The 57671-nt window shown below is 48.5% G+C and carries 52 protein-coding genes and 1 pseudogene (2 of these 53 only partly in view); 35 read left to right on the top strand and 18 right to left on the bottom strand.

Translation table 11 applies throughout. The features are described 5' to 3' along the window. Positions 1-1105, top strand: partial view of an asparagine synthase (glutamine-hydrolyzing) gene (gene asnB, locus ACJJIQ_RS10240; protein ID WP_445364535.1) — the 3' portion only. 935 nt of this gene lie to the left of the window's left edge; only the last 1105 of its 2040 coding nucleotides appear in the window; its start codon lies beyond the left edge, outside the window; its stop codon occupies positions 1103-1105. A 253-nt stretch (positions 1106-1358) separates the two neighbouring features. Here the strand turns inward: asnB and ACJJIQ_RS10235 are convergent, their stop codons facing one another. After that, entirely contained in the window at positions 1359-2534 is a 1176-nt protein-coding gene (locus tag ACJJIQ_RS10235) for an alpha-hydroxy acid oxidase (protein WP_445364534.1), read from the bottom strand. A 274-nt stretch (positions 2535-2808) separates the two neighbouring features. On the opposite strand from ACJJIQ_RS10235, the gene ACJJIQ_RS10230 reads away from it, so the two are divergent. Both ACJJIQ_RS10230 and ACJJIQ_RS10225 read left to right on the top strand, forming a co-directional pair. Continuing rightward, entirely contained in the window at positions 2809-3042 is a 234-nt protein-coding gene (locus ACJJIQ_RS10230) for a hypothetical protein (protein ID WP_445364533.1), read from the top strand. Between the two features lie 187 nt (positions 3043-3229). Continuing rightward, positions 3230-3733 (top strand): GNAT family N-acetyltransferase, encoded by a 504-nt coding sequence (locus tag ACJJIQ_RS10225; RefSeq protein WP_444913316.1) that lies wholly within the window; start codon positions 3230-3232, stop codon positions 3731-3733. Positions 3734-3815: 82 nt separating this feature from the next. Here the strand turns inward: ACJJIQ_RS10225 and ACJJIQ_RS10220 are convergent, their stop codons facing one another. After that, the gene (locus ACJJIQ_RS10220; RefSeq protein WP_445364532.1) at positions 3816-4244 is read right to left on the bottom strand and encodes an Rrf2 family transcriptional regulator; all 429 of its coding nucleotides are present in this window, start codon (positions 4242-4244) and stop codon (positions 3816-3818) included. A 116-nt stretch (positions 4245-4360) separates the two neighbouring features. Here ACJJIQ_RS10220 and ACJJIQ_RS10215 point away from each other — a divergent pair, with 116 nt between their 5' ends. Beyond that, positions 4361-5260, top strand: coding sequence for an NAD(P)/FAD-dependent oxidoreductase (locus ACJJIQ_RS10215; RefSeq protein ID WP_445364531.1), 900 nt, complete (start codon positions 4361-4363; stop codon positions 5258-5260). A gap of 374 nt (positions 5261-5634) precedes the next feature. Here the strand turns inward: ACJJIQ_RS10215 and ACJJIQ_RS10210 are convergent, their stop codons facing one another. The 4 genes from ACJJIQ_RS10210 to ACJJIQ_RS10195 form a co-directional block, all read right to left on the bottom strand. Next, a complete protein-coding gene (locus ACJJIQ_RS10210; RefSeq protein WP_445364530.1) occupies positions 5635-7020 on the bottom strand; it encodes an L-serine ammonia-lyase in 1386 nt (461 codons plus the stop codon). A 188-nt stretch (positions 7021-7208) separates the two neighbouring features. After that, entirely contained in the window at positions 7209-8186 is a 978-nt protein-coding gene (cmoB, locus tag ACJJIQ_RS10205) for a tRNA 5-methoxyuridine(34)/uridine 5-oxyacetic acid(34) synthase CmoB (RefSeq protein WP_445364529.1), read from the bottom strand. A 7-nt stretch (positions 8187-8193) separates the two neighbouring features. Next, positions 8194-8937, bottom strand: a complete 744-nt coding sequence (cmoA, locus tag ACJJIQ_RS10200; protein WP_444914037.1) for a carboxy-S-adenosyl-L-methionine synthase CmoA — start codon at positions 8935-8937, stop codon at positions 8194-8196. Positions 8938-9037: 100 nt separating this feature from the next. Further along, positions 9038-11947, bottom strand: a complete 2910-nt coding sequence (locus tag ACJJIQ_RS10195; protein WP_445364528.1) for an insulinase family protein — start codon at positions 11945-11947, stop codon at positions 9038-9040. 177 nt (positions 11948-12124) lie between these two features. Between ACJJIQ_RS10195 and ACJJIQ_RS10190 the strand changes: the two genes are divergently transcribed. From ACJJIQ_RS10190 to ACJJIQ_RS10180, 3 genes are read left to right on the top strand one after another with little or no spacing between them, the layout of a single operon-like run. Beyond that, positions 12125-12856: a DUF599 domain-containing protein gene (locus ACJJIQ_RS10190; protein WP_108733516.1), complete on the top strand. Its 732-nt coding sequence runs from the start codon at positions 12125-12127 to the stop codon at positions 12854-12856. Then, positions 12843-13178 (top strand): nucleotide pyrophosphohydrolase, encoded by a 336-nt coding sequence (locus ACJJIQ_RS10185; protein ID WP_444933452.1) that lies wholly within the window; start codon positions 12843-12845, stop codon positions 13176-13178. Before ACJJIQ_RS10190 ends, ACJJIQ_RS10185 begins: the two co-directional genes overlap by 14 nt. Then, the gene (locus tag ACJJIQ_RS10180) at positions 13171-13962 is read left to right on the top strand and encodes a methyltransferase (protein ID WP_445364527.1); all 792 of its coding nucleotides are present in this window, start codon (positions 13171-13173) and stop codon (positions 13960-13962) included. The genes ACJJIQ_RS10185 and ACJJIQ_RS10180 overlap by 8 nt, the downstream gene beginning before the upstream one ends. Here ACJJIQ_RS10180 and ACJJIQ_RS10175 read toward each other — a convergent pair. Further along, positions 13959-14468, bottom strand: coding sequence for a DnaJ domain-containing protein (locus ACJJIQ_RS10175; protein ID WP_445358510.1), 510 nt, complete (start codon positions 14466-14468; stop codon positions 13959-13961). The two genes, ACJJIQ_RS10180 and ACJJIQ_RS10175, sit on opposite strands and share 4 nt — an antisense overlap. A gap of 157 nt (positions 14469-14625) precedes the next feature. On the opposite strand from ACJJIQ_RS10175, the gene msrA reads away from it, so the two are divergent. Further along, positions 14626-15249, top strand: coding sequence for a peptide-methionine (S)-S-oxide reductase MsrA (gene msrA / locus ACJJIQ_RS10170; protein WP_282932528.1), 624 nt, complete (start codon positions 14626-14628; stop codon positions 15247-15249). 158 nt (positions 15250-15407) lie between these two features. On the opposite strand, the pseudogene ACJJIQ_RS10165 reads toward msrA, so the two are convergent. The 7 genes and pseudogenes from ACJJIQ_RS10165 to ACJJIQ_RS10135 all read right to left on the bottom strand — a co-directional run. Further along, positions 15408-15602: pseudogene (locus ACJJIQ_RS10165) on the bottom strand (transposase); the annotation flags it as partial. Continuing rightward, the gene (locus ACJJIQ_RS10160) at positions 15578-15745 is read right to left on the bottom strand and encodes a helix-turn-helix domain-containing protein (RefSeq protein ID WP_445364803.1); all 168 of its coding nucleotides are present in this window, start codon (positions 15743-15745) and stop codon (positions 15578-15580) included. The pseudogene ACJJIQ_RS10165 and the gene ACJJIQ_RS10160, both read right to left, overlap by 25 nt. A gap of 139 nt (positions 15746-15884) precedes the next feature. Beyond that, entirely contained in the window at positions 15885-17135 is a 1251-nt protein-coding gene (locus tag ACJJIQ_RS10155; RefSeq protein ID WP_445364526.1) for a PDZ domain-containing protein, read from the bottom strand. Between the two features lie 261 nt (positions 17136-17396). After that, entirely contained in the window at positions 17397-18995 is a 1599-nt protein-coding gene (locus ACJJIQ_RS10150; protein ID WP_445364525.1) for a PQQ-dependent sugar dehydrogenase, read from the bottom strand. 936 nt (positions 18996-19931) lie between these two features. Continuing rightward, positions 19932-20762, bottom strand: a complete 831-nt coding sequence (locus ACJJIQ_RS10145; protein ID WP_445364524.1) for a sulfurtransferase — start codon at positions 20760-20762, stop codon at positions 19932-19934. A 59-nt stretch (positions 20763-20821) separates the two neighbouring features. Beyond that, positions 20822-22474, bottom strand: a complete 1653-nt coding sequence (locus ACJJIQ_RS10140) for an alpha/beta fold hydrolase (RefSeq protein WP_445364523.1) — start codon at positions 22472-22474, stop codon at positions 20822-20824. Positions 22475-22534: 60 nt separating this feature from the next. Then, a complete protein-coding gene (locus ACJJIQ_RS10135) occupies positions 22535-23152 on the bottom strand; it encodes a trimeric intracellular cation channel family protein (protein WP_413662328.1) in 618 nt (205 codons plus the stop codon). A gap of 215 nt (positions 23153-23367) precedes the next feature. Between ACJJIQ_RS10135 and ACJJIQ_RS10130 the strand changes: the two genes are divergently transcribed. Further along, a complete protein-coding gene (locus tag ACJJIQ_RS10130; protein ID WP_445364522.1) occupies positions 23368-24267 on the top strand; it encodes an EamA family transporter in 900 nt (299 codons plus the stop codon). A 412-nt stretch (positions 24268-24679) separates the two neighbouring features. Here the strand turns inward: ACJJIQ_RS10130 and ACJJIQ_RS10125 are convergent, their stop codons facing one another. Beyond that, on the bottom strand, positions 24680-25864 hold the full coding sequence (locus tag ACJJIQ_RS10125; RefSeq protein WP_282932536.1) for an acyl-CoA dehydrogenase: 1185 nt from the start codon (positions 25862-25864) through the stop codon (positions 24680-24682). 320 nt (positions 25865-26184) lie between these two features. Here ACJJIQ_RS10125 and ACJJIQ_RS10120 point away from each other — a divergent pair, with 320 nt between their 5' ends. The 4 genes from ACJJIQ_RS10120 (at position 26185) to ACJJIQ_RS10105 (ending at position 35978) form a co-directional block, all read left to right on the top strand. Next, complete coding sequence (locus ACJJIQ_RS10120; protein WP_445364521.1) at positions 26185-27621, top strand: efflux transporter outer membrane subunit; 1437 nt, start codon at positions 26185-26187, stop codon at positions 27619-27621. Continuing rightward, positions 27621-28859: an efflux RND transporter periplasmic adaptor subunit gene (locus tag ACJJIQ_RS10115; RefSeq protein WP_444908035.1), complete on the top strand. Its 1239-nt coding sequence runs from the start codon at positions 27621-27623 to the stop codon at positions 28857-28859. The genes ACJJIQ_RS10120 and ACJJIQ_RS10115 overlap by 1 nt, the downstream gene beginning before the upstream one ends. Then, the gene (locus ACJJIQ_RS10110; RefSeq protein WP_445364520.1) at positions 28852-32010 is read left to right on the top strand and encodes an efflux RND transporter permease subunit; all 3159 of its coding nucleotides are present in this window, start codon (positions 28852-28854) and stop codon (positions 32008-32010) included. Before ACJJIQ_RS10115 ends, ACJJIQ_RS10110 begins: the two co-directional genes overlap by 8 nt. A 416-nt stretch (positions 32011-32426) precedes the next feature. Further along, positions 32427-35978: an amino acid adenylation domain-containing protein gene (locus ACJJIQ_RS10105; RefSeq protein ID WP_445364519.1), complete on the top strand. Its 3552-nt coding sequence runs from the start codon at positions 32427-32429 to the stop codon at positions 35976-35978. Between the two features lie 105 nt (positions 35979-36083). Here ACJJIQ_RS10105 and ACJJIQ_RS10100 read toward each other — a convergent pair whose 3' ends face one another. Further along, entirely contained in the window at positions 36084-37319 is a 1236-nt protein-coding gene (locus tag ACJJIQ_RS10100; RefSeq protein WP_445364518.1) for an MFS transporter, read from the bottom strand. A gap of 459 nt (positions 37320-37778) precedes the next feature. On the opposite strand from ACJJIQ_RS10100, the gene ACJJIQ_RS10095 reads away from it, so the two are divergent. The 4 genes from ACJJIQ_RS10095 to ACJJIQ_RS10080 all read left to right on the top strand — a co-directional run bounded on the left by ACJJIQ_RS10095 (position 37779) and on the right by ACJJIQ_RS10080 (position 39746). Then, a complete protein-coding gene (locus ACJJIQ_RS10095) occupies positions 37779-38111 on the top strand; it encodes a hypothetical protein (RefSeq protein ID WP_444944361.1) in 333 nt (110 codons plus the stop codon). Between the two features lie 122 nt (positions 38112-38233). Beyond that, entirely contained in the window at positions 38234-38542 is a 309-nt protein-coding gene (locus ACJJIQ_RS10090) for a transposase (RefSeq protein ID WP_444926030.1), read from the top strand. Positions 38543-38550: 8 nt separating this feature from the next. Beyond that, complete coding sequence (locus ACJJIQ_RS10085) at positions 38551-39396, top strand: IS3 family transposase (RefSeq protein ID WP_445364517.1); 846 nt, start codon at positions 38551-38553, stop codon at positions 39394-39396. A gap of 200 nt (positions 39397-39596) precedes the next feature. Then, entirely contained in the window at positions 39597-39746 is a 150-nt protein-coding gene (locus ACJJIQ_RS10080) for a hypothetical protein (protein ID WP_445364516.1), read from the top strand. 41 nt (positions 39747-39787) lie between these two features. On the opposite strand, the gene ACJJIQ_RS10075 is transcribed toward ACJJIQ_RS10080, so the two are convergent. Then, the gene (locus tag ACJJIQ_RS10075) at positions 39788-40729 is read right to left on the bottom strand and encodes an IS110 family RNA-guided transposase (protein WP_445364515.1); all 942 of its coding nucleotides are present in this window, start codon (positions 40727-40729) and stop codon (positions 39788-39790) included. Between the two features lie 826 nt (positions 40730-41555). On the opposite strand from ACJJIQ_RS10075, the gene ltrA (ACJJIQ_RS10070) reads away from it, so the two are divergent. The 18 genes from ltrA (ACJJIQ_RS10070) (at position 41556) to ACJJIQ_RS09985 (ending at position 55490) form a co-directional block, all read left to right on the top strand. Then, positions 41556-42848 (top strand): group II intron reverse transcriptase/maturase, encoded by a 1293-nt coding sequence (gene ltrA / locus ACJJIQ_RS10070; RefSeq protein ID WP_445362219.1) that lies wholly within the window; start codon positions 41556-41558, stop codon positions 42846-42848. A 30-nt stretch (positions 42849-42878) separates the two neighbouring features. Then, a complete protein-coding gene (locus ACJJIQ_RS10065; RefSeq protein ID WP_445362224.1) occupies positions 42879-43274 on the top strand; it encodes a hypothetical protein in 396 nt (131 codons plus the stop codon). A gap of 94 nt (positions 43275-43368) precedes the next feature. Next, a complete protein-coding gene (locus ACJJIQ_RS10060) occupies positions 43369-43782 on the top strand; it encodes an immunity protein RhsI2 family protein (RefSeq protein WP_413662944.1) in 414 nt (137 codons plus the stop codon). A gap of 151 nt (positions 43783-43933) precedes the next feature. Next, entirely contained in the window at positions 43934-44158 is a 225-nt protein-coding gene (locus ACJJIQ_RS10055) for a hypothetical protein (protein WP_445362218.1), read from the top strand. Positions 44159-44292: 134 nt separating this feature from the next. Beyond that, on the top strand, positions 44293-44850 hold the full coding sequence (locus ACJJIQ_RS10050; RefSeq protein WP_445362225.1) for a DUF6891 domain-containing protein: 558 nt from the start codon (positions 44293-44295) through the stop codon (positions 44848-44850). Beyond that, positions 44829-45137, top strand: a complete 309-nt coding sequence (locus tag ACJJIQ_RS10045; protein ID WP_445364859.1) for a hypothetical protein — start codon at positions 44829-44831, stop codon at positions 45135-45137. Before ACJJIQ_RS10050 ends, ACJJIQ_RS10045 begins: the two co-directional genes overlap by 22 nt. A gap of 599 nt (positions 45138-45736) precedes the next feature. Then, positions 45737-47029, top strand: coding sequence for a group II intron reverse transcriptase/maturase (ltrA, locus tag ACJJIQ_RS10040; protein ID WP_445364514.1), 1293 nt, complete (start codon positions 45737-45739; stop codon positions 47027-47029). Between the two features lie 32 nt (positions 47030-47061). Further along, positions 47062-47478, top strand: coding sequence for a hypothetical protein (locus ACJJIQ_RS10035; protein WP_445364513.1), 417 nt, complete (start codon positions 47062-47064; stop codon positions 47476-47478). Positions 47479-47565: 87 nt separating this feature from the next. Further along, the gene (locus tag ACJJIQ_RS10030; protein ID WP_445364512.1) at positions 47566-48018 is read left to right on the top strand and encodes an Imm26 family immunity protein; all 453 of its coding nucleotides are present in this window, start codon (positions 47566-47568) and stop codon (positions 48016-48018) included. A gap of 613 nt (positions 48019-48631) precedes the next feature. Beyond that, on the top strand, positions 48632-49156 hold the full coding sequence (locus ACJJIQ_RS10025; RefSeq protein ID WP_445364511.1) for a reverse transcriptase domain-containing protein: 525 nt from the start codon (positions 48632-48634) through the stop codon (positions 49154-49156). Positions 49157-49183: 27 nt separating this feature from the next. After that, on the top strand, positions 49184-50209 hold the full coding sequence (locus ACJJIQ_RS10020; protein WP_445362554.1) for an IS630 family transposase: 1026 nt from the start codon (positions 49184-49186) through the stop codon (positions 50207-50209). Between the two features lie 36 nt (positions 50210-50245). Further along, a complete protein-coding gene (locus ACJJIQ_RS10015) occupies positions 50246-51001 on the top strand; it encodes a group II intron maturase-specific domain-containing protein (RefSeq protein WP_445364802.1) in 756 nt (251 codons plus the stop codon). A gap of 334 nt (positions 51002-51335) precedes the next feature. After that, a complete protein-coding gene (locus ACJJIQ_RS10010; RefSeq protein ID WP_445364510.1) occupies positions 51336-51770 on the top strand; it encodes a hypothetical protein in 435 nt (144 codons plus the stop codon). 101 nt (positions 51771-51871) lie between these two features. After that, positions 51872-52180 carry a transposase gene (locus tag ACJJIQ_RS10005; protein ID WP_444926030.1) on the top strand — a complete coding sequence of 103 codons (309 nt, stop codon included), beginning with the start codon at positions 51872-51874 and terminating at the stop codon, positions 52178-52180. 8 nt (positions 52181-52188) lie between these two features. Then, the gene (locus ACJJIQ_RS10000) at positions 52189-53034 is read left to right on the top strand and encodes an IS3 family transposase (protein ID WP_445364509.1); all 846 of its coding nucleotides are present in this window, start codon (positions 52189-52191) and stop codon (positions 53032-53034) included. A gap of 42 nt (positions 53035-53076) precedes the next feature. Then, positions 53077-53466 (top strand): DUF6678 family protein, encoded by a 390-nt coding sequence (locus ACJJIQ_RS09995; protein WP_445362594.1) that lies wholly within the window; start codon positions 53077-53079, stop codon positions 53464-53466. A gap of 217 nt (positions 53467-53683) precedes the next feature. Then, positions 53684-53938, top strand: coding sequence for a hypothetical protein (locus tag ACJJIQ_RS09990; protein WP_445364508.1), 255 nt, complete (start codon positions 53684-53686; stop codon positions 53936-53938). A 187-nt stretch (positions 53939-54125) separates the two neighbouring features. Further along, a complete protein-coding gene (locus ACJJIQ_RS09985; protein ID WP_445364507.1) occupies positions 54126-55490 on the top strand; it encodes an IS4 family transposase in 1365 nt (454 codons plus the stop codon). Positions 55491-56011: 521 nt separating this feature from the next. Here ACJJIQ_RS09985 and ACJJIQ_RS09980 read toward each other — a convergent pair. Next, positions 56012-57671: the 3' portion of a xanthine dehydrogenase family protein molybdopterin-binding subunit gene (locus ACJJIQ_RS09980; protein ID WP_445364506.1), read on the bottom strand. 584 nt of this gene lie beyond the right edge of the window; only the last 1660 of its 2244 coding nucleotides appear in the window; the start codon falls outside the window, past its right edge; the stop codon is at positions 56012-56014.

Raw genomic sequence — 57671 nt, 5'->3', positions numbered from 1 at the left:
CGCAAAGGAAGCCGCGAGTGAGATTGGTGTCAGCCAATTCATAGTAAAAGTAACTGATGAAGAAATATATGAAAATTATTCAGAAACCATCTGGCATACCGAAAGGACATTTTACAATACATTATCAGTAGCTAAATTTTTGCTCAGTAAAGCTGTTAAGTCTAATGGCTACAAGGTTGCAATTACTGGGGAGGGGGCAGATGAGCTATTTTCTGGGTATCCTGCATTTAAAAAAGATTTTTACTTGTATGGCACATCTGAAGCTGAGTTGAATAAACGAAGAACCTGGCAGCAACATCTAGAAAGAAGCAATAGCTTATTTAAGGGAGCTATGCTGCCAATTGATAGTTATCGATCAGAGGGGATGGAACGGACTTTAGGATTCACCCCTACATGCTTGCAATCTTGGTTAAGCTGTCATCATCAAGCAGAAAAATTGCTTAACAAAGAGTGGCGTAAAGAAATATCTGGTTATGATGCCGGGAAGGCAATTGTTGATACGCTAGATTTATCACAACTCGAAGATAGACATCCGCTGGATGTTGCTCAGTATGTTTGGATTAAAACTATGTTTGAGACCCAGATATTGGGCTGGGTAAGTGATCGAGTAGATATGGCGCACTCCATTGAAACCCGTCCGGCCTTTCTCGATCATCACCTGGCAGCGTTTGCTATACAAATCCCACCATCGGTCCGGATTAGCGGAACTACAGAAAAGTATGTTCTTCGCGAAGCGATGAAGGGAGTTCTTCCGGATGTTCTATATAAAAAGCAAAAATTTGCATTCATGGCTCCTCCGGTAGAGACAGCTACCGGAGCTTGGACTTGGGTGCAACGAGTTATTGAGAAATTTCTCAGCCCAAAGGAGGTTAATTTAGCTGGATTGCTGCGATATTCGGAAATAGATACTTTAATTCAAGAGTATAAGTTACCGACCTTGCATCGATCAAAAAAAGTTCAATTGGATGCGGTGCTCAATCATATCTTGGGAGTGCAAATATTATATAAGCGTTTTATTGAAGCTGATCTGCCATTGTTGGCGCAAGAAAAATCTTCTCATCTTGGTTGGAGTTTAGATCGTATGGTTGAGTATCGTAAAAGTTAGAAAACAATAGGAAGTGAGATATTTTTAAGTGCCTATAATGTTTAATTATCTTCTTATGTAAGAAGTGGATAAGTAATCCTATGGCACCTACTCAGGTTGGTTTACGGTCAGCCTACTTAATATGTAAAGTTGCTAGAAATTCTGTTTTAGCTCGCTGTAACTTTTATTGTTCTACATGCAGGTTAGCATGGGATAGCTCAACTCTAATTTTTTAGCCTAAAGATAACGTTAGGACAAATAGTGTTATGCACCATCATAGAGGTCTTGGAGTTATAGAGAGTTCTACCTTTCCACAAAGATCTTTAAGCGTATTAGCCCCAACTTGTTGCATGACCTGAATCATTTGAGCTTTAAGTAGGTAAATTGCATGATTAGCTCCTTCAGTGCCAAGGGCACAGACGCTATACATAAAAAATCTTCCCAGAAAGCAAAAGTTTGCCCCTAGGCCACAAGCACTTGCGATATCCACACCGGATCTGATTCCACTATCGATAGCCAAGGAAATCCTATCCTGATAGCTGGAAAACCGTCCCAGTAAGGGGAGAGTCGCTTCGCCTAAATCAAGTTGCCGTGCACCGTGATTGGATAAAATGACTCCATCTGCCCCGAGTTTGATCGCTTGTTGAAGATCGGGTTCACTCATTATCCCTTTAATAATAAGTTTATGGGGCCATAGATCTCGTATACGTTTTACACTGTCAAAATCCAGTGGGCCCATAGTTGTGGTGTTCATAAACTCGGTTAGTTCAAGTTTTTTGTTATCGGTATCAATGTAAGGCTCTAGATTTTTAAATTTAGGGAGACCGTATCGCAATGTGGATAGGCTCCAATTTGGCCTGAGTATCGCTTGCCAGATATTTTTTACATTCAATTTCGGTGGCATTGCCAATCCGTTGTGGAAGTCTCTGGGGCGCAAGCCAAAAGTAGGAACATCAATGGTAATGACTAAATGTTGATATTGGGCAGAGATTAGTCGGGATAATAGGTCAGAAAGAATAGCTGGGTCTGTTGGGTTGTATAGTTGGTACCAGGCTGTTCCCTGTGAGACTTCAGAAATTCGCTCCAGTGATTCAGAAGATACAGTGCTGAGGATGAACGGGATCTTGTGCTCATATGAGGCTTTGGCAAGTATTACGGGCGCATTTGGCCACATAAGCCCCTGTAGCCCAATGGGCGCTATGCCAAATGGAGCACTGTATAGCGTCCCAAAAAGTTCACAATTTAAGTTCGGTGTAGAGTTGGGGCGGATATATTGGGGGGTGAATTTTACAGAATCGAATGCCTGGCGATTGCGGCATAAGCCAATATCATCCATACAGCCTTCTATTAAGTATTCATAGGAAAACTTTGGAACTCTCTGCTTTGCTCGATTTTTAAGCCGTTCTGAACTTGCGAAGTGACGGTTAAATAGGCTGTTGTAATTGGTCATACCCCCCCCTTTTTTTGAGTACCTTAGACATTAGATTAGTCTAGTTACATAGAAGGTGCTGCCTTGAGCAGAAGTGGCAACACACATGGGTTGTCGCGGTTCTTTCAAATATTGAATTCATTACTACGTACTATTTAGTTGTGGGGTGAGTGTTCCCTTCAGTTGTATTCCAGTTTGAAGAGTTACTTCTGTATTACGTGCCTGTTATCTGGGATTTTGCAGGGATACGGTAGGGTGTTATTCTCGAAATATTAAAGGAGTAAGCGGGTTGATAATGCGTAATACCTTTTGGGTTTTTATTTTATTGATGTTGGCCGGTTGTGCAAAACCACTTCCTGAAGACAAGTTAGATTACGCTGGCACTTGGATTGGTAGCCAAATAAGTTTGATCATAACAACTGATGGCCGGGTCTTGTATGAACGGGTTGAAGGGAGCGTTACAACTTCTATAGAGGGGCCGATAAAAGAGTTCAACGGAGATGATTTCAGTGTTGGATTTTTATTTTGACTGCAAATTTTCATGTTTCCAATCCCCCTTATGAAGAGGATGGGATTTGGCAGATGACAGTGGATGATGCTCGGCTAACACGGGTTGATTGATCAGTTCGCGTTTTAAATTAGTATCTGGTGTATATGGAGTAAAGAGAACAATAGAAATACTTTCTATTGTTTTCGATATCCCTTAAGGAGTTCCGTTGAATATAAAAATCAGACACCTAGAAGAATCCGATAATAAGGATTTGTTCGAGATTCATAGTTTTGCCTCAGTAAATGAAAATACCTCTCAACTACTTTTCCTAAGCTCTGACAAAGTCGCTAATCTTTTTTCTGATCCGAATAATTATACCTTGGTCGCTGAGTTGGATACGAAGGTCGTTGGGTATGTCACTCTGTTCTTAACCAATAAAATCCGGGATAGACATAGTGCTGTGCTGGCAATTGCGGTACATCCTGAATTTCACGGTCGGGGAGTTGGCCGGATGTTAATGGAAGAGGCGCTTAATCAGGCGGATAATTGGCTCAATCTAATACGATTGGAGCTGGAAGTTCATGTTGATAATGGTACTGCAATAGCACTTTATGAGGGCTCGGGTTTTCAGGTGGAGGGAACCAAGCGACTTGGCAGGTTTAAGGCGGGTCGTTATATAGACGTTTTGCTGATGGCGAGAATACACCCTGAGTACCAAGCTAAAGCATAGGGTGCACCTTGCAATCGCAAAATGGACCTGGATATTAGGGAGGCTCAGAATCGAAATTTGGAGCTCCCTAGGGCGAGGCGAATTATTCCGAAGTCTCTATGTGTGTAAATTCTCCACCGAGCTGATCCAGAGTGATCTCTCCAAATCGCGCGAGTAAAATACTCTCCGCCTCATCCATTGCATCCTTTAGGGCGGCATTTACTGCGTGCTCAATGACGCAGTTAGTGTGTTCGTCTGTGAGGCCAATGGTAAAAACTGAGCTGTCTCCCAGCGCTTTATGGATATCCAGAAGTGTAATTTCATCCAAGGGCTTCGCGAGTGACCAGCCCCCATTGTGCCCTTTACTGGAGCGCACGTACCCCTGATCCCGCAATAGCGCCATAGTTCTGCGAGCCACCACAGGATTGGTGATGAGCATAGCCGCCATCTTGTCTGAGGTAACAGGCTTATCAGTCATGTTCAAATGGATAAGGACATGAAGTGCCCGGGATAATCGGCTGTCTTTGCGCATAATTCACCTGAATTTCCGATCCTGCAGTTTATCACGAAACTTTTGCTGTTACGTGTGTTGTGCAGCTTTGAATTCTTGTGTAACAATAAAAGTTACATGATGTCGGAGGGGTGGTTATGGATACGGATGTATTGATTATCGGTGGAAGTTTTGCCGGTCTGTCTGCGGCGATGCAGCTCGTTCGCGGCAGGCGCAAGGTCGTTGTGCTGGATGCTAAAAGACCTAGAAACCGCTTTGCAAAAGCGTCCCATGGAGTGTTTTGCCTCGATGGTAAGACGCCCGAGGAAATTCGTAGCACGGCGCTTTCCCAGCTACAGGCTTACTCGAGTTTCCAGGTGGTTGAAGGCACTGCGGATACTGTGGATGTTCATGAAGAGGGGTTTGTTGTTGCTGCACTGGGAGATGCCACTTTTAAAGCAAAGAGGCTAATTCTTGCAACCGGCATTACGGATCAGCTACCGGATATCCCTGGCGTGAAAGAGCGCTGGGGTAGGAGTGTGATTCACTGTCCTTATTGCCATGGTTATGAGCTGAGTGATCGCCCTTTAGGTGTGCTGGCTACCAGCGAGCTGTCTTTCCACCAGGCGGCGATGATTCCCGATTGGGGCGCAACTACCTTATTTACCCAGGGCCAGTTCAATCCGCAGGGGGAAGTGCTCGATCATCTGCTGGCTCGGGGAGTAATGCTGGAAGAAGCCCCGATTACGCAGTTGGAGGGAGAGGGGGATAGTTTACGTGAAGTTGTTTTAGCGGATGGCCGCAAGTTGCCACTGGAGGGTCTCTACGTGAGCCCCAAAGCGGAGTTGACCTCTCCGTTTATCGATCAATTGGGGTTGGAGCTGGAGGAGTCTTTTACCGGGCAGATTGTGAAGGTGGATGGCTTTAAGGAAACTTCTGTAAAGGGAGTTTTTGCTGCTGGGGATTTATCCAACCCGATGCAAAGCGGAACCTTTGCGATTGCATCCGGCACCATGGCGGGTGTTGGAGCTCATCGCTCGTTGATATTTAACCAGTGATTGTTAAAGACCGGTGGGGGTTCGTTGGAGATATGCCACAAAAAGAATTTGGTATCTTCCGGGCTAAGGAGCCTCTGAATAACTCCATGATACCTCTGGCATGCAGAGCGGTTCACAATCAAGGCGCGGCTTCGCAGGAATGTCTAGACCTTTCAAGAAGTCGCAACGCGGAGTGTGAATCGCTCTGCAAGCCCCGAAGGGCGGGCCTTGAAGGCCACAGCTGCTGCGTTGCAGCTCTTGCCAAGGGCTACGGCCATTCGCGGCGAGCTGCGCCTAACATCTGCAGCCTTCAAGACCCGCAGAGGCATTACGGAGTTATTCAGAGGCTCCCTAAGTAAGCGGCAGGAGCGGATTTGTGCTCCTGCCGAAAAATATCAGCAGTTCACAGCGTTTACTGCGAGCCCGCCGAGAGAGGTCTCTTTGTATTTGCTCTGCATATCGATACCGGTTTGACGCATCGTCTCGATAACGCTGTCCAGCGGTACGATATGAGCGCCATCACCGCGCAGGGCCAGGCGTGCGCCGTTAATGGCTTTTACGGCACCCATGGTGTTGCGCTCGATACAGGGAACCTGCACCAACCCGCCGATTGGATCGCAGGTAAGGCCGAGGTTGTGTTCCATACCAATTTCAGCAGCGTTTTCAATCTGCTGGTTGGTGCCGCCCTCTACGGCGGCCAAGCCGGCGGAAGCCATGGAGCAGGCTACGCCGATTTCTCCCTGGCAGCCCACCTCAGCGGCAGAAATAGAGGCATTCTTTTTAAACAGCATACCGATAGCGCCGGCGGTGAGCAGGAATTTCACTACCTGGTCTTTCAATTCACCGTGAATTTTGCTGTCGTGTACAAATTCCACATAGTAGGCGATAACGGCGGGAATCACACCGGCGGCACCGTTAGTGGGTGCGGTGACGATGCGCCCGCGCGCGGCATTTTCCTCATTGACGGCGAGGGCAAAAAGGCTAACCCAGTCGAGAATGGCGAGGCCGTGGTTGCGCTCTTCCGGACTCTGTTTGCTCAACTCCCGGTAGAGTTCAGCAGCACGGCGGCGAACATTGAGGCCGCCGGGCAAGATGCCATTCTGGTGGCAGCCTCGCTCAATGGAGGCATCCATTACTTTCCAGATATTCCACAAACGGTCTTTGACTTCCTGCTCGCCGCGGAAGGCTTTTTCGTTTTCCATGGCCAGCTCGGCAATAGTCCAACCGTGATGATCACAGATCTTCATCAGCTGTTCTGCATTGCTGAAGTCATAGGGCAGAAGGGTGGCGATTTCCTCTTTGTGAGCGAAATCCTCTTCGGAGAGCACAAAGCCGCCGCCGATGGAGAAGTAGCTGCGCTCGAACAGCAGCTCTTCGCCAGCGTAAGCCTGGCAGGTCATTCCGTTGGAGTGCTGGGGAAGAAATTCCTCCATATGGAAAACCAGATCGCGCTCGCGAATAAATTCGATATCCTGGTCACCGTTTAATAGCAGGCGGCGCTCGCTCTGGATTTGCGCCATTTTCTCGTCAATCGAGTCGACATCAATGGTGTCTGGAGATTGACCCAATAGCCCCATCAGAACTGCCATATCGGTGCCGTGACCAACCCCGGTCAGGGCCAGTGAGCCGTATAAATGAACTTGTACGCGGTTTGTGCGGGGCAGTTGGTCCCGGTCTTGCAAATCCTGCACGAATTGGCGGGCAGCGACCATAGGGCCCACCGTGTGGGAGCTGGAAGGGCCAACCCCAATTTTGAAAAGCTCAAAAACGCTAATACTCATAAATATTCTCTGCGCCGGGCTGCATCCTGCGGCAGCCCTCCCTAAAGGATATAGTTGCACTATTTAGGGGCGCACTTTGCCTTATGAGTCGCAACAATCAAGATGGTGCTCCCCATTCCGTACAAAATTCTATTAGCAGCAAATTTTGCGGAATTTATGAGTTCCCAGACCTTAAGCGTATAGACAAGCTACGGCGCTTCCGCGACCAAAACCGCTCTCTTGGGCGCGGGGTGACCTTCCACGGTTTTGTCTGGCGATTCCGGGTCGAGAAAATCTGCCAGGGATTCGAAGTGCATCCAGTCGGTGCGCCGCTGTTCCTCCAGGCTGGTGGTGTTCAAATCCACGGTCCTGGGGCTGCGGAAACCGCACTTGCGCAGCCAGCTCTCCAGGGTGGCGCAGCTGGGGAAAAACCACACATTGCGCATCTTTGCATAGCGGTCTTCGGGTACCAGGCAATCGCCGAGTCCGCCGTCGATAACCAATGTCTCTAATACAAGCTGGCCGCCGGGACGGAGGGTTTCGCGCAATTCGCGCAGGTGATCCATGGGTGAACGGCGGTGATAGAGTACCCCCATGGAAAAAGTGGTATCGAAAGCGCGCAAGTTTGCCGGGAGCGCTTCAATACCCAGGGGCAACAAATCCACTGGTGCTTCCTGGCCCAGGTATTTTTTCAGCGCATAAAATTGCGCGACAAATTTGGCGGAAGGATCAATACCGATGACCCGGCGCGCGCCGGCACCGTAGGATCGCCAGCAGTGGTACCCATTGCCACAGCCCACATCGAGCACCAGTCGATTTTTCAGTGGTGCCAAGTGCGGAAGCACCCGATCCCATTTCCAATCGGAGCGCCACTCAGTATCAATATTTAGTCCAAATAACTCCCAAGGGCCTTTGCGCCAGGGGTGTAATTTGCGCAGTTCCCGCTCCAGGGCTTCGAGTTGTTCCGGGCTGGCATCGGCGGCAGCGCCTGCGCTGACCTTGCGGTTGAGTTCGATTGCGGAGGGCGTGATTTCCGGTAGGGCTTCCACCGCTGCGCGCCAATCGGGCAGATCGCCCCAGCGATGAGGACTCAGGTTTTCAGCCACCTGTGTTGGCAGCTGGGCCAGCCAGGTGCGCAGGGCGGGAACGTGTTGCAGGCCTTGATAGAGTTGGGTGTAGTCGATCACGGGGTACTTACTTTTCCGGCGCGCCTTTGATGGCGATTAAAGAGGCAAAATTAAAACACTGGAACCAGACATCGACACTGGTAAAGCCGACATTTTTCAGTCGTGTGCGGTGGGTATCCAGGGTTTCCGGAATTAATACATTCTCCAGGGCAGAGCGCTTCTGTGCGATTTCCAGCGCGCTGTAACCGTTGGCGGCTTTAAAGGAGTGATGCAGTTCGATCATTAAATCGTTGTGGGCTTTATCGGCGAAGTCCACTTTCTCGGAAATAATCAGAATGCCGCCGGGGCGCAAACCATCGTGGATTTTCTGCAGGATTTCTTCGCGCTCTTCCACCGGAATAAATTGCAGGGTGAAGTTGAGCACTACCACCGAGGCATTTTCGATAGCTACGTTTTGCAGGTTGTCGCAGATAAGCTGAACGGGAACCTCGCCGCTATCGGCTTCGAGGACCGTGCGCGCCTGATCAACCATGGCTTGTGAATTGTCTACAGCGACGATCTCACAGTCGGCAGCGGGAATGCGATGGCGCATGGCCAGGGTTGCCGCACAAAGGGAGCTGCCCAGGTCATAGCAGCGGCTTCCAGCTTGGGCGTAGCGCTCTGCCAGGGTGCCGATCATGGCTACGATCGTGGTGTAGCCGGGCACGGAGCGCTTGATCATATCGGGAAAAACTTGCACCACTTGGCGATCGAACTCGAAGCCGGCTACCTGGCCCAGTGGGTTTGCATAAATATTGTCGTGTTTACTCATTGGAACTTCGCTAGAGGATAACGGCGATAGATCGGCGCCGGTTTTGGCCGGCGCCGCAGAGCTTCCCCGGACAAATTGCCGGGGAATCGTCGAGCTCCAGTTAGAGCTTTTCTTCCTTCAGGTTGAGTTTGGCTGCCGCTTCGCTACCTTGGGGACCGGTAACAATGGCGGTACTGGCCTTGCTCGGGTCCAGATAGGTGGCACCGACGCGTTGCAGGTCTTCCAGGGTAACTTTCGTAACCTGCTTGCGGAATTGTTGGCGCGTCTCGTGGGTGCGACCGTAAAGGCCCGAGTGGAAGTTCTTCTTGGCTTCACCAGCGGGGGAGCCGGGTTTATCCAGACCGCCGACGACGCCGAGGATCGCTTCCTCAACCTGTTCTTCCTTGTGCTTCTCTTCGGCCAGCCACTTCAGGGATGCGTCGAAGTCCTCAAGGGTTTCACCCATACGGGGATCGCGGTAGGAGTAGAAGCGGAATACGCCAATATTGCTGTCGTGGCCGGCTCCGCCGCCGTAGGCGCCGCCCTGTTCGCGGATAGTGCGATGCAGGAAGCCGTTGCGCAGGAAGCCGCTCAAAACCGACAGCGGTGCCGCATCCGGGTGGGACATAGGCACAGTGGCGTAGGCCTTGGCACAGAAGTTCACCTGGCTGTTGGCAACCCAGAGTTCCTCGATTTGTTTGCGTTCGAAAGGTGCAGCGGGGTTGGCTGCGGCGATGCTGGAAGTCGAGGTCAGCGGCATCAGTGTCTGGCTGAAATCGCCAATTTTCTCTTCTTCACCCACCAGCAGGAACTGGCGCGGTGCTGCGAGGATTTTCTGGTGGATAGCCTGGAATTGGGTGGAAAGGTCTTGCAGGCCTTCCTCTTTTTCCAGTCCGCCAACCAGGGCTCGCAGGTTGCGCAATCCCAGCAGACCACCGCTGGCATGGCTCTCCCAGGCGGCGCGGTTGTAGCCGGCGCTGGCGGCAGCCATGGCGAGGGCGTGGCCGTTGCCGACAACACCCTGTTCGCGGCGGGCGAGGGTTTGCAGTAGCAGTTCCTTGATGCGGGCGTGCTCGTCAAAACGCACCTGCTCCATAGTGGCTTGCATCAGTTCGGTCAGGCCGCCCTGATTGCGAGCCAGCGCTTTACCGGACAGGATAAAGTGGCCGGACAGGTGATCCAGGTCGTCGATGGCAGTGCGGCTGCTGGTGAAACCGTGCAGGGCGCCCACCACGCTGGTCTGCCACTGCTGGACTTCCAGGTAGTCTTTTTCACCCAGGCCAACTTCGCTCAGTACCTGGCAGTAGTAGGGCAGCAGTTGCTTTTCGGTTTCGGTGAATTCCGGCAGCGCGCAGACCATTTGCTGGTAAACCAGGCCGTTGGTGCCCGCGCTGTAGCGGGTCAACTTCTGTGGACCCAAGTCTATTGCTTCGCCTTCGACATCGGGAAGCTCTGCGGGAATGTCTTCTACGCCGACCTTGGGCAGGATAGAAGCGTCGTCCTCGCGGTTTTGTCGATCGGCCAGGGCTTTGGCGGTTTCGACAATCTGTGCTTTTTCTTTTTCGCTGAGAGCGGCTTTGATTTCCGCCAGCTGGTCTTTCTCCGCCTGCTCGCGGCGCGCAGCCAGCTGCTCATCGGGACTCAGTACCATACGTACGCGGTGCTGGTTCTCCAGCAGAAGTTCACGGGCTTTATTGGCGATAAACTTCGGATCTTTGATCTGCTCGCGCAGTCGCTCCAGGGTGGCATCGATATTCAGCAGGCCGATGGCATCGCCACGGTGAGTGGCGCCGGTCAATGCGGTGAGAATCAATTGCAAGCCGAAGGGGTAGCCGTCGCCACCAATTTCTCGCTGTTGTAATTCCAGCTGGTGCAAGCTGGCTTCTACCTGTTCGTAGGGGATGCCGTTTTCCGCGACGTCTCTCAGCACGTCGAGAACCTGTTGCTCAAGCTCGTCGGCACTTTCGCGTTCGCTGCCTTCAATACCGCAGACAAACACCAGTTCGCGTTGGGAATCGTCCAGGCCAACCAGTGGCGAAGGAGAAGTGCCCAGGTCGGTGGTTTCCAGCAGCTTCATCAAAGGTGAAGCGCTGTTATCCAGCAGTACGCCGGCGAGCAGGTGTGCGGTCAGGGCCTCTTCAAGATCGGTGACATCACCCAGCAGCCAGCTCAATACGATATGGGTCTTGGCCTTCAGAGGCTCGCCATTTAACGGGTAGTGCTCTTCGACTTTCAGCGGCGCCTGGTAGCGGTCTTCGCGCCCAACGGAAATGGTCTTGTCGAGCTTCTCGAATTTGTGCAGCGCTTTTTCTTCAAACGCGGCCTGGTGTTCCGCCGCCGGAATATCACCGAAGGTCATAAAAGTGGCGTTGCTGGGATGGTAGTGGCTGCGGTAGAAGGCAACCAGCTGCTCGTAACTCAACTTTGGAATATCGGTAGGTTCGCCACCGGAGTTGTAGTGATAGGTGGTGGTGGGGAACAGGTATTTGCTCAGGGTGTGCCACAGCTGTGAGGTGACGGAGCTCATGGCACCTTTCATCTCATTGAACACGACACCTTTGTAGACGAGCTCGCTGCTCGCATTATCCGCTTCGGCAAATTCCAGGCGATGGCCCTCCTGGGCAAAGTCCAGCGGGTCCAGGCGCGCAAAAAATACTGCATCCAGGTAGACGTCGAGAAGGTTGTCAAAATCCTTTCGATTCTGGCTGGCAAACGGGTAGGCGGTCCAATCTGAACTGGTGAAGGCGTTCATAAAGGTATTGAGTGAGCGCCGGATCATCATAAAGAAGGGATCGCGCACCGGGTACTTGTCACTGCCGCACAGGGCGGTGTGTTCAAGAATATGGGCGACACCGGTGGAGTCTTCGGGCACGGTGCGCAGGGCGACAAGGAAAACATTTTCCGAGTTGTCTGCGGCGATGTGCAGGTGCTGGGCACCGGTCGTAATGTGTCGGTATTCCTCGACGCGCACGCCGAGAGAATCAATATCTGCGCTGGTAACCAGTTCAAATGCAGGATGTGAGTTGCTCAAAAGACAGCTCCCTGGAGTTATATGAATTTTCTGGCCGGCCACTGCTGCCGGCGAAAGGGCGCTATTCTACCGCTTGCACACATCGGAAAGACAGTGTTGACAAGGATGCCAGTAGGGCGAAGACTTCGCTTGCCGAAGCTACGGCATAAATGTAGACGAACACGGAGATATTAGAGGTTGTCCTGGTTGGATATTGCCAGTGTCATTGGCTTTTTTATCACATGGGTGGGTTACACCGTTTTTGCGCGAAAAAAAGCCAAAGAAACCTGGTGCCTTACTTCATCGCTTCAATGGTACCGCGTTGAATGGATGATGCGTATGCTCGATAGGGATATGCGTATGGCGGATACCGCTATTCTCAGTAACCTGGAGCGGGTCATTGGTTTTTTTGCCTCCACCAGTATTCTTATCCTGGCGGGTTTAGTGACGGCATTGACGGCGAACAAGGCCGCCATCGAAGTGCTCACCAGTTTGCCTTTTGCAGAGCCCACCACCGTTGAGCAGTTTGAGCTCAAGGTGATGTTGTTGATCCTGATTTTTATCTTCGCCTTTTTCAATTTTACCTGGTCTCTGCGCCAGTACTCCTTCGCCAATGTACTTATTGGCGCAGCACCGCCGCCGGAAACCGGTGATCTATCTGAGGAAGAGCGACGCCGGTTTGCCATCAGTACAGCCAAGGTGATCGACCATGCGGGCCACAGTTACAACTACGGTCTGCGCTCTTATTATTTCTCAATGTCAGTGCTGGGCTGGTTTATCCACCCCATCCTGTTTGTTGCCGGCTATTTGTTTGTTGTTTGTGTTTTATACAGGCGTGAGTTTCTGTCCCGCGCACTGAATTCAATTTTGGCGGCCCGGGAGGGTGGGCTGGAGCGCCAGCAGAGGAAAAAATTCGATGAAAGACCGTGAAATCCTGGCGGCTTTTGATGAAGTCGCTGAAATGCGCGGCTGGCAGTCACTGCATACCCCAAAAAATCTGGCCATGGCGCTATCTGTGGAAGTTGCAGAGTTAGGGCGGCACTTTCAATGGTGCAGTGATAAAGATATCCATAATCTAATGGCAGGCGACAAGGCCGAGCAAGTTGCCGCTGAACTGGCGGATATTCAGATGTACTTGAGCAAACTGGCCGCTGTACTGGGGGTTGATATGGAAGAGGCGCTACAGCGCAAATTCGCCGAGAACCGCCGCCGATGCAATGAGGCTTTGCAAGGTGAGGGCTCCGATGGGTGACAGCCTGCGTAAAGATCGAAACTTTGACGATCTCGCTCACCGTTTTCGCAACCGTATCTATGGCGGCCTTAAAGGGGATATCCGCCTGGCAGTGCTCAACCGGGATCTGGCGCCGTTATTGGGGAGCGAGCAGCGCACTCTAAAAATCGTTGACGCTGGGGGTGGCCAGGGCCATTTTGCGATGGATCTGGCTGAAGCGGGGCACGAGGTTTTTCTCGCAGATATTTCTGCGCAGATGCTTGAACTCGCGGATGCGGAAATTCGCCAGCGCCATTTGCAAAAGCAAATGACCTTGCTGCATAAACCCCTGCAAGAACTGCCGCAAATAGAAGCATTAAAGGGCGCAGACCTGGTAATTTGCCACGCTGTGCTGGAATGGTTGGAACAGCCGCAACAGGCATTGCAGCAGCTGCGCAGCCTGTTAAAGCCTGGTGGGCATCTTTCGCTCACTTTCTACAATCGGCGTGCCCTTGAGTTCCGTCTATTACAGCGGGGCAGCTTTCGCCAGCTGGACCGCAATATTGAAGGGGATAACTGGGGTGGCCACCCTGGCAGCCTCACTCCACAGAATCCACTGCTGCCGGAATGGGTGGAAGACTGGCTGACCGAAGCGGGCTTTTCCGTGGCTTGTCACAGCGGCATCCGCTGCTTCCACGATTTTATGACGCCATCAATCCGGGAAAAGTTGCCCGCGTCGGCCATTGTGGAAAAGGAGCTTGAATACTCCCAGGTGGACCCCTATCGGCAATTGGCCAGGTATATCCACCTGCTTTGTAAGGTTTAACCAAGAATGCTCAGTAGTAACTCCTTAGCGGCGTTGATACGCGATGCCAGGTAATCGTTGCCGCCGCGATCTGGGTGGAGTTTTTGGATCAATTTGCGGTGTGCACTAATGATTTCATCTCTGCCAGCATCGGCGTCAACGCCAAGGATTCGGCGCGCTTCGTGTTCCGAGAGTGGCGGGCCCTCGGCGTTGTGTGGCGGCGGATGTTGAGTGGCCCCTGGATTTGGGCGCCTGCTTGAATACTTTTCAAACAGTGGCATCAACCAGGGTAAATAACGGGAGAGCTGACTGAGTAAGCGGCCCAACACAGGAAGAATGAGCACCAGCGCTGCTCCTACCCAATGCAGGCGCCCGGTGATAGCCAGCACAACCACTATTGCGGCGACGCCGGCGATGCAGGCCATAAAAATCTGCTTGCGCCGCTCCTGCGGTGAGCTAGATTTGATTTTTTGCCAGAGATACCAGGCACCGATGGCGATTAAAATCAGTAAGATTAAGCGCGCCAATGACGACTCCTTATAGTGTTGATCTGCCAATGTTTGTTCTGCGTATCATAGAGTCCTCTTAACTACTTGATTCGCGGATTGATATTACTTGATCTGGGAGGATAAGCGCCTTCAAGCTATCCTGACAAAAGAAAATACCTGCACTTGAGAAAACAGTATGCAATACGACAAATTTCAGATACCCGATGCGGACCAGGTGCTGCCCGGCCGGCCCCAGCCGATGGAGATCAGTGGCACCCACTTTGTAAATGGCAACACCATTAAAGAGCCATTTCCTGAGCACCTGGAAGTCGCCATTTTTGGTATGGGATGCTTCTGGGGCGCAGAGCATGTGTTCTGGGATACGGATGGTGTGTTTGCCACTGCCGTTGGCTACACCGATGGCGCCACTGAAAACCCGAACTACGATGAAGTCTGCACCGGCCGTACCGGGCACGCGGAGGTGGTGAAAGTAATCTTTGATCCCAAAAAGGTGAGCTACGCAGAACTCCTACGGATCTTTTGGGATCACCATGACCCAACCCAGGGTATGCGTCAGGGTAACGATATCGGCTCCCAGTACCGTTCCTGTGTTTTCTGTCTGAATGAAGGCCAGAAACAGGAGGCGGAAGCGAGCAGGGCGGCTGTGCAGGAAGCGTTGGACGCCAAAGATCGTGGGTCAATCACCACCGAAATTAGCATGGCTCAACCGTTCTACTATGCCGAGGAATACCACCAGCAGTATATGGCTAAGAATGAAGACGCTGTTTGCCCAATTCTTCGCAACCCAATGCACGACTGAGAATTGATAGATTACAGAAGCAGGTGGCACGGTGAGTACTGCCTGCTTTTGTGATGCTGAACATAGTTACTTCCACTTCACTTTTCTGTCTTTTTCCTGCCTTCTCTGAACTTGCTTCCCTGTATTTGGCTGTTATTAAATCCTAGATTGCCAATATTAAGTGACACACGCCTGCCCGCTAGAAATTCTAGTGGGCTCAAGTAATTTAGAATCTTTCTTGGACGAGTGTTTATTCGGAACGCTGCATCGTCAATATAGCTTTTGGGTATCTTGTCAATTTTCATACCTTTCGGGAAGAAGCGTCTCAGTAGACCATTCGTGTTTTCGTTCAATCCACGCTCCCAAGAGTGATAATGTCCTTCTCGATAAGGGTTGGCCGACCACTACGAGCACGCTCATGCAGACCTTCAATACCTTCCTGCTCAAAACTGCTTCTCCACCGATCAACGGTCTTCGGTGGCGTTCTCTGTGCAGTAGCTACATCTGTAGGAGGCATGCCTTCGTTGAGCTGAAGAATTATCTTCGCTCGCATTACCTGTCCATTTGAAAGGGTTGTTGATCGGCACCACTCGCTCAGAGTGGATACTTCACTATCAGAAACTTGAAACGATTTAGGTGTACGCATAACAGATACATTACACGGACGGTTCGCCATTAGTTACATTAATTTCCGCATGGGCCACTAGTGTGTCCCAATAGTCATAGGCCTTCCTGAGCGCGCCCTCATAAACAATAAAACCTTCCTGGTTTAGAAGGTAAAATACTGGTGAATACTCAAGATCTAGGGATTTAGAAATCGAACTTTCCGGATCATATAGGAGTTCAAAAGGAACGCCATTATTGATGAGTTTTTCCTCATTTTCGTAGCGCCATTCTTCTCCTTCTTCTTTTTTAGGAGAATCCATAATGACGTGCATAGGAGCAATTTTATCGGAAATATATTCAAACATGCTTCCATAACAGCCTAGTGCATCATTGTAAGGTCCATTACCTCGATAGAATGGCATCACGCAAACGGGTAAAAGTTGACTGGCATCTAGTCTCGCCAATGACTCAGTAAGAGAGGTGGTACCCCCGCTACCTATATTTTCAAAAATATAGCTGCTCGGAAATTCTTTATTTATCCATTTATACCTCTTGGGAGCTGGATCAAATCCTTTCAGGTAAGTTTCTTGAGAGATTCTCTCAAACTCACCAGCATTGCTTCTATCTGAGGCTAACAGCCAGTGTTCAATACCTTCCTTATCCCCCCTAAGTTCACACCACTTAGAGGCATAAAAATAGGCTATGGCATGCTCAAATGTTTCATAGCTTGATAGTTGATTGTCGATGAAGTCAGAAATTAGATGGATACCTTCTTTTTCCCTGTTTGTTTCAAAAAGTGATGCACCTTTATAAAGCATTCCAGCATTTTTCCCGAAATTCTTAAATGCTTTTCTAATTATTCTGCTAATACTTGTGTCTGAATATGTGGCCTCGCTTGCTTCAAGCAGTCTCTCCCAATCTCTGCGTTTCCATAGCAAGCGAAATCCCTCCCAGCCAGGGAAGCTGCCAGTCTTTAACTCCTTTAGGATATAATTTGAACTCGGCTCAGTAATAACCCCGAGAGGGACTGGGGATGCTTTGACATTTAATATTGTGTGATCACCGCGTGAATAAAAGCGGTAATTCACAGTTCCTCTACCGTAGGTTAAGTCAATTTCATCTTGAGCTATCAATGGTTCCCCATTGAAGCTGAGGATAAAGTCACCCTTCTTTAATCCAATACTATCTGCAGGGGAATTTTTTGCTACATTGACAATAATGCTAGCGTTTGAGTTGTCAATGTCGCCTGTGACTTTTTGGGTTTCTTTTTTGTATTCCCATTTTGTGGGTGAACTAATCAAGGTCTTAAACTCCCTTTTGGTGCAATTTTTTTCAAAAGTGTATATTGTTGCTGTTCTGTTAAGTTGGTATAACTGCCCAAAGGCAAAGGTTCATAGTTGCCTGTTATTGTCAAGTTTAACTGATTTCCTAAGGTGCTTTTTCCGAATGCCAAAGGGTTGCATTTCTTAGTGTCGCGTATATTTTATGTTGTTCGCAATAAGAAATGCAGACCCTGGGTTTATGGTTATATCTTCGCTTCTCTTAGGTGTTCGCGGAAACAGTTATTCAAAAATAGACTTAATGCTATTGATCAATTGTTGTTTTTGTTCTTTGCTCAATGTAGATGATGGAGGCATTGGGCGAACAGGGTTGAATAGCGCTAGTTCGATATTCATGACTCCATCTGTAGACTTAAGCCAGCCGCTAGTGTTGTTTAACAGCTTTTCCGGTGATTTAGCTATATCTTCATGGCATGAGGCGCAGTGTTCAATTAGGGTAGTTTTAAGGTTCGGGTGCTTGTCCAAAATTGTGGCCATAGCTTCAGCTTCAATGTTATCGTCGCCAGTAATAGGCTCTTCACTTATATATGACTCTCCAGCAGCAAGCCTTAAAATAGCTTTATTTTTGTCATCGACGATTAATAATGTTTCATCCATAAGCATAACTAAGCCCACCGGTGCGCCTTCGGGGCGAAGGTTATCTACCTGATTCCAGTTAGTGATAATTTCGATGTGTTGAGCTTGTTGTGACATTCCCCCCTGGGGGGCAAATGGATGGCGTGTCCACTCTGTGCTTGGCGCGATAGGATCACGGTTAAACCATGCTTTGTCGGTTAAAACGGGTAGCCCATTATGATTGATATCATAGGCAACCAACCGATTACCTACCACACGGTACCCATGCCAGCTCATTAAAAGTCTATTATTTAGCGCTGGTATTTTACTGGATTGGCTATATAGCATATCTAGTGGGGCGACATGGGGAGGCAGAAGTGTATAGGGAGGGTGGTAGTTCTTGACATGGCAACCATTTTTGATTTTGCCTTGATCAAACATTTCATTCAGGCAGTAGGGCCAGCCATAAAATCCATCTTCCCTGATTATATTGATTTCCTCATAGGGTTCATCAGCATCCTTCACATCACTGCTATTTTCTGCCTGTAGTATTACCCCGGAAGAGTGGGCCACCAGGGCCATTGAGTTCCTTAACCCATTTGCAATTTGTCTTCCTGTTGCGGAGTAGCTATCGGTAGAATTTTTATAGCTGTATTGCCAGAGTCCGTTCTCGTCTAGCTCATTACACTTACCATCCGTTATATGACGCTCACACTGGTCAGTTCTTGAGCCAAAGTTAATTAACAGTGAGTTGTCAGGTAGTTGAACGAAATTACTTAAAGGATGCAGCGAATCCTTGTGAGGTAAATTTCCAATTATTACCTCATCAGAAACAATTTGGTCGTCTACTAACTCTAGCCGACGAATCTGATTAGTCTCTGCCACTAAAATACGTCCCTTGGGGTCCATCTCAATATCGTGAGGCATATTGAGCCCATGCAACAGAGGGGTAACTGTGACATTTCCTTTTAAATGATCATCAGAGGACTCAAGGAGCCAGAGGATTCCCTTACCCTCGGACCATCCGCCCATATCGGTTATAAGGAGACTGCGCTTGCCCAATTGGATCGCTTTACGGGGCTTCTTAAAACCTGAGAACTGACTGACAATCCCAATACAGGTTCCTTTAATGCTACCTACAGCAACTTTAGGGAATCCATCGCAACTGCTATTTAAAGGTAAGTAATTACCCGAAAAACAAATGGAAGGGAATAAAATGCTTAAAAATGACAGATACTTCAAGAATATACTACGCGTGTTATTCATATCACATAACGCTTAATGCACTTTCTACACAACCAGAGTTAGTTAAGATTGTGATGTCAGGTGCCTTTACTTACTAATTTTAGGGTGCATGCACTAACCACCCCCTTTCTTCTGAATGATGTAAAGCTATGCTTTCCTGTATCTCACGATTAATCTCCTTATGATTGAGACCTATAGATATTAGAATCTGGCAAGGCAAACACAGTTATTTCAATTCCCAGCCAGTTCTTCCCATAAGCTGATGCCGACAATAATTGGTGCGCAAGTATCAGTTCGGGTTACTCTCCTGAGACCTGTGTAGCCATCTTTTGCCGCTGAAAGCATGATCTATAAATTTTACTGGCATGTTCAAAACGGCTGCATTCTATCATCTGTTAGTAGATCTCGGAACTGAGAGGCATGCTAATTTTAGAGGCGTCTGGTAGTTCAATTTGTTGCACAGGCTTGGTGAAAAGAATATTCCATTAGGCTTTTGATAATTGTTCGCAATCTCGAGTGGCGATAAAATATTACAACATCATTGGCAGTATCAAGAGATGCTTGGAGGAAGGCGTAGTGTGGGTTATCCGCTTTATTCTGCTTGGTAAGGGCTGAGATATTTTCTAATGTATGTACCAAGAGTATTCATTGTAATGAGAAGAAGAATTTCACATTTGGTGTGATGGCTATAGCTGCGGATTCTTTTACCAAAGTATTTACGTTAGTCGGCTGAGGAATTTTAGAGTGTGGGCTGAATTTAGATTTAGCTATTATATTTGGGTTTTTCTTCTATCTTTTTAGAATTGTACTTCCGACCGCTAACCCTCATGCCGGGCTCTGTCTCTTATCTTTTTTGGCCTCGTTACCTTATAGCCATATAGTTTGGACAAGTACGCTGTATCTACTTAAATGAACCCCTTGACAATTGTGTGTGCTAAGGAGTTCTGATTTTTTCTTTTATTGATGTGCGCACCAATCACTCCAACTCCCAGGGTAGAGTAGTGAGTCGTGGCGACCAGCTAAATATTGTGCATAGAAATTAACGCAGGCAGTAACTCCGGAGCCGCAGTAATTGAGAAGTGGTTTACCATCTGCCAAGTTGCCAAACTGTGATTTAAGTTCGGCAATAGATTTCACTTTCCCATTGTTTTTGTCAGTAATGTTTTGCCAGGGCTGGTTGATTGCGGTGGGTATATGTCCGGCAATCGGGTCGATAGGCTCTTCAATTCCTTCAAAGCGCTGACTGTCCCGGGCGTCTACTAACTGCCAGGGTGCTTTACTCAGATTTTGTTTGATGGTTTCGTAATGAACCAATAGATTTTCTTTTGGTTGTGCGCTGAAGTTTCCTTGCCTGGATCGAGTGGGCTCGCTTGTGTCCAATGCCTCTCCTGCATCGAGCCAGGCTTTTAGACCGCCATTCAGAATGCTAATTTTCTTGTGGCCAAAGAAGAAAAACAGGAGCCAGGCACGGGCGGCGAAACCCAGGCGGTTGTCGTCGTAGACGATTACCTGTGTGTCACTATCGACTCCCAGATTGCGAGCGTAGTCCTGGAACTGTGCAGCACTCGGCATTGGGTGGCGGCCGCCGTAGCGTTGCACAGGGGCAGAGAGGTCACGGTGCAGGCAGGCGTAATGGGCATCGGGAATATGGCCAGCCCGATAGTCCCGCTCACCACTATCGTGATCCGCCAGGCTATAGCGGCAGTCCAATATTACAGGTTCGCCGGTCTTTTTGAGCTCTACCAAATCCGCAACTTCAATCAGGGCAGGGTTGTTGTTGCTCTCCATCGGCCTTTCCTCAATCCTTGATACCGCTTTTGTCGTGTAACTTCAGCTGTTGTTTTTGGTTATTGGCCGCTTTCCGGGGCAGGGACCTCAGCTGCTTGGGGTTCAACGGCCTGTTGTTCGGCTTCTTGCTGGGACTCAGACTCTTCTTCGGTGGAAATCTGGTCTGCCAGCTCCGCTTTGCGGCAAGTCATGGTGGTTTCGGTTTGATCTTCGGCAGGGTTGTCGAGAAAGCGCGCAACTGCCCGCTCCGCGCAGTTGCTTGCGGAAATAATATCGTGAGCCAGGTTGGGAAATAGCAGCCATTGGTGATTCGGTAGCTCTTTGCGTGCGATATCGACATCATCTGCAGCCAGTACCGGATCCAGGCCGCCGTGTAACACTATCACTGGAACTGGGGTGGAGATGGCTTCTGACTCAGTGAGTGGAGCAGAGGGGATTGCCCAGATGCGACACTGTAGCTGCAACAAATTTAAATCTGATCGTACGGCCCCGCCGAGAATGCCGGTGTCTGCAGCGTTGGCCCTGGCCTGATCAAAATCGACAAAGGGAGCCTCTTCATAGCAGAAGTGGCTAACGCCGGCTGCATCCCCAAAGTAGGGGTCCAGTACGATCTCCATAAAGTGTGCGATGGCATCCTGGGCCGGCTGTAGCCCTTCATCGCCCTCATTTTCCAGGCCCTCGATCATCTTGGGCAGTTCACTGTAGAAGTTTTCGTTATACAGCGCCTGGAATAAAACTCTCAGCAAGCGCTGTCCAGTAAGCACAAAGGGATAGCTTTGTTTTGAGTAGCGGTGCTTGATCGGAATGGTGCGCGGCTCTTCATCTAAGGTCTGGATCAGGTTTTCCAGCCTGCGGCGCAAATTGGGATAGCGACTGTTACATTTCTCGTCTTCGATGCAATGCTTCAGGCCGCGCTCGTAGGCGGCCAGGGAGTCCTGTGGGAGCTGCTGCGTGTAGACAATATTGGGGAAAACCGCGCTGTTAAGTACCAGGGTGCGGACCGATTCCGGGAAGTCGCGGGCCACTGTCAGGGCGTAGCGGGAGGAGTAGGACACCCCGTAGAGATCGAATTTATCGAGCTTGAGGGTTTTTCTCAGCTCTTCTACATCCCTGGCGATCACAGAACTGTTGTACTGGGCCAAGTCGGCACCTTTGCTCAGGCGGCTGTAACAGCGCTCCATACTGAAGGAAAAAACACGGGCCTCTTCTTCCGGAGACAGGTTGCGCCGGAAGGCGGTATCGGCATCTTCGATAAACTCGCTGCAAGTGAGGCGCGGCTGGGCCATACCGGTGCCCCTGGGATCTATAACAAAGAGATCCCGGCCATCTTCTACTGTCATGGCGGCATAGTTAAGCCACAACCAATCGCTGGCGTTCTCGGGCTCTAACCCCATGCTGGCTCCGGGGCCTCCGGCGCCTAGGTGGAGTAGGGGGATTTTCTTGGGATCGGGGTTTGTGGCGCGGAAGCGCACGACCGGAAAGCGGATTTTGCGCTTTTCTGGGTGGGCATAATTCTCCGGCACCTCCATCATGAAACACTGGGTGAAAGGCCAGGTTTCATCGGTTTTGAACCAGCAGGGCTTTGCGACCAGGCGAGCGTATTGTTTTTGCGGGGGTTGACCGGTTTGGACAGAGTTTGTCGAGCGCTCACAGGCTCCAATCACCATGGAAAAGAGAATGATGAGGAGTATGCGCAATCGGGCTTTTTGCACTTAGATTATTCCTGTGACTGCTACTAAATAGTGGTTTATGGTTCCAGACCTTTGAGCGGGTCAGTGCTTGCCGAAGCGTGCCACTGGCGCGGAGATATTCCAGCGCAATGCCGCGAGGCGAATCGCTAGGGTCACAAATACAGCAATAGCCACCACCAGCTCATGGGGTAGCCACCCTACATTGTCCAAGGCAACGAGTATGGCCGTACCGGTAAGGGCGGCGGTGGCATAAATCTCTCGCCGGAGTAAAAGTGGAATGTCACCGGACAGCACATCCCGAATCACCCCGCCAAAAGTACCGGTCATTACGCCGAGTACGATTGCGATAGTCGCGGAATAGCCCAGTTCGAGAACTTTCTGGGTTCCGAGCACCACAAAAACGGCGAGTCCAATGGCATCTGCCACCATTAGCAGGCGCATAGGGACCTTTAGATAGCGTATCAGGTAAAAGCTTACTACACCGGTAATTGAGGCGATCCACAGGTAATAGGTGTGCTCAAGCCAGAATACAGGGACGTTGAGAATAATGTCCCGGGCGGTGCCGCCGCCAATAGAGGTGACGCAGGCGAGTACCACGGCACCAAATAAATCCATCTGTTTGTGGCCGGCGGCGAGTACGCCGCTGAAGGCAAAGACCGCGATACCGATCAATTCAAACCAGTGCAGCAGCTCATCCATATCATCGTTACATCCAGAGATTGGCGGGCAGGGGAGAATAGCACTTCTGTCGACGCAAAGGGAATTGAGCAGCGATCTACTGGTGAGAAGTGTGAGGCGCCGCAATAGATGGGTACCAGGGAGCTATCGAAATAATGACCAAGGGCCCATTAGGCGCAGAAGAGTAATGGAGGCTGCTACCCTTTGGTTACGTCCATTGTTCACTGGCTGTAGAGATGCCGTATAAAAGCATACTGTTGGCTTTGCTGGCAGTCTCAATTTTTGGACTGAATTACCCGATAACTAAGGTGGCGCTGGCCGACTTCCCGCCAATGTTATTGGCTTCGGTTCGCTTCACCCTCGTCGCTGTTCCTCTGGTTTTCTTTTGTCCATTCCCCAAGACCTCGATCCTCAATGTTATTGCGCTCGGCTTCTTCTTAGAGTTTCTCTCTCTGGGGTTGATGTACTACGCCATGAAGGCCGATATTCAAGCGGGTGTAGCGTCACTGCTAATGCAGTCGCAGGTGCCATTCACCCTATTGCTATTCGCAATGCTGTTTGGCGATAAGATAAATATGCAGCAGTGCTTGGGTTTGGTAATAGCTGCTGTAGGGTTCTCTGTATTTTTCTACTATGCCGATAAAGGTGGGTCGACAACGATAGTGGGATTTATCCTTATTATGGGGGCGGGGCTGTCTTGGGCGATAGCGAATATCGTATTCCGCAGGATGCCAGGTGTTAATTTGTTACATTTAATGGTTTGGGCTTCACTGGTACCGCCAGTACCTCTTTTGGTTTTGTCGATATTTTATGAAAGCCATACTCCCTGGGTTTTCTTTTTTCAAGCGCATACGGCCAGTTGGTTTTCAATTGTTTATCAAGTGTGCATGGTGACATTGGTTGGTTATATTTTATGGGGTGATTTAATTCGTCGCTATTCCTCTGCCTGCGTTTCACCATTTGGGTTGCTGGTTCCTATTGTGGGAATAATCGGCTCATCAATTATCCTCGGTGAATATCTTACATTTGTCGAGTGGGTAGCGACTTTTGTCGTGTTGCTGGGTATTGCTCTTTGTGTGGTGAAATTAAATGATCGAAATCCGGGGCAGGAGATTGTTGATGTGGAGGGAAGTTAGGGGATGGGTAATAATTTTATTCAGCTTGTTGGGCTCTCTGTTTGGGCTTTCCGCGCTCCCCAAAACTTCCTTTTTATACCTTTATTGAGAGTTTAATAATTGCTGAGGGCTGTCTTTACTTATTTCGCGGTTCGATGATGCGTAAATGGTCGCAGTGAGTTTTGGCCTGCTCTCAATTATTATTACTTTAAATCCAAACGTTTTTTTTCGGTGCAGTACTTTGCTTGGTGTGGGTAATAATTTAATACTGCTCCACAGTCTATGCGCCGCTTTTTTGTGTCATTATTCCGAACTTTAGTTTAATGGTTTTGTGCTACCAACCTGGGGGGCGAGGTAGAAGTAAGGAGATAAGAAGTAATGGGATAAGGGCGATGCCCACGGCAACTACCGTGAGCATCGAACTAGACGTGTTTTACACGAATGCTTGCAGGCCGGTCTGGGCGCGGCCGAGGATCAATGCGTGTACGTCGTGGGTACCTTCGTAGGTATTTACAGCTTCCAGGTTCATCACGTGGCGAATTACGTGGAATTCGTCAGAGATGCCGTTGCCGCCGTGCATGTCACGAGCAATACGCGCGATATCCAGAGCTTTACCACAGTTGTTGCGCTTCACCAGGGAGATCATGGTGGGGTCGAACTGCTTGTTCTCATCCATGATGCGACCTACGCGCAGGGAGGCTTGCAGGCCCAGGGTAATTTCGGTCTGCATGTCCGCCAATTTCTTCTGGAACAACTGGGTTTGAGCCAGAGGGCGGTTGAACTGGGTGCGGTCCAGGCCGTACTGGCGAGCGGCGTGCCAGCAGAACTCACCGGCACCCATGGCGCCCCAGGAGATACCGTAACGAGCGCGGTTCAGGCAGCCGAAGGGGCCGCGCAGTCCGCCAATTTCCGGGAATTTGTTTTCTTCCGGAACGAACACATTGTCCATCACGATCTCGCCGGTAATGGAGGCGCGCAGTGAGAACTTGCCTTCGATCTTCGGTGCGGAGAGGCCTTCCATACCCTTGTCCAGCACGAAGCCGCGAATAATATCGTCGTCATCTTTCGCCCAAACAACGAAAACGTCGGCGATTGGGCTGTTGGTGATCCACATCTTGGAACCGCTGATGCGGTAGCCGCCATCAACTTTCTTGGCGCGGGTTTTCATGCCGCCGGGATCGGAACCCGCATCGGGCTCGGTCAGGCCGAAACAGCCAACCCATTCGCCGGATGCCAGCTTGGGCAGGTACTTCTGCTTCTGCTCTTCGCTGCCGTAAGCGTAAATCGGGTGCATAACCAGGCTGGACTGAACGCTCATAGCGGAGCGGTAGCCGGAGTCAACGCGTTCAACTTCGCGCGCCACCAGGCCGTAGGAAACGTAGTTGAGACCGGCACAGCCGTAGCCTTCGATGGTGGAACCGAGCAGGCCCAATTCACCCATCTCGTTCATGATTTCACGATCGAAGATTTCGTGGCGGTTACCCTCGAGAACTCTGGGCATCAGTTTGCTTTGGCAGTACTCACGTGCCGTGTCGCGCACCATGCGCTCTTCGTCGGTCAGCTGTTGGTCCAGCAGCAAAATATCGTCCCAATGGGCGAGTGGCTGATGTTTACTCATGGTTTGTCTCTTCTACTTCCGTTATTAATTCCACCGGAGCGTCCAAGAGGGCCGGCTGAAGAAGGCCGAGCACCTTTGTACAGAGGGGAGACTTTTTGGATAAGCTCCGCGTCAAACCCCGATGACTATTCAGTTTAGTGTGCCGCATCATACCGAAGTAGTCGGTTTTCGGCACTCCTGCGGGCAGCAATTTTTTGCCTGATTTTACGTATGCTTTGTAAACAAGAGTAAAACGCATTGCGAGCGATTTTGGGGGGCGGATAATGCACGCAATAAATCTCTATTTTTTACGATTAAACGTTTAATTTCGGTGATATTCCTTGTCCTTTTACCGTATTTTGGCAATTTGTGTTCCGCTGCTTGTCAGCTGTAGTTCGCAGCCAATTGAGACCATTCAACCCGATGAAAATTTGGGGTTACCAGAATCTTTTCGTGCATCGGGCACTGTCGCACCGAGTTTGCGCTGGTGGCGAGATTTGGAAGATCCGCAGTTGGACAATTTGGTACAGCTGGCGCTGAAAGATAATCCGGATATTCAGGCTACCTATTGGCGATTGGAGCAGGCCGCAGCCACCGCGCGGGGAGCGCGATCGGGACTTTGGCCAAGACTGACCGCCAGTATTGAAAATACTGAGCAGCGCTACTCTTCCGGCGAGTTCACCGACCCCTCTGCGGAGGGCAATAGTTGGAGTACCCGTATCGCCGCCAGCTATGAAGTGGACCTTTGGGGGCGGGTCCGTGCCGGTGCCAGTGCAGCAGAGGCAGCTTACCTGGCCCAGGAACAGAATTTACAGACGGCAGCCCTGACCCTGGCGAGCGAGGTGGCAGCTACCTGGTTGGAGTTGCGGGAGCAGTGGGGGCAGCGGGATTTGCTGCAACAACAGCTGGAGATCAATCGCAAAAGTCTGAAGGTTCTGGAACTGCGCTTTGGTCGCGGCGTCTCAGGTGCAGCCGATGTTTTGCAGCAACAGCAACTGGTCCAGCAGTCACAGCAGGAACTGGATGAGGCGGCAGCGGATGCCGAAACTCTAAAAGTACAGTTAGCTGTGCTGTTGGGTATCAATGTCGAGGAACTTAGCAGCATTATTCGCGAACAGGCCGGGTTGCCGGTATTACCAGCCCTGCCAGAGACCGGCGTGCCATCGCAATTGTTATTGCGCCGCCCGGATGTCGTTGAGGCGCAGCGAGACCTTTTACAGGGCTATCACTTAGCCGATGAGGCCTGGGCCGATCGACTGCCTGTATTTAGTTTGTCTGCGGTAGCTAGCAATGGCACCAGTTTAATTAGTGACGTGACTGAAAACTGGCTCTTGGCCATCGCAGCCTCTATTGAGGGGGTGATTTTTGATGGTGGCGCCCTGGCATCGGCCCGGGAGCAACAGGACGCCGTTCTGCAGGAGCGCTGGGCGCTCTACCGCAGTGCAGTTAATGAAGCCTTGTCTGAAGTAGAGCAGGCCTTGATTCGAGAGAGCCTGATCGAGCAGAGACTCAACCATCTACGTGAGCGTGAGCGTCTCGCAGACCTTTTGGTTCTGCGCCAAAGCCGCGCCTATGCGCGGGGAACCATCGACTTCCTCAATGTGTTGACCGCGACGAGTGAACAACAGAGTTTGGCGCGACAAATCTTGTCTGCCGAGCGCGAACTGATTGAAAACCGAGTAGTACTTTACCGCGCGCTTTCCGGCGGGATCCCCCAGGCGGATCTTCCAGCCCCCGAGCCAGTGGATTTGGAGTTGTACCTGGAGGGAAATAACTGATGTTGCAGAAACTCAATTGGCGCCTGCTGATCCCCATAGTGTTGGTGGTGTTGGCATTCCTGGCCTTCAACTGGATGATGCGGGAAAAACCGTCGGTCAGTCGCGGTGAACGCAAATCACCTCCGCCGACAGTCGATGTAGCTGTTGCTGAGCAGGGTCGTTTTCCTGTAACTCTGAGCGCGCTGGGTAAAGTGAGTGCCCGTGAGTTAGCGGAGTTGGAGCCTCAGGTACAGGGGCAGGTGCAATGGCTCGACTATGATCTGGGCCCCGGAGCCGTAATGCCAAAAGGGCGGGTGCTGTTGCGTATTGATCAGGAGCCCTACCAGTTGGCCCTGATGACTGCCCAGAGTGCCCTCGCCGAACGCCGTGCTGAATTGCAGCAGGAGCAAGGACAGCAGCAAGTTGCTCAAGAGGAATACGAGCTTCTCGGCACAGCCCTGTCTGGAACGGATAAGGCTCTGGTGTTGCGCGAGCCTCAGAGAGCAGCAGCAGAGGCGGCAGTAAAATCCGCAGAGGCAAATGTGGCCTTGGCTAAACGCGATCTTCGGCTTACCGAGATTCGCGCCCCATTTGATGCCCTGGTAGTTGAGCGTGATGCCGACGTCGGTGATCGCGTCTCTCCGGGTGATACTCTCTACAGCCTCGCTAGTGCCGACCGTTTCCAGATAGCCGTTGAGATTCCCGCGTCACAACTGCACCGGCTCGGACGCGGTGATGTTGAAGTTCGAATTTATGGCAGCCAGTGGCCGCAGGGCGTCTACCGCCGCGGTGAGTTTGTCCGGGTTATCCCGGTACTGGAAGAGCAGGGTCGTCTCGCCAGTGTGTTGGTAGAGCTGGAAGACCCGCTTTCCGTCCAGGATCCGTCCCAGCCGCAGCTGCTTCTCAACGATCTGGCGAAAGTAGAGATCGTTTCCCAAAGTGAGGATGAACGTGTGCGAATCCCCCTCACTGCGTTGCAAGACGGCAACAATGTGTGGGTGGTTCGCGAGAACCGCACCACGGTTCTGCCGGTAGAAGTGGCCTATATGAGCGGCGACTTTGCAGTCCTGGAGCAGGGGCTCAGCGGTGGAGAAGCCTTAGTGACGACCCGGTTGGTAACCGTTACTGAAGGCATGCCGGTGCGAATTGCCGGAGACAGTAATCGCCAGCAGCGTCCGCCGATAGATGCGGCTGCCTCTGCGGAACGGCCGCCAAGACGCGGCCCCGGTGGACCCAACGCTGGGGGCGCAGATGACTGAGCAGAATAGATCCAAAGATAAGGTCGATACCCGCACGGGCGCCATCGCCTGGATGGCGCGCAACCATGTAACCGCCAATTTGTTGATGCTGGTTTTCCTGATCGGTGGTTTGATTTTTTCGACCATCGTTAAAAAGGAAGTTTTCCCGGAGTTCAGCCTGGACACTGTGAGCGTGTCCATTTCCTATCCCGGTGCCAGCCCTGAGGAAGTCGAGCGCGGTGTACTGGTGGCTGCCGAGCAAGCGGTGCAGGGCTTGGTAGGTATCAAAGAGATGACCGCGAGGGCCAATGAGGGTAGTGCCTCTTTAACACTGGAGCTGGAAGGCGATGCTGATGCTGCCTTGGTGTACCAGAATATTCAGCAGGCTATCGATTCTGTAACCACCTTCCCCACAGATATTGAGCAGCCCCAGGTCAGTCTGGCCGAGCGCAAACGGGATGTGCTGGATCTCGTATTACACGGCGATCTTACCGAGCAAAACCTGCGCTCGTTGGCGATGCAGGTTTACGATAAGCTCGAAGCGCACAGCGGTATTACCCAGCTGGAAGCGCGGGGGATGCGGGACTTGGAAGTGGCGATCGAGATTCGCCGCGATGATCTGCGTCGCTATGGGCTTACCCTGCTGCAAGTGGCAAGCATCGTAGAAAATGCAGCGGTAGATATTCCCAGCGGCAGTGTTAAGTCTGATGCGGGGGAGATATTGGTTCGGGTGACCGAGCGCCGTGATTGGGCTCGTGAGTTTGGCGATATTGTTATTGCCCAAGGCATTGGTGGCGGTGCCGTTTATTTAAAGGATGTTGCCAATATCAGCGATGCGCTTGAGGAAGAAGCGCGCAATATGGTGTTTAACGGTGAGCCAGCTATCAGCATCAAGATCTACCGGGTGGGCGACCAGACACCAATGAGTGTCAGTGAGGCTGCCCATGAAGTCGTTGATGAGGTCAGGGCAAGCCTGCCTCCGGGGGTGACCCTGACAGTTCGAGATGACGACTCGGAAATTTTCAAAGCGCGTCTGACCCTGCTGCTGAAGAACGGTTTTATTGGGCTCTTATTAGTATTTGTTGTGCTCGGAGCCTTTCTGGAATTGCGGTTGGCTTTTTGGGTAACACTGGGCATTCCTACCAGCTTCCTGGGGGCATTGCTATTCCTGCCTGGGCTGGATATTTCCATCAGCATGGTAAGTATGTTTGCCTTTATTATCGCCCTTGGAATAGTGGTGGATGATGCAATTATTGCCGGTGAGAATATCCACGAGTGGCGACAAAAAGGCTACAGCAATCTGGAGGCTGCCGTTGCCGGTGCCCGCCAGGTATCGGTACCGCTCACATTTGCGATCCTGACTAATATTGTCGCTTTCCTTCCACTGATGGCCTTACCCGGCTTTATGGGCAAGATCTTTGGTGTGATTCCCTTTGTGGTGGGCTCGGTATTTATTATTTCCTGGGTGGAAGCGCTGTTTATTTTGCCCGGTCACTTGGCCCACTCTCGTCGCGGCTATAAAAGTCGCCGGGCGCGCCGCTTTGCCGCGCGGCAGAAAATGCTGGCGCGGGGATTGGATCGTTTTGTACAGCAGCGCTTTAGGCCCTTCCTGGATATATGTATCAAGCATCGCTACACCACTATTGCGGTGGCAGTTGCGGCACTGATGGTGGTTGGTGGTTATGCCGCTAGCGGCCGTATGGGCTTCACCCTGATGCCCAGGGTGGAGCGGGACTCCGGTCGCTTTGCCGTCACCTTTCCCACCGGAACGGCCCAATCCCAGCTGGAAAAAGCGCGCTCGCAGATTATTACTGCTGCCGATAAGGTGCTCGAGCAATACGATAAAGAGAAGGTCTTCCTGGGGATTCGCGGTTTGATGGGCGATGACGCGATTATGGTGGACGCTTTCTTTGTTCCCGCAGATGAGCGCCCTTTTTCCACCGGTGAGTTTATTCGCGCCTGGCGCCAGGAAGTGGGGCCCATTGCCGGTGCGCTTAGCGCGACAACAGCTTCTGACCGTGGCGGTCCCGGCGCTGGCTCCTCGTTAACCGTGGAGCTTCGCCATACCGACACGGATACCTTGGAGCAAGCTGCGATACGTTTAGGGGATGAGTTGGAGAAATTCCCCAATGTCAGTGATATCGATCCCGGTATTTCCCTCGGTAAAACCCAGCTGGACCTTACGCTGACTGAAACGGCCAAAAGTTTGGGTATGTCTGCGGAGGATATTGGTCGCCAGTTGAGGGCAGCGTTGTACGGGGCTGAGGCCCTGCGCCAACAGCGCGGCCGGGATCAGGTGAAGGTCATGGTGCGTTTGCCTGAGGATGAGCGGGCCAATATCAATGATGTGAATAGCATTATGATCCGGGCTAGCAATGGACTTTGGATGCCCCTGCCAGATCTGGTAAAAATTGATAAAGGGCGCGCCTATGCCACGATTAATCGCCGGGCAGGCCGCAGGGTTACAACAATTACCGCCAATGTGGAGCCCAGTGACCAAGCGACACTCGTCATTAATGAGCTGAATGAAAGTGTGGTCCCCCAATTGAAAGCCGAATTCCCCGGCCTAAGTGTTTCCTATGAGGGACGCCAAGCGGAGGAGCGAGAGGGATTGGCAAGCCTGGCGATGACCTTTGCCCTTGCGATGGCGGTGCTGTACTTGCTATTGGCAATTCCCTTAAAGAGTTATGTGCAGCCGTTGATCGTAATGGTGGCGATACCTTTTGGTGTGATTGGTGCGTTACTTGGTCATTTGGGTATGGGGTACGGACTCAGTATGGTGAGTCTGCTGGGTATGGTGGCACTGGCCGGAGTTGTGATTAACGATACTCTGGTAATGATTGAGTACAGCAATCGTCTCCGAAATGATGGCGCCGATTTGGAAAGCGCTATTAAGGGAGCGGCAGCGCGGCGTTTTCGCCCGATCGTATTGACTACAGTAACGACTTTCTGCGGCTTGATGCCGATGATTTTTGAAAGTTCGGTGCAGGCGCGCTTTATGATTCCGATGGCGATCTCGCTGGGCTATGGAATACTCGCGGCCACAGCGATCTCATTGTTATTGGTACCCTGTCTCTATTTAATGATGGGTAAAGATATTCCCCAGCTGTTTGCAAGGTTGAAAAATATCATCGCTCGCCTTGGTCGTAGCGGTGCAATCGCACAGAAATAAATTCAATAGTAGCCGGTATCTTCTTATCGGCTATTTTCCTCAGAAATTTAATTTTATGACTGATATTTAACTATCAGTTTCCAAAATACGTTCCTGTCTCCCTGAATACCACCTTCATTTAATTTTCCTTTATGACTTGGAACTGCGTTAGCTGAAATACTGCTCCAGTTCAATGTTATGAAATTATTTCCCGGCATACTTCCAGTTTAGCAACTGATTTTCAAGTAGTTCAAATAACAGAAAATTTTGACCAAATTTGAAAGACAGAGAAATGAATTGAAAGTTAGTTTCCGGATTTTAATAAGTATAAAAGGTAATGTTCAGTGTGCAGCTCAATAAACAAACATAACGCCCAGTCCTTAGATTTTGAATCGGGAGAAATGGGCGTTGTACCATCAGGAGATACAGTTTGCGATTTGATCGAAAGACAAAAGCTAAAGAATCCTGATCAGGTCGTTATTATCGATGGCAACACAGAAATAAGTTTCGCTCGCCTGATGAAACGGGTCGATGGGATTGCCGCTGATTTGGTAAATCGAGGGGTTGAGCCTGGTTCCTTGGTTGGAGTCTGTATGAGTCGATCCTGGGAGCTGGTCGCGGCTTTACTCGGCGTAATGCGCGCAGGTTGTGCTTATGTCCCATTGGACCCAACTTATCCGTTAGAGCGGGTGCGATATATGCTCGAGCACTCCAGAGCTGCTGCAGCAATCGTTGATTGTGACGAAAACGCAAACTTGTGCCTTGGCGTGAAAGAACTGTTATGGATCGATGAGTTGCGAGAGCAGGCACCGGAGTTTTTACCGGGACATACCAGGCCGCAAACGAGCGATTTAGCCTATGTAATCTATACATCCGGCTCTACTGGAAGCCCGAAAGGGGTTGCTATCGAACACCGAAGCCTTATCGCTCTCAGTAAGTCCATGAGTGAGCTGTTGAGCGATGGAGAGCTAGAAGGCGTTTTGGCTTCGACCTCAGTTTGCTTTGACCCCTCGGTGATGGAAATTATCGGGACTCTTTCTCTGGGCGGCCGAGTTATATTGTCGAAGAATATTTTGGAGCTGCCAAAACTTCCCTTTCGAGAGCAAGTGCAAACTTGTATCACCGTTCCATCTGCGGTTCAGGCTTTACTTTCGATAGACAAATTGCCTCAGGGAGTGCGTTGCCTGATTTTTGGGGGTGAAGTACTTAAGCAATCCCTGGTTGAGCAAATATATGCGGGGGCCGAACAACTGCGGATAGTTAATGTTTATGGACCCACAGAGGACACGGTTTACTCAACTTATACAGAAGTTAGCCCCGATAGCGACCAAATTACGATTGGAAGGGCGGTTTCAGGTTCACGCGCATATATTTTGGATGAGAGATTAGAGCCAGTTGCTCCCGGCGGGGAGGGGGAGTTGTATTTGTCTGGTGATAAGCTAGCTCGGGGCTATTTAAATGATGAGCATCTGACCGAGGAGCGTTTTATACAGCCTGCCTCCAACCCCCGAATTGCCGATCAGCGCTTGTATAAAACGGGAGACCTGTGCCGATGGACAGCAAATGGAGAAATAGAATACTTGGGGCGCGCTGATTGCCAGGTGAAGATTAGGGGCTATCGTATTGAACTTGAAGAAATAGAATCAGCAATTGAGTCTCTACCGGGCGTTGATGCAGCCGCTACTACCGTTATTGATGGCGGGGCCGGGCAGAAGATTCTGGTGGCCTATATTGTTGCTAGCGAAAAGACAATCACCGAGGTAGCAGTAAAAGAGTTTCTTGAACAGCGCCTTCCTAAATTTATGGTCCCCCAGTTTGTCAAGCACCTGCAAGAGCTGCCCTTGCTACCCAACAATAAGCTGGATCGTAAACGATTAGCCCTCCTTGAAGCGGAGCTTGTCGTCCCAACTGAAAGCAGTTTGGCTGCAAACGATGATATTAATCGAAGCAGCGGAATGGGCGAGCACTTCGCAGGTTTATCAGTAGATAGCGAGGCAATTTTTACTTCAATTATCCGCGGTGAGATGGCTTCCATCATGAACCACCCAGATCCGGAGGTTGTGCTCCCAGAGATAGCCTTCGACAAGCAGGGCCTGGATTCGCTGACAACATTAGAATTGGCCAGCCGGTTGAGTCATTGCATTGGACACCCCCTATCTGCGCAAACAATCTTCGATTATCCCACGCCGAAGCTATTGGCTGGCTATATGCTTGATTTGACGGAAGGTAGGATCAGTAGTGAGTCAGCTAATGAGGTTGCTAAATCTGAAATTGATGCGCTGGCTAATTTCCAGTCCCAGCTCCAGTTGAGCCATCCAACTTTTCAGGCCGCAAAGGCGTCATCCTGGTCTGCTTCTGACAAAAGTAAGTTGGTGCAGGCGGTGATAGCCATGGCAAACAACCAGAAGAGGAATCCTTACAGTAAGGTTTTACGTACAGGTAGTGGGACGCACGGCACTGTTACAGATGTTTATAACGATGATACCCAGGAAGCGATTATTTGGACGACCAATCTATACCTTGGCCTGAATAGAGATAAAGAAGTTATCGAACAGGCTTCATCTGCTGTACAGCTTTTCGGGACAGGAATGGGCACTTCAGCGGCGGCATCGGGCCTGACGGACCTTCACCTACAGTTTGAAACGGAGTTTGCTGATTTGGTAGGCAAGTCTGGAGCCTGCTTGTTTCCAACGGGTTATACGGCCAATGTCGGGGTGGTGGCAGGAATATTAGGTAAAGATGATGTTGTGGTTATAGACCAACTTTGCCATGCCTCAATTGTTGATGGGGCCCGTCTCAGTGGTGCCAAAATCAGAACTTTCCAACACAATAATGCCTTTGATCTGGAGTCGGTGTTGGAATCTGAAGCGTCTCCCTACCGAACTATGCTAGTGGTGCTTGAGGGCGTTTACAGTATGGGGGAAGGCGCTGCGCCGGTAGCTGAAATCGTGCGTGCAGCAAAGAAATACAATGCCTTGACCTTAGTTGATGAGGCACACTCATTCGGTTTTTATGGTGAGCGTGGTGCCGGTATCTGTGCGGCTCAAGGTATTACTGATCAAGTTGATTTTATTATGACAACACTCAGTAAGTCGCTTGGTAGCCTTGGGGGTGTGGTTGCTGCGAGTAAGGAGTACGTTGACTTGCTGAGGTCCTCAGCCAGGGCATATATCTTTCAGGCTTCTATCAGTCCTGCAGATATTGCAGCCGCATTGACTGCCTTGCGTCGGATTAAATCTGACGATGGACTGCGTGATCGATTGTGGGATACGACCCGCTATATGCGCCGGAAATTTGAGCAGGCCGGATACGACTTGGGAACAGGTGATGGGCCTATTATCACGCCCCATTTTAAGGATAAAGATAAACTATACGGGATAGTCCAAGCGCTTTATCAGCGCGGTATTCAAACCTCGGCTGTCACATACCCGATAGTCGAGAGCGGCCGTGGCCGCCTGAGGTTGATCTGCTCGGCAGCCCACACCAGGGAGGATGTTGATAGGACCGTGGAAGCTCTTATTGAGGCTGAAAAAGAGGTTGATGCTCAATCCCAGGGAGCGAAAGAGGAAGCTATGGATTTGGGGCAAGCCCTCGCTGAAATTGGTGAGTGGGCAAATACCTTTTCTAACTTCCTACAGGAATATATCAATCGACTATCCAGCCCCGTGCCCAACTTGTGCTTGTCCGTGAGTGTTACTGAACAGTTTGAGCGGGTGAGGATTTTAATTGATGGTGGCAAAGTAACCTTGAGCGATCTCTCGGTCAACGACGTTCCTTTTTGCTCAGTAACGCTAAGAAACCAGAGGTCTGTCACGGCCTTGCGGCTTCACGATGTTCAGTCGCTGCTTGATGGTATTTGCACTGGTAGTTGCACCTTAAGCGGTCAGGTTGAGCCATTTATATGGTGGATCGCCCGTATTCTAGATTTAAGTGTGGAGGTAAATAACCCTGTAGACTGTGGATTAGCTAGAGAGCAGGCGATTCATTAACTAATGAGGGGCGAGGTTTAAAGTTATGGGCCTTTCAGCTTACCCTGAAGGGCCCATGTCTGGTATTACTAGCAGAGTAGGTCAGTTACTTATTTACCCCGTATTTCACTTTGCTACGCCAGGGAGCTTGCGCCAGCTCCAGCGGATTAAAACAAATACTAATATCGATGCAGCTGCTGTAATGTAAAACGGTAAGCGGACATCAACTTCCATCGCCATGCCCCCCGCGAGCGAAATCAAGCTTGCTACCAGCGTGAAGCCCGCAGTAGCTATTCCCATCACCCAACCCTGTTCCGTTTCATCGACACTATTGGCAAATATATTCAAGAGGGCGGGGTAAGCGAGCCCAAAGCAAAGGTACGCGAAGAACACACTGAGATAACATAGCCAAATATAGCTGCTGAATACGAAGACTAACGCGCTCGCGCCCATCACTAAGGCGGAAACTGTAACTACCAGGGGTTTAGTCCAGCGGGACAAAACAGGCTTGACCATAAAGAGGCTGGAAATTGCCACCGCAATACCCATAGTCAGCATGGCCATACTGGTTATTAGCAGGCCTGCCTGGAATCTACTGCTTAAATAGTTTGTGATAAATATATAAAAGCTGAGATGCACCAGCATGAAACAGAGATAGGCAGGGCAAAGTCGGACAACCCGAGGACGGTCCTTCAGATGTATAAACTGAGTAAATAGATCCAGAAAGCGAAGCCTAAGCTGCATCGGGGCTTGCCGGGTATCGTGATAAAAGGTCAGGATCAAAAACAAAGTAATAGCGACAAGTACCAGAGCAAAGTAAAAGGGTAGTTGGATACTGGCTATGCTCCCCAATAGCTCCCTGTCTGCCAGGACTCCTGCCATAATCGGTCCAGCTACAGCCCCAGCACTCATTCCGGCTACCAGTAAGCCTAAGTTCTTGGAGGCTTCCAGCTCACTTTGGCTGGCATCAATCATTGCTGCTTGAGCAATAGGTTGGTTTCCCGCAGTAAAGCCGCTGATCACTCGTCCGAGAATAAGAAGCCAAAGGCTATTGCTTAGCAAAGAGAGGACAGTGATAGCGTATCCGGCCATGGCCCCCACCAAACACAGCACCATGGCAGTTTTGCGTCCAATATTGTCAGACAGTTTGGCGATATATACGGACCCAACAAACCACGCCAGAAAGAAGCTGCTGATCACAACTCCATAGTACAAGTGCCGAGTTGATTGTGGCGTATCAGTAGGTAGGAACTGGAATTTTGTCGACATAACCAATTCATTGATGATCGGGAACAGCAATCCCTGACCCATCAGATCTACAAAAACTACTGCCAAAAGGGCTAAACGGCACATGGCAGACATAACCACTTCCTCCCCCAGCTTCAGCTTTGCTGCCTAAAGCAAGATAGCAGGTGATGAATAGGTGACGGAGCCTGTCATTGAGCAGCGTAAGCCAGGTAAGAGCGATAGAGCTATTTGAGACTAAGCGCACGGTTAGTTACCCGGGAATAAAGGCGGTTAAGACAGTTGAGGCTTGCTCTATATATCAGAATTCAAGAGAAGCTTCTCCTATTTCTGGGGGTGACGAACTATCTCTTTGATTTTTATAGGTTGATAATGTTATAAAGAGCAGAAAAAGCAGGTAGATATATAGCGCCTGCTTTATATCTACCTGTTGAGAATTATGTCAAAGCTCTTAACTTTTTGATATTATTGGGTTTTTGAGGTTATCTTGAAAGAAGTGAGTAGAATTATATAGAAGGGTGATATAAAGACGCTTCTTTTGAATTAACTGTTATACGCAAGGAGAGTTAGGCTTAAATGAGTAGGTCAGTGAAGCGGGGGATAGTTGTTGATGGGACTCGATATTATTGGGTACTCAACGCCAATACCATTGATAGCTCTAGCGATACTCATATTCGAGTTCACAAAGAGGGAACAACGGGAAATATCCTGTATATCGATCCTTACAATTGGCACTTCGAAATCCGCCCCAAGTTCATAGCTAGCGCGATAAAATTTGCACTAGATTCTGGCTGGGAAGAATGCTCCGAAGGAAGGGTAATGTATATTTCGTACATTGATGAGCAATATCAAGTTTTGCCAAATGGTACTAAATTTGGCTATCAACTAACAAAAGATACGAGCGTATAACAAACGCGTGCATTTGACCTCCGCTTCGCTGCGGCAAATGACGCGGGCGTTATGTGTAAGACTTACCCACGTTTAGTAGACACCCTGTATAGTTAGGTTTATGCCTAACACGGAGGTGTATCATGGGTAAGAAAAGAACTCAGGCGTATACGGAGGAGTTCCGTAGAGAAGCAGTTAAGAGAGCGGAAAAGCCTGGAGTAACAACGGCTTCTGTGGCAAGAGAACTAGGCGTCAGCGCACAGCAGATCTACAACTGGCGTCGTCAATTTAATCGACTGTCTGATAAGCAGTTCAATAGTTTAGACGGTGTCGACTATTCCAAACAGGAAAGCGCTGAAGTTCGCAAGCTCAAGAAGGAGCTGCATGAAGCTCGTCAGGAGGTTGAGTTTCTAAAAAAGGCAGCTGCGTACTTTGCGAACCACCAAGAGTAAAGTACGCATTGATACAAGAGCATGTAGGGTCATTCCCGGTTAGCTTGATGTGCCGGTGCTTAGATGTCTCAAGATCGGGCTATTATCGATGGCGGGGGCGATTGCCATCTGCTCGCACGATTAGAAAGATACGAACAATCGAGAAAATCCGAGAGACGTTTTCTGAGTTTAAAGGTCGTTATGGGGCGCCTAGAATCGCTTGCGAGCTTCAAGAATTAGGCGAGTCATGCTCGCGGAACTACGTCGCTAAGCTTATGCAACAGGAGCATATTAAAGCGAGAAACGGCAAAGGCTTTCGATATAGTCAGCCAGTAGAGAGGAATATCAATGTCGCCGCCAACCTACTTAAGCGTTGCTTCGATGTGGATCGACCAAATTGCCGCTGGACCAGTGACATTACGTATATCTGGGTTCTGGAGCGGTGGTTGTACCTCGCGGTAGTTATGGATCTGTACTCTCGACGTATTGTAGGTTGGGCATTTGACTCCCAGATGACCGATGAGTTGACACACCGAGCGTTGAAAATGGCCCTAGAGCGACGACAAATAAAACCTGGACTAATAGTTCACTCCGACAGGGGTGTGCAATATCGATCGCAGAAATACCTGGATCTCTTGTCTGAAAGTAAGTGCAAGCCGAGTATGAGTCGCCAGGCTAACTGTTGGGATAATGCGGCAATGGAATCATTCTTTAGCAGGCTAAAAGTCGAGATGGTCTATGCCAGAGCATTCGAAAGCGAAGAGCAAGCAAAATCTGCAGTGTTTGAATACATTGAGATTTTCTACAATAGGGTTCGTAGGCACTCTGCATTGGGCTATGTAAGTCCAGCAGAATATGAGCGAAAATACGCATAGTTAGAGTGTCTACTTTTTGTGGGCAAGACCAGCATCATTAAGAAATGGGCGTTGAAAGGGCGAAGAGAGTATTAACTGAAAATTCGAAGGTGCTTTATGGTATTTTCGGTATTGTAGAGTTGTCCGGATATTTTCCGCCGCACAACTTTTTAAATCAGTTTCTAATGCAGGGAAATGACCCCTGTGATCAGGATGGTAGAATGGATAACTGGCCTCCATTCAAGCTCTCAAGTCGCGAATATAATTTAGTTAAAGACTGGTGGTGTTCTATTAATCCAGGCACTGTCGTAGACGACTTGGGAGAAGAAAGCTGGAGTGATTGGGCAGTGGAAATTATAGAGCGGGAGTAAATTCAATGCCTAACAAGTGACTATGGTTGTTCGTCAAGTTATTAAGCCATACTTTCATCCCAGTAGGTGTTATTTTTCACCATCGTATTCAGTATCGTAATCTGCTTTCTCATGCAGGCAATCAGAGCGACCTTTTTAGGTTTGCCAGCGTCGACTAATCGCTTGTACATCGGTTTTAGTTTGGGATGATGCTGTATGGCCGACATGATGGAAACAAACAAAACTGTTCGTACACGATGCCTTCCACCCCGAATATATCTCTTTCCCTGGAAGCTGCCGCTATCACGGTTCATCGGGGCGATACCGACAAGTGCAGCGATTTCTTTACGGTTCAATTTTCCTAGCTCGGGAAGTTCACTTATCAACGTATAAGCCAATACATTTCCGACCCCTTTAGCACTCAACAATAAGTCGCGCCTTTGCCGCCACTCAGACACACTGTTAACCAGTTTATCTAGTTGCTTGTCGATACCTTGTAGCTCTTTCTTGATGGTGTTTAGAATGGTCCGTATGGGTTTGTGTACTGATTTCGGCATTCTCTGAAGCCGATTCTTTTGCATTGTACTCATCTCTAAACACTGACTTCTTACCGCCAGTAAGTCACTGATCTCTCTAAGCTTTTCTGGCTTTAGCACCGACAGCCTTGGCTTCATGGCCTCACCAAAATGTGCAATATCTATTGCATCTAGCTTGTCAGTTTTGGCGAGGCGCCCTGTGGATTTAGCGAAGCTTCTTATCTGTGAAGGATTGCAAACAACAACAGGTAATCCTGCTTTATCAGCGGCGCAAACAAACTCTAATTCAAGTCTTCCTGTAGACTCTATTAATACTCTTTGAGGTTTAAGAGGTTGTAATTGTTTAATGGCATCCTTAATGCCATTTTTATCATTGGCAACACTAAAGAATTGGCCAGTAGGTCTCACATAAATATCGAGTTGTTTACTGCTGGTATCGATACCGACATTGATCTCTTGAGGTTCCATAAGATAAGCTATCTCCGCCTTGCTATTCGGGCTCGAGGCCCACATGACTATCCGAGTTATGCCTAGTGAGTGCTTATCGCGTTCATACTTGTTATCGGTCTTTTACGAACCGGCCAGGCAGCGAACTGTGATAAACAAGGCCTTCGGTGGCCGCCGAAGGTGGGTCTCAATTTACCCGTTAGCGAAAAGGATTTTCAACATCAGAATTGATCAAGAACAACCATACAAGTTGCGGCACAGTCGCCGCTTCGCGGCTGGACAGCCAAACCTGCGGTTCGGCTGCCTGTGCGCAAGGCGTGTGTGCCAGGCATGGCATTTAACTAGAGAGGTGAAAGTCCTCTTACCAGGTATTCGTGGAGCCGAAGGTTAGCGAAAGGGCAAGGTTAATATCGCGAGGTATTGGCTGGAGGAAGCCCAACGCAAATTCACGGGGTGATGAACAAGAACTGGATATGAGGTGTGACGTAGGCGGAGCCAGTGGGCACGTGACCATAAAGCTCTCCATCCACAATTGGCTTACGTTTTATAAATCCAGCATCTACGTGAAGAAAGTTAAATGTCTTACCCTGGGAGGTCTATGGGTTGTTAATGGAGTAACTGAAAACTGAGAGATTGGTTTTGACCGATCCATAGAAGTCAGCAGAAGGCATAGTAGGTAGATTTCGTGCTACTGAAGGCCTGAACAATTCTGGACAGTATTATTAATGCAGAGCTTGATGACTGCATCTGACAAGTAACTTAGTTGCCAGAAAAAAAACATTTTTTTTCTGGGTGAACATCAAACTGGAAACTTAATCATACATTGTCCAATTTCCCATCTCTTTTAATGCAGCGAATTCTAGATAGGAATAATCTGTTTCGAGCATTACAACAAGTTTCTCGTAACCAGGGTGCGCCAGGTCTCGATGGTATGACGGTAAAACAATTGCCGGAACATCTTAAGCAGACTTGGATTGCTACCCGACACAAGGTGTTAAGTAGTAGCTATCGTCCTCAACCGGTGAAACGCGTCTTTATACCAAAAGGCAATGGAGGCCTGCGTCCATTGGGTATACCCACTGTGCAAGATAGGTTGATCCAACAAGCTATCGCACAGATACTCAATGAGCAATGGGAGCCGAAGTTTCATGCTCTTAGTTTTGGTTTTAGACCAAATCGATCGGCACACCAGGCGATTAGACAGGTTCAAAACTTTGTCCGGCAAGGAAAGCGCTGGACGATCGATATGGACTTGAAATCCTTCTTTGATGAAGTGAATCATGACAAGCTCATGCTAACACTGAAGCAAAGTGGAATACCGGCTGATGTTCTGGGGTTGATAAACCGATACCTAAAAGCGCCAACGGTAGTCGATGGCAAGGTAATAGCTACAACAAAAGGCGTCCCGCAAGGTGGGCCGTTATCTCCGCTTCTAGCGAATATTGTGCTTAATGAACTGGACTGGGAGCTGCACAAGCGGCAACTCAGTTTTGTACGATATGCCGATGATTTTCAAATACTGGTGGGAAGTCGTCGGTCTGCAGAACGGATAAAAGCAAACCTTACGCACTTCATCAAATGTAAGCTGAAGCTCACAGTAAATACTGAGAAGAGTGCAGAGGATCATTTCTGGAAGCGGAGCTTTCTAGGATTTAGATTGCTGAAGAAAGATGCCCGGATAAAGGTATCAGAATCATCGATGAATAAATTGAAAGCCAAGATCAGAATGATCACCCGCCGAACACGAGGCCGCAAGTTTACTCAGATCATGGAAGAGTTAAATAAGTCCCTGCTTGGTTGGAAAGCGTACTTTGACATCAGTGAAGTACTGAGCCCTCTGAAAGATCTGGACAAGTGGATAAGGCGGAAGTTGCGATGTTACTTATGGAAACAATGGGGTCGAAGTGGTTACCGCCGATTAAGAAGGCTGGGAGTTGATCGCTTTTTAGCGTGGAACACGGCCAAATCAGCGCATGGTCCATGGAGGCTAAGCAAAAGCCCAGCCCTTTACAGAGCATTGCCAAATAGATACTTTAGGAACTTGGGGCTGCCGGAATTGGCAGATAGGAAGGGGAATAGAATTGAACCGCCATGGTACGTGACCCGTATGCCTGGTGGTGTGGGAGGAGAGGCATCGTGAGGTGCCTCCCTATCCCGATTAAGCGATCCCATGAAAGAAATTACGTTTGAAACTGATGTTTTCACTCTTACTGAAGAGAAGGATAACTTTATCAATCCTTGCTGCTTTGGCGAAGATGCTGCTGACTGGTTTAAACCTCAAATGGAATCAGCCGGCATTGAGGTTCTTGATACCTATCAGGAGGATTGGGGCTGGGAAATCAGCTGTTCTTTCAAAGGTAATAAATACTTTATAGGCCTTGGTGGCACACCAGAGACTGAGGGTAAGAATAATGGTGAGTGGCGTGTTATGGTCACAAAGCCTCGCTCTATTGTCCAGGTGCTTACGGGAAAAAATAAGCTTTCAGACGAAGAATCAATATTAGGTGTTTTGTCTGGAATCATTACAAAAGCGGGGTTTAGTAATGTGTCCACCTGTAGCGCTTAACAAGGGCCAGCACAATCGCCAAATGCGAAAAACGCATTTGGCTGGACTCGCGAAAAGCGTTCGCCTGTGTGGCCGGCGTTAGGCAGAAGTAGCCATGAAGAAAATATTCTCACTAGAAATTGAGCATGAAGATGATCCTTCACGAGTTGAAAAGGCACAGAAACTGTCTCTCGATAGTAGTAAGCCTCACCTGGGACTGAAAGGTGTTTATGGTTTATATGGTTCTCCCGAATGGTGGGACAATATTTATAGTGGCAAAGTACCTAGCAAGACTTATGAGGGGGTCATTGACGATATTCACTTTACAGGAATGCATAATGAGGCTGAAGGCTTCACGCTAAAGCTGGATAACGGTGGTACTTATTCATACACCTGCGTAGTGAATCGAAGAAGAAACATGAAGCACTATCAAGTTGGCAGGAGAGCGAGAGTAACCACATTTATCGAAGTTCTAAAGAAAGGTACAGATCACGAATTTGTATGGCAAATAGAGGTGGAAAATACCTAACAAGGCAAAGCAGCATCAGTCGCTGCGCTCCTTGGACAGCCTTGCCGTTGCTCGTTTTGTGCATGGCTTCGCCATTATTGCACAAAACAATCAACAACAAGTCTGCCGCTGTTTGCGGCGTTAGGTGGCAATCTCTCATGAAGCGAGAACTATGAATAACGACAAAATTGAAGACGTACTTTCAGAGAATTTAGGTGAGGGCTACCATATCGTTCAAGATAATGGTCAGCTTTCACCATCAATAGAATGGGTCGATTGGGTTCAGCAATCGGATGATGAAAACGATATACGTGTTGAGGTTCACTTTTCAGATGATAGTGACCTTGTGTATGAAAAAGGTGTAAAGCTTCGTCAAATATGGCACGAGGACGTATGACTTTTAATTTGGAACCGAGCAAGCACCTAACAAGTTTAGGCAGCATCGCCCCTTCGGGGCTGGACCTCCGCTTCGGCGCTTCGCGCCTACACTGCGGCCGCTGCTAAAGGCGTTAGGCCGCCAAGGAGAGTTTAGTGAACGAAGAAGAAAAATACATCCTAGATTCAATCAAAGGATGGGTATGGTCAGGCTTTTATAGCAAAGGCGATATTCGTGAAATGATATACGATATTCTCGAGGAAGGATGCGATGAAGAAATGTTGCTGGCTTCAATCGAGCCCGAGATTGAGAAAAAGCATTTAGCGGAAAAGGAATGGCCAGAGGTTACAGACTTCGATCGCCTTCATGGAGTATTCTATAAGCTACATGAAGAAGGAATTTGTGCTCTTCATAACGCGGGATACACAATGTCTGACGGATTTGAAGATGTTAGTGAGGCCGTTCATGAAGCTCCCAAAGGTCATTATCACAGCTTTTGCTTCTATCATGGACAAGATGTAGAAGGTGCAGTAAATGGTAGAGGTCTTATGATTGCATTTGGTGCTCTTGAAAATGACGATGGGAAAAGCATTCAAACCGGTAAAAGCGTAGCAGAGAGCTTAAGCAAAGCAGGCTTTAAGGTCGATTGGGACGGTACCATTAAAACGAGAATATTCTTGCCAGAGATACAATGGCAAAAGCGAGCAGCCTAACAAGGCGCTGCAACCGACCTCCGGCGGCTGAGCACGGCGTTATGAGTAAAGCGAGTATGGAAACTATTATTCAAGATTCGGACATATATCAAGAGATTGCATCTGGTAGAGATGATGTTGAAATTTGGGATGATAACCACATCGAAGATGGCTGGGCTTATTGGAATATAGTATCAAATAGCTCTGGGGTAGTGCGAAAGCTTGCTTATCTTCGAATCAAAAATAATCAGATTCAAAAAAGAACTTATGATGAAGAAGATGATGATCTCTGGGTTCTTGTACAGTGAAACTCATAACAAGCAAAGGCAGCATCGCCCTGCGGGCTGGACGCGCTAACGCGCGCCGCTGCTTTGGGCGTGTGTGCCAGGCATGGCATTTAACTAGAGAGGTGAAAGTCCTCTTACCAGGTATTCGTGGAGCCGAAGGTTAGCGAAAGGGCAAGGTTAATATCGCGAGGTATTGGCTGGAGGAAGCCCAACGCAAATTCACGGGGTGATGAACAAGAACTGGATATGAGGTGTGACGTAGGCGGAGCCAGTGGGCACGTGACCATAAAGCTCTCCATCCACAATTGGCTTACGTTTTATAAATCCAGCATCTACGTGAAGAAAGTTAAATGTCTTACCCTGGGAGGTCTATGGGTTGTTAATGGAGTAACTGAAAACTGAGAGATTGGTTTTGACCGATCCATAGAAGTCAGCAGAAGGCATAGTAGGTAGATTTCGTGCTACTGAAGGCCTGAACAATTCTGGACAGTATTATTAATGCAGAGCTTGATGACTGCATCTGACAAGTAACTTAGTTGCCAGAAAAAAAACATTTTTTTTCTGGGTGAACATCAAACTGGAAACTTAATCATACATTGTCCAATTTCCCATCTCTTTTAATGCAGCGAATTCTAGATAGGAATAATCTGTTTCGAGCATTACAACAAGTTTCTCGTAACCAGGGTGCGCCAGGTCTCGATGGTATGACGGTAAAACAATTGCCGGAACATCTTAAGCAGACTTGGATTGCTACCCGACACAAGGTGTTAAGTAGTAGCTATCGTCCTCAACCGGTGAAACGCGTCTTTATACCAAAAGGCAATGGAGGCCTGCGTCCATTGGGTATACCCACTGTGCAAGATAGGTTGATCCAACAAGCTATCGCACAGATACTCAATGAGCAATGGGAGCCGAAGTTTCATGCTCTTAGTTTTGGTTTTAGACCAAATCGATCGGCACACCAGGCGATTAGACAGGTTCAAAACTTTGTCCGGCAAGGAAAGCGCTGGACGATCGATATGGACTTGAAATCCTTCTTTGATGAAGTGAATCATGACAAGCTCATGCTAACACTGAAGCAAAGTGGAATACCGGCTGATGTTCTGGGGTTGATAAACCGATACCTAAAAGCGCCAACGGTAGTCGATGGCAAGGTAATAGCTACAACAAAAGGCGTCCCGCAAGGTGGGCCGTTATCTCCGCTTCTAGCGAATATTGTGCTTAATGAACTGGACTGGGAGCTGCACAAGCGGCAACTCAGTTTTGTACGATATGCCGATGATTTTCAAATACTGGTGGGAAGTCGTCGGTCTGCAGAACGGATAAAAGCAAACCTTACGCACTTCATCAAATGTAAGCTGAAGCTCACAGTAAATACTGAGAAGAGTGCAGAGGATCATTTCTGGAAGCGGAGCTTTCTAGGATTTAGATTGCTGAAGAAAGATGCCCGGATAAAGGTACCAGAATCATCGATGAATAAATTGAAAGCCAAGATCAGAATGATCACCCGCCGAACACGAGGCCGCAAGTTTACTCAGATCATAGAAGAGTTAAAGAAGACCCTGCTTGGTTGGAAAGCGTACTTTGACATCAGTGAAGTACTGAGCCCTCTGAAAGATCTGGACAAGTGGATAAGGCGGAAGTTGCGATGTTATTTATGGAAGCAATGGGGACGTAGTGGTTACCGCAGATTAAGAAGGCTGGGTGTTGATCGCTTTTTAGCGTGGAACACGGCCAAATCAGCACATGGACCATGGAGGCTAAGCAAAAGTCCTGCCCTTTACAGAGCATTGCCAAATAGATACTTTAGGAGCTTGGGGCTGCCGGAATTGGCAGATAGGAAGGGGAATAGAATTGAACCGCCATGGTACGTGATCCGTATGCCTGGTGGTGTGGGAGGAGAGGCATCGTGAGGTGCCTCCCTATCCCGATTATGAGTAAGAGTATGAATCTACAATTAGCTTTGACATTACTTTTTTTTGCACAGTTTGCCATAGCAGACGATAATCTCTTCTATGTGGGTACTTGGCAGTCGAATGAAGAAATGACTCTAGCTAGCATGGATGGTGTGGAGGGTATGCCCGAGAAAACCCAAATGTTTTTGCGCTCCGAATTCTTTGGGCGGCTCGTGAATGTAGTTCGGGTAGATTCGTTTGCAACGTACTTTATAGAGGAAAAACCTAAGGAGTTGACATTTTTACCCCATAAGGTCGAGGTATTGAGCACCGATTCGATTCGTGTCACATATCATGATGAGCTCACTAAATCTGATGAGACACGGATTCTGAAATATGAAAAAAACTGCTACTCACTGCCTGTAACAAAGTGGGAGTTTAGAGAGTACTTCTGTCGTGCTGAATAAAATTCATAACAAACAAAGGCACGCTCGCATACTTCGTGTGCTGGACATTCGCTCCGGCCCGTGCTTTGTGGCATTATGAGTCATAGCATGTATCCACATATACCGAAGAAAGCCTCAGAAATTAAAGAAGGCGAGTTTTTTTACATCCCTTTAAGTAATGGCAGCTTTGCTTGCGGTCGTTTACTAGCAATAGAAAAGAAAAGTGGTCGTAAAACTAAATCCATTCTTGTCGGCTTACATGACTGGGCTGGAGAAAATTACCCGACAAAAGAAGATATCCATAACTGTGCAATAATCGAACAGGGCGTAATGCATATAAATTCAATTGGTCATGTTGGCGGACAAGTAATTGGTTTCAAACCATTGAGCGAAGATAATTTAGAGCCAATGCCGCAATTCGAGGCAGGTTATCTTATTCAAGGCTTTGACAACTTAGGTGAAATCCCTACCGAAGAGTATGATAATTATACTCGGCGTGTTACTTATGGCCTAAATGTCATACGTCTAAAAGCTGAGCATCATTTCATCAAAAACTCATAACAAGAGGGTGATGTTCGTTCCAGCCCCGTTGGGGCTTCCACCGGACGGCCCACGCTTTGCGCGGTCCGCCGCATACCCTAGGCGTGTGTGCCAGGCATGGCATTTAACTAGAGAGGTGAAAGTCCTCTTACCAGGTATTCGTGGAGCCGAAGGTTAGCGAAAGGGCAAGGTTAATATCGCGAGGTATTGGCTGGAGGAAGCCCAACGCAAATTCACGGGGTGATGAACAAGAACTGGATATGAGGTGTGACGTAGGCGGAGCCAGTGGGCACGTGACCATAAAGCTCTCCATCCACAATTGGCTTACGTTTTATAAATCCAGCATCTACGTGAAGAAAGTTAAATGTCTTACCCTGGGAGGTCTATGGGTTGTTAATGGAGTAACTGAAAACTGAGAGATTGGTTTTGACCGATCCATAGAAGTCAGCAGAAGGCATAGTAGGTAGATTTCGTGCTACTGAAGGCCTGAACAATTCTGGACAGTATTATTAATGCAGAGCTTGATGACTGCATCTGACAAGTAACTTAGTTGCCAGAAAAAAAACATTTTTTTTCTGGGTGAACATCAAACTGGAAACTTAATCATACATTGTCCAATTTCCCATCTCTTTTAATGCAGCGAATTCTAGATAGGAATAATCTGTTTCGAGCATTACAACAAGTTTCTCGTAACCAGGGTGCGCCAGGTCTCGATGGTATGACGGTAAAACAATTGCCGGAACATCTTAAGCAGACTTGGATTGCTACCCGACACAAGGTGTTAAGTAGTAGCTATCGTCCTCAACCGGTGAAACGCGTCTTTATACCAAAAGGCAATGGAGGCCTGCGTCCATTGGGTATACCCACTGTGCAAGATAGGTTGATCCAACAAGCTATCGCACAGATACTCAATGAGCAATGGGAGCCGAAGTTTCATGCTCTTAGTTGTGGTTTTAGACCAAATCGATCGGCACACCAGGCGATTAGACAGGTCCAAAACTTTGTCCGGCAAGGAAAGCGCTGGACGATCGATATGGACTTGAAATCCTTCTTTGATGAAGTGAATCATGACAGGCTCATGCTAACACTGAAGCAAAGCGGAATACCGGCTGATGTGCTGGGGTTGATAAACCGATACCTACTAGCGAGGCAGAAATAATCAGTACACCCTGGTAATATAAACTGCATGAAATACGATGCCAGAAAACTTAGTACTGAGGAGCAGCACCTCATACGTAAAATTGCTGTTCAGCGAGTATTTGATGGAGAATCTGCGGCGGAGGTTAGTCGTAGCTTAGGGCTGGGGAGCAGAACTATTTTCCCATGGTTAAGGACTGCTCGGGAGAAAGGTATTGAAGCGCTATCTCCAAAAATTAGACCTGGACGCGGTAGAAAACTGTCAGCTATTGAAGAAGAGGAAGTCAAACGATGGATTATTGGTGGCGATCCAAGGCAATATGGCTTTGATTTCGGATTGTGGACACGTCAGATCGTATCGGATTTGATTTTTGAGAGATTCAAAATTGAACTTAGCGTTTCTAGTGTCGGCACACTTCTACATCGACTGGGCCTGACGCCACAAAAGCCTCTACGAAGAGCTTACGAGAGAGATGAGAAGGCGGTGAATAAATGGGTAAAGGAAGTCTATCCAAAGATTAAATCTTATGCGAAAAAAACTGGTGCAGAAATATTTTGGCTGGACGAGGCTAGTATCAGATCAGACGATCCACTCCAAAGGACATGGGGAGAAAAAGGAAAAACTCCAGTGGTAAAAACGAGTGGTCAAAGACAGTCAATCAATGCGATCTCAGCTTTATCGAATAGAGGTGGCTTCTGGTATCATATTTATAGTGGAAAGTTCACGGCAGAAAAGTGCGTAGAATGCTTCAAAAATTTCCAGAGAAGTCAGAAAAGACCAGTGATTCTCATTGTTGATGGGCACCCAGTACACAAATCGAAAAAGGTATTGGAGTATGTCGATTCACAGGATGGAAAGCTTGAAATGGTGTTCTTACCGCCATATGCACCAAACCTAAATCCAGATGAGTTGGTCTGGAATCATATGAGAAATATAGGGACTTCAAAGAGGCCGCTGAAAAAAGGTGAGACACTACTGAGTCGTGCAAATGCAGATTTGCAGAGCATCAAGAAAAATAGAAAACTTGTGAAATCATTTTTTCAAGAGTCGACTGTATTCTTTGCTGCTGCCTAGGTAGTAAAAGCGCCAACGGTAGTCGATGGCAAGGTAATAGCTACAACAAAAGGCGTCCCGCAAGGTGGGCCGTTATCTCCGCTTCTAGCGAATATTGTGCTTAATGAACTGGACTGGGAGCTGCACAAGCGGCAACTCAGTTTTGTACGATATGCCGATGATTTTCAAATACTGGTGGGAAGTCATCGGTCTGCAGAGCGGATAAAAGTAAGCCTTACGCACTTCATCAAATGTAAGCTGAAGCTCACAGTAAATACTGAGAAGAGTGCAGAGGATCATTTCTGGAAGCGGAGCTTTCTAGGATTTAGATTGCTGAAGAAAGATGCCCGGATAAAGGTATCAGAATCATCGATGAATAAATTGAAAGCCAAGATCAGAATGATCACCCGCCGAACACGAGGCCGCAAGTTTACTCAGATCATGGAAGAGTTAAAGAAGTCCCTGCTTGGTTGGAAAGCGTACTTTGACATCAGTGAAGTACTGAGCCCTCTGAAAGATCTGGACAAGTGGATAAGGCGGAAGTTGCGATGTTATTTATGGAAACAATGGGGTCGAAGTGGTTACCGCCGATTAAGAAGGCTGGGCGTTGATCGCTTTTTAGCGTGGAACACGGCCAAATCAGCGCATGGTCCATGGAGGCTAAGCAAAAGCCCAGCCCTTTACAGAGCATTGCCAAATAGATACTTTAGGAACTTGGGGCTGCCGGAATTGGCAGATAGGAAGGGGAATAGAATTGAACCGCCATGGTACGTGACCCGTATGCCTGGTGGTGTGGGAGGAGAGGCATCGTGAGGTGCCTCCCTATCCCGATTATTGTGGCGGTCATTTTTTAGATGGTTTGTAGTTGCTGCAAGTAACAATCTCTACCTGAACACGCTTCGCCAGAGAGTTCTCCTTCAAACTGGTACCGCAGTTTCGTTCAAGTGCCTTCGTTTAAAGCCAACAAGTTCTGCAAGCCAGCTGCACCATTGTGGAGTACCAATCTGCTAGCTAACTGGTGGGGAAAGTATGGTATTTTTCCCTGTAAATTTATCTGGCAGTGGCCAGCCAAAGTTGGCTGGCAGAGAGCAAGTAGGTCGTTTAGAGCGCGCCAGCTATAACCAGGCCAGGCAAGATCGCCCAGCCGGTGGCTGGGCTGGACAGCCTACGCTTTGCTTCGGCTGCCCTTGCTGGCAACGTTATGCGTAATATGAGATTCATCGTAATTTTTCTTTTAGTGCTGTTATTATCAGGCTGCTCAAGTAAGCCTGAATTGAGCCAGATACTGGATCAAGCGCTAGGGTATGCCCCGCTAAAACAATATGCGCTTGTCCAGCATGAGCGATCTCCCAAATTCTTGGATATTTGGCAAGGATATAATGAAAGTTTTCTGCTGGAACTAGACGCGGTGGATTATAAAAATCTTTTAGAGATTGTAAATTCTAAGTGGAAGCTGCAACCTAAGAAAATTGGTGGTGCAGAGAAATGGGAGAGAATCGCGGTAGTTCAAAAATATGGAATTACTTCAGTTTCGTCTGTCCGTTCAGATAGTAGGTACGTTTTCATACATGTATCGCAGTAACCGCATAACAATGCGCTACAAAGGGGCGTTAGGTGTAAGACTTACCCACGTTTAGTAGACACCCTGTATAGTTAGGTTTATGCCTAACACGGAGGTGTATCATGGGTAAGAAAAGAACTCAGGCGTATACGGAGGAGTTCCGTAGAGAAGCAGTTAAGAGAGCAGAAAAGCCTGGAGTAACAACGGCTTCTGTGGCAAGAGAACTAGGCGTCAGCGCACAGCAGATCTACAACTGGCGTCGTCAATTTAATCGACTGTCTGATAAGCAGTTCAATAGTTTAGACGGTGTCGACTATTCCAAACAGGAAAGCGCTGAAGTTCGCAAGCTCAAGAAGGAGCTGCATGAAGCTCGTCAGGAGGTTGAGTTTCTAAAAAAGGCAGCTGCGTACTTTGCGAACCACCAAGAGTAAAGTACGCATTGATACAAGAGCATGTAGGGTCATTCCCGGTTAGCTTGATGTGCCGGTGCTTAGATGTCTCAAGATCGGGCTATTATCGATGGCGGGGGCGATTGCCATCTGCTCGCACGATTAGAAAGATACGAACAATCGAGAAAATCCGAGAGACGTTTTCTGAGTTTAAAGGTCGTTATGGGGCGCCTAGAATCGCTTGCGAGCTTCAAGAATTAGGCGAGTCATGCTCGCGGAACTACGTCGCTAAGCTTATGCAACAGGAGCATATTAAAGCGAGAAACGGCAAAGGCTTTCGATATAGTCAGCCAGTAGAGAGGAATATCAATGTCGCCGCCAACCTACTTAAGCGTTGCTTCGATGTGGATCGACCAAATTGCCGCTGGACCAGTGACATTACGTATATCTGGGTTCTGGAGCGGTGGTTGTACCTCGCGGTAGTTATGGATCTGTACTCTCGACGTATTGTAGGTTGGGCATTTGACTCCCAGATGACCGATGAGTTGACACATCGAGCGTTGAAAATGGCCCTAGAGCGACGACAAATAAAGCCTGGACTAATAGTTCACTCTGACAGGGGTGTGCAATATCGATCGCAGAAATATCAGGATCTCTTGTCTGAAAGTAAGTGCAAGCCGAGTATGAGTCGCCAGGCTAACTGTTGGGATAATGCGGCAATGGAATCATTCTTTAGCAGGCTAAAAGTCGAGATGGTCTATGCCAGAGCATTCGAAAGCGAAGAGCAAGCAAAATCTGCGGTGTTTGAATACATTGAGATTTTCTACAATAGGGTTCGTAGGCACTCTGCATTGGGCTTTGTAAGTCCAGCAGAGTATGAGCGAAAATACGCATAGTTAGAGTGTCTACTTTTTGTGGGCAAGACCAACGACTGAAGTATGAACGAGAATCTCCTTAAGATCATCAATGAGCGTCAGTTGGTCTCTGCGATGAACAAAACAAAGTGGCGTGAGTTATGCGGGGATTTTGAAGAACTTCATTCTCTGAATATCTGTATCAGATATAAGCTAATTACGTCAGATGAGATTTTTGGTTTTAGCCCAGTTTGGTGGGATCAATTGTTCGAAGATACTTCGGCAATAGAGTGGCTAGATTTCAACCCCATTGTGAGTGAATATCGGGGTCGTCTCGTATCAGATAAAGAGACAAATAGGTCAGCTGAGATTCTAAGTGTCCTAAAGAGTCGCGGAATTAGATATTCCAATCAGGAGTCATACTTCCGGGTATGGGGGTACTTAACACCGGGGGCTTGCCCTGAATTCGTATAACAAAGCCGTGCACAGCGAGCAATTTTTCCGTCGCTTTTTTGTGGCGATCGCTACGCTGCCACAAAAAATCAACTTCACAATTGCCGCGTGACGGCGGCGTTAGAACTCAATGCAACTCCTACGAATACTCATAATCACGATAGTGGCATCCTGCACAAGCACATCGCCACTCCCAAATAGCGACAAAGAAATATCCAATTTACTACCTGGAGCTTGGGTGGTAAAAGACGGAAAAGAGTTTCAAAGATGGACCTTCTTTAAGGACAGGAGCGGCAAACGAGAATGGTGTGGAGTTATTGATATTTGCTTAATAGAAAAATTTCAATGGAGAGTTGAAAGTGGCGTGCTTACAGTCATTCATTCGGAAGAGTGGTCTGAAACGATCTATATCACTAAGCTTTCAGCCAAAACAATATATGCTTACAGTGCAAAAGAAAGTGAAAATATCAAATTTCGTATCAGTAAGTTCTAACAAGTAGCTCAAGCGGGACATATTTTCCGTCGCTTCAATGTGTGGTTAAATACCACACATTAAAACAACTACAAATACGCCCCTTAGCAAGGCGCTAAGTTTTATACACAAGTTTTTTAAGTTTTATTATGTAAATCAATAAGTTACAGTTTAGCCTGGTAAGAACTACAGATTTGGCTGGATTATTATGCAGGACTGGGTCATGGACGAAGTAAGAAATCAGGTTATGGGTGATACACGCTTGAATAAGCGCTTGTCTAATATTCTCAGTAATTTAAGTTCAGACCCAAACAATAGCATTCCTTGTGCAAACAAAACTTGGGCAGAAACGTTTGCAGCTTATCGCTTTATAGAAAATGATAAAGTCAACTTTGACTCTATTATGAGCGGTCATAAATCGGCAACTCTTGAGAGAATCAAAGCGCAGCCTGTTGTTCTTATCCCACAAGATACTACCTTTCTAAATTTTGCCACTGACCTAGAAAGTAAAGAGATGGGAACACTTAGGCGTAAAGAGACCAACCAACAACTCTTGCACACCTCCATCGCGATAACACCATCCAGAGTTAATTTGGGTGTTGTTGAAGGTAGTATGTGGCAGAGAGATAAGGAATCAAGTTCTAATTCCCGCTATACCAAGTCGATAAAGGATAAGGAGAGTCGACGCTGGCTAGACCATTACGAAACGGCTTGTCAGATACAAGAGCACTGCCCTGAAAGCACAAATGTGAGTATTGCTGATAGAGAGGGTGATATTCATGAGTGGTTTCAGCTGGCTGAAGAGCAAAGTGAACAGCGGCGGGCGAGCTATATCGTTCGAGCTAAGGCCAATCGCACTTTAGAGCTCGATGGAGAAGAAACGGTTTTACTTTGGGATCATATGAACGAGCAGAAATCTATTGGTCTATACACGGTAGATATTCCCAAACGGAATGGGGAACCTGGAAGAAAAGCCAAAGTCAGCGTATCCACTACCGAGATACGGCTACTTGGAAAAGGAAAATCTAAACGACCACTTTCTCTCTATGCTGTATTGGCTAAAGAAATAAACCCACCAGAGGGTGAAAAAGGCATTGAGTGGATGCTGTTAACTGATCTTCCAGTTGAAGACTATAAGCAGGCGAGAGTCGTCATTGAGTGGTATCGAAGCCGGTGGGAAATTGAAACCTATTTTCGGGTGGTAAAAGGCGGATGCCAGATAGAAAGTAATCGTTTTAGAACAGAGCAGCGAATGTTGAACTGTATTGCGATCTATATGATTATTGGATGGCGACTACATTCGATAACTACACAAGCAAAAAGTCTTCCTGATGAACCATGTACGAGTGCTTACTCTGAAAAAGAATGGCGCATGGTATGGATGATGCGAGATAAAAATTCCCCGCCGAATATACCTCCGAGCATAAGAGATATAACGCGTATGCTGGCAGGTCTAGGAGGATTTCTAGGGCGTAAAGGCGATGGCGAGCCAGGGGTTAAAACTGTTTGGCAAGGATATGCAAAGTTGCTCCATTATGTTGAAGCAGCAGAGGTTTTAAATGGACTTAAATAATGTGTATAAAACACAGGCCGGGCGTTAAGCACAATAGCTGGGGACATCCCGCATGTTCTCCGGAATCAGTTGATATAGCCACAAGCTTCTCCAAAATTTATTCGGTTAGAGCAAAAAAGTAATTTAGTTTCCAGTAAGAGCAGTATTCAACACTATCCCCATGATGATAATGGCAAGCCGAACGAGTTATTTGTAGATCTGTCCTTATTTGATGTTGCTCAACAAGGTAAAGGCTATGGCCCAAAAACTATGAGACTTCTGTGTGAGGAAGTCGGAAAAGTGAAAATTTTTAACCCTGTATCCCGTTGCTACGTAGCAATCCATGCTTTTATTAAGAAACTTTTGAGCGATTTAATTTTTAAGTTGTAGATCGAGACGAGTTTGATGAGTCAATAATGGAATTGCATTATGTTCAGTCAGTTCTGTGGGTCTTTGTCTACGCTGTTTTCTTTTATATATCCCCCTTCACGAAGAACGAGTAGGGGGACATAAAGCTCTACCTTTGCAATTGTGATCATAACTTAAACACTAAGTTTTTTATTTACTGGCAGATTGCGAATTCTGGTTCCTGTTGCTGCAAATATCGCGTTGGTCAATGCAGGGGCTACGGGTGGCACACCAGGCTCACCAACGCCTGCTGGAGCAGAATTGGCGCTCACTACCGTTACCGAAATATCAGGGCACTGCCCCATACGAAGTACAGGGTAATCATGGAGGTTGGACTGCTTAACCTTTCCATCTTCAAAGGCTATCTCTCCCATCATCGCCAAGCTTAAGCCAAAAATCACCGCGCCTTCGGTTTGTGAGACAACTCTATCAGGGTTAACAACAAGTCCAGCATCAATGGCTGCAATTGCTTGCAGTACCTTAAGGTTTGTGTTTTCTACCTCCACCAGAATCGCTATAGCCACATAGCTATTGAAGCTTCGATGAACGGCAAAGCCCCAGCCTTGATTTGACTGGTTAGGTGCAAATTCAGCCATATTTCTTTCAACAATATCAATTACCTGATGGTAGCGACCAACATCGACTGGGTGACGTGATAGATCCTCTCCGTAGTTTCCGTATTTGAACTGTTGACCGGAAAAGTCGATATGCCTAGGTTGGCCCAACATTTCTTTCCACATCTTTGGGCATGATACTTTGGCATTGTGTGCCAGTTCATCCACGAAACTACCAATACCAAAGGCGTGCTGAATATTACTCACTGAGCGCATCCAGCCGATACGGGTATGCGCCAATGCTTTAACCGCTTCACAACGATGACTTGGCACAGTAAATGGAATGTCGACAAAGCCAAGGTCCAGTTCTCCAGCTGAGGGGTACTCCACGTTCTCGGCAAAGGTAGTGCTAATAGATGGAAAGGCGGTACGTTGTAGTATTGCCGTTGGCATTTGATCGCTATCAAGTTTTGCTTGATAAAATTGGGCACTAATTGCGTGCATGTAGCCGTTTTGGATATCGTCCTCGCGGCTCCAGCTAACTTTAACCGGTCGTCCAAGCTTTTTAGACAATAGTGCCGCTTCCACACTAAAGTCAGGCTTTGACTTCCTTCCAAAGCCGCCCCCTAATAGCGTGACATTAACTTTCACTTGTTCGTCATTGAGCCCGAGGTTTGCTGCTACATTTTGCTGCGTACTTTGCGGTGTTTGTGTTGATGCCCAGATTTCACAGCCATTTGGTGTAACTGAAGCTACAGCAGCAGGAGCTTCCATCGGTGCGTGGGCCAAATAGGGCACTGTGTATATGGCTTGCTGGGTAGAGTCCTCCGGCCAATCGGTGTTTTCAACTCCTTGTTGGCGAACTAATTTACCAGGCTCCTTGACCCCCTGAATTAACGACTCCATGAAACTTGTGCTGCTGTGGCTATCATTCTTACTGGCAGTCCAAGTTATTTCTAATGCTTTACGCCCTTGCAAGGCACTCCAGGTGTTAGTAGCAATAACTGCTACACCACCTAAAACTTGAAACTTAGGTGGTCCTTCGGGCACAGGTAATTGAATCACATCCAAAACCCCGGGAACCTTGCGAGCCAGGGTATCATCTAAACTTTCTACATCACTACCGAGAACCGGGGGCCTGCTTATACTGGCATACAGCATGCCATCTATTTGAATGTCGTAGCCATATCTAGCTCTTCCGGATAGCATATTATCCATGTCGACAATCTTGTGAGATTTG

The sequence above is a fragment of the Microbulbifer maximicatervae (SeqCode) genome (assembly GCF_052468295.1).
This window is presented reverse-complemented; position numbering and strand designations above follow the sequence as displayed.

Bases quoted from the DNA above. Each gene is read 5' to 3' on its own strand.
- ACJJIQ_RS10235 (WP_445364534.1), bottom strand. From the start codon at position 2,534: ATGACCAATTACAACAGCCTATTTAACCGTCACTTCGCAAGTTCAGAA.
- ACJJIQ_RS10230 (WP_445364533.1), top strand. From the start codon at position 2,809: ATGCGTAATACCTTTTGGGTTTTTATTTTATTGATGTTGGCCGGTTGT.
- ACJJIQ_RS10220 (WP_445364532.1), bottom strand. From the start codon at position 4,244: ATGCGCAAAGACAGCCGATTATCCCGGGCACTTCATGTCCTTATCCAT.
- ACJJIQ_RS10215 (WP_445364531.1), top strand. From the start codon at position 4,361: ATGGATACGGATGTATTGATTATCGGTGGAAGTTTTGCCGGTCTGTCT.
- ACJJIQ_RS10210 (WP_445364530.1), bottom strand. From the start codon at position 7,020: ATGAGTATTAGCGTTTTTGAGCTTTTCAAAATTGGGGTTGGCCCTTCC.
- cmoA (WP_444914037.1), bottom strand. From the start codon at position 8,937: ATGAGTAAACACGACAATATTTATGCAAACCCACTGGGCCAGGTAGCC.
- ACJJIQ_RS10185 (WP_444933452.1), top strand. From the start codon at position 12,843: ATGAAAGACCGTGAAATCCTGGCGGCTTTTGATGAAGTCGCTGAAATG.
- ACJJIQ_RS10180 (WP_445364527.1), top strand. From the start codon at position 13,171: ATGGGTGACAGCCTGCGTAAAGATCGAAACTTTGACGATCTCGCTCAC.
- msrA (WP_282932528.1), top strand. From the start codon at position 14,626: ATGCAATACGACAAATTTCAGATACCCGATGCGGACCAGGTGCTGCCC.
- ACJJIQ_RS10160 (WP_445364803.1), bottom strand. From the start codon at position 15,745: ATGCCTCCTACAGATGTAGCTACTGCACAGAGAACGCCACCGAAGACC.
- ACJJIQ_RS10150 (WP_445364525.1), bottom strand. From the start codon at position 18,995: ATGAATAACACGCGTAGTATATTCTTGAAGTATCTGTCATTTTTAAGC.
- ACJJIQ_RS10145 (WP_445364524.1), bottom strand. From the start codon at position 20,762: ATGGAGAGCAACAACAACCCTGCCCTGATTGAAGTTGCGGATTTGGTA.
- ACJJIQ_RS10135 (WP_413662328.1), bottom strand. From the start codon at position 23,152: ATGGATGAGCTGCTGCACTGGTTTGAATTGATCGGTATCGCGGTCTTT.
- ACJJIQ_RS10130 (WP_445364522.1), top strand. From the start codon at position 23,368: ATGCCGTATAAAAGCATACTGTTGGCTTTGCTGGCAGTCTCAATTTTT.
- ACJJIQ_RS10125 (WP_282932536.1), bottom strand. From the start codon at position 25,864: ATGAGTAAACATCAGCCACTCGCCCATTGGGACGATATTTTGCTGCTG.
- ACJJIQ_RS10115 (WP_444908035.1), top strand. From the start codon at position 27,621: ATGTTGCAGAAACTCAATTGGCGCCTGCTGATCCCCATAGTGTTGGTG.
- ACJJIQ_RS10110 (WP_445364520.1), top strand. From the start codon at position 28,852: ATGACTGAGCAGAATAGATCCAAAGATAAGGTCGATACCCGCACGGGC.
- ACJJIQ_RS10100 (WP_445364518.1), bottom strand. From the start codon at position 37,319: ATGTCTGCCATGTGCCGTTTAGCCCTTTTGGCAGTAGTTTTTGTAGAT.
- ACJJIQ_RS10095 (WP_444944361.1), top strand. From the start codon at position 37,779: ATGAGTAGGTCAGTGAAGCGGGGGATAGTTGTTGATGGGACTCGATAT.
- ACJJIQ_RS10090 (WP_444926030.1), top strand. From the start codon at position 38,234: ATGGGTAAGAAAAGAACTCAGGCGTATACGGAGGAGTTCCGTAGAGAA.
- ACJJIQ_RS10080 (WP_445364516.1), top strand. From the start codon at position 39,597: ATGGATAACTGGCCTCCATTCAAGCTCTCAAGTCGCGAATATAATTTA.
- ACJJIQ_RS10075 (WP_445364515.1), bottom strand. From the start codon at position 40,729: ATGGAACCTCAAGAGATCAATGTCGGTATCGATACCAGCAGTAAACAA.
- ltrA (WP_445362219.1), top strand. From the start codon at position 41,556: ATGCAGCGAATTCTAGATAGGAATAATCTGTTTCGAGCATTACAACAA.
- ACJJIQ_RS10065 (WP_445362224.1), top strand. From the start codon at position 42,879: ATGAAAGAAATTACGTTTGAAACTGATGTTTTCACTCTTACTGAAGAG.
- ACJJIQ_RS10060 (WP_413662944.1), top strand. From the start codon at position 43,369: ATGAAGAAAATATTCTCACTAGAAATTGAGCATGAAGATGATCCTTCA.
- ACJJIQ_RS10055 (WP_445362218.1), top strand. From the start codon at position 43,934: ATGAATAACGACAAAATTGAAGACGTACTTTCAGAGAATTTAGGTGAG.
- ACJJIQ_RS10045 (WP_445364859.1), top strand. From the start codon at position 44,829: ATGGCAAAAGCGAGCAGCCTAACAAGGCGCTGCAACCGACCTCCGGCG.
- ltrA (WP_445364514.1), top strand. From the start codon at position 45,737: ATGCAGCGAATTCTAGATAGGAATAATCTGTTTCGAGCATTACAACAA.
- ACJJIQ_RS10035 (WP_445364513.1), top strand. From the start codon at position 47,062: ATGAATCTACAATTAGCTTTGACATTACTTTTTTTTGCACAGTTTGCC.
- ACJJIQ_RS10030 (WP_445364512.1), top strand. From the start codon at position 47,566: ATGTATCCACATATACCGAAGAAAGCCTCAGAAATTAAAGAAGGCGAG.
- ACJJIQ_RS10025 (WP_445364511.1), top strand. From the start codon at position 48,632: ATGCAGCGAATTCTAGATAGGAATAATCTGTTTCGAGCATTACAACAA.
- ACJJIQ_RS10020 (WP_445362554.1), top strand. From the start codon at position 49,184: ATGAAATACGATGCCAGAAAACTTAGTACTGAGGAGCAGCACCTCATA.
- ACJJIQ_RS10005 (WP_444926030.1), top strand. From the start codon at position 51,872: ATGGGTAAGAAAAGAACTCAGGCGTATACGGAGGAGTTCCGTAGAGAA.
- ACJJIQ_RS09995 (WP_445362594.1), top strand. From the start codon at position 53,077: ATGAACGAGAATCTCCTTAAGATCATCAATGAGCGTCAGTTGGTCTCT.
- ACJJIQ_RS09985 (WP_445364507.1), top strand. From the start codon at position 54,126: ATGCAGGACTGGGTCATGGACGAAGTAAGAAATCAGGTTATGGGTGAT.